Origin of the sequence: Nocardia wallacei (assembly GCF_029868745.1) — a bacterium.
In the GTDB taxonomy this organism is placed as follows: domain Bacteria; phylum Actinomycetota; class Actinomycetes; order Mycobacteriales; family Mycobacteriaceae; genus Nocardia; species Nocardia wallacei_B.
Genome location: NZ_JARWOP010000335.1, coordinates 1 through 45,197 on the forward strand (window position 1 = coordinate 1; position 45,197 = coordinate 45,197).

Genomic DNA, 45,197 nt, shown 5'->3' on the forward strand with positions numbered 1-45,197 from the left:
TACCCCCCCCCGCTCTTCCTAAAAACCACCACCCTGCTAACTACCCCCACGATCCTGCTAATAACCGCGGCCTTGGTAACTACCGCCCCGATCCTGCCAAAAACCACGACCCTGCGAGCTACCGCCACGGTCCTGCGAAAAACCACGACCCTGCGAGCTACCACCGCGGTCCTGCGAAAAACCACGACCCTGCGAGCTACCACCGCGATCCTGCGAAAAACCACGACCCAGCGAGCTACCACCGCGATCCTGCGAAAAGCCGCGGCCCTCCGAGCTACCGCCCCGGTCCTTCGAATAACCGCCGCGCCCTTGGGGATTGCCGCCGCCCGATGCTCCCCCGCGGCGCGGGAAGTCGCTCCGATCGGATCGATCCGAACCCGACCGTCCCCCGAAACCGCCGCGATCGTCCTGGCCCGCGCTGTAGCCGCGGCCTTGCCGATCCGAGCTGCCGCGTCCGGAGTAGCCACCGGTTCGGTCTCCCCGTGCCGAGTAGCCGCCGGCATCCCCGCCGCGTCCCGAGTAACCACTGTCCTTGTCTCCGCCGCGCCGGGAGTAACCGCCGCTGTCCCCACCGCGCCCGGAGTAGCCACCGCTCTTGTCCCCGCCACGGCCCGCGTAGCCGCCGCCGTCTCCGCCACGGCTGGAGTAACCGCCGCCGGTGTTCCCGCCGCGGCCGGAGTAGCCGCTTCCGCTGTCGCCGCGGCGACCGTAATTTCCGCCGGAGCCTTCGCCCCCGCGGCTGGAGTTTCCGCTGGGGCCGTCGCCCCCGCGACCCGAGTAGCCGCCGCGGCTTTCCCCGCGTGCACCCTGGGCGCCGCGCCCACGGGCGGAACCACGCGGTGGTTCGGCGCTACGTTTTCTGCGATCCGGTGTGCCATCTCGGCGAGCGGGTGTATTCACGTTGTCCTGTCAATCTTGTGAGCCGAGGTCGATGTCGGCCTCGGCGGGTTTCCTCAGCTTGGTGTACCGAGGGTCGGTGTCCAGGCTGTCGTTGATCTCGTCGATCAGGTCGACGCCCGGCAGCAGGGGCGCCAACGACGGCAGTTCCGTCAGCGACGCGAGCCCGATGCGTTCCAGGAACAGCTCGGTCGTGACGTACAGGGTGCCGTTGGTCTCCGGATCGGTCCCGGCCTCGGCGATGAGGCCGCGTGCCACCAGGGTCCGGATCACGCCGTCGACGTTCACTCCACGCACGGCGCTGACCCGTGCTCGCGTAACCGGTTGACGATAGGCGATGACCGCCAGAGTCTCCAAAGCGGCCCTGGTGAGTTTCGACCGCGCCCCGTCCAGCAGCATCCGCTCGACGTACGGCGCGAAGTCGGTTCGAGTGTAGTAACGCCACCCATCGCCCACGAATCGCAGGTCCATACCGCTGCGCCGCGCCGTCAACTCCGCCGACATCTCCCGCAACGCCGACTGCACCCGTTGCTCACTGTCGTCCAGCGCCGAAGCCAGCAAGTCCACCGGCGCCGGCGCGTCCACGATCAACAACATCGCCTCCAACGCCGCCCGGAACTCCTCGTCATCGAGAATTTCGGGCACGCCTTCCCGGTCCTCATCCGAGATCCCGACCGCGCTACCGTTCCGCCCGCGGTCCTCACCATCAAGGTCGACCGCCACCTCACCCGCATCACCGGAATCGACACGCGACTCCGCCCCGACACCCACCTCCACGTCAGCATGCGCCTGCGCCCCCACATCAACGCTCGCTTCGGTAGCCGCCATGTCGGCACCGGCATCACTCGCAGCAGCGGTACTGGTACCCACAGTCGTATCGGTGCCCGCGGCACGCACAAGTTCTGCCGCGATCTCCCCCGCGGTCTGCCGGACAGGTGCGGAAGTCCGATCCGCGTCGGCGGGGTTGATGGCCTCGCTGTCTTTCGTCACCCGTAGTCCTCGTCGATTGTCAGCGGTTGGGCGGGCTGGTCCTCCGGTTCACCGACCCAGCTGACCGCCAGTGGCCCGAGCGGGTCGGGCTGGTCGAATTCGATCGTCTTGCCTCGGTACAGCTCCAGCAGCGCCAGGAAACGGGCGACGATCTGGATCGGTACGTCGCAGTCGGCGCACAGTTCGGGGAAGGTGGTCCAGCCGCCCACCCCGCGGGTCTTCAGCATCTCCAGCACCAGCGCGGCCTGTTCGGCCACCGAGATGGCGTGGGCGTGCAGATGGTCCAGCCCCACCTTCGGCGTCGGCCGTGGCCGGAACGCCGCCGCGGCGACCTCGGCGAAACCGGCGGCGTCGACCCCCAGCGTAACGTCCGGCAGCAGCTCCAGGAATCGCTCCTCCAGCGACACCGCCCGCGGATACCTCCGCAGCGCCGCCTGCTCCAGCTCCCCCAGCAGCTCGGCGACCTGCTTGAACGCCCGGTATTGCAGCAACCGCGCGAACAGCAGGTCGCGGGCCTCCAGCAGTTCCAGATCGTCCTCGTCGGCGACCTCGCCGGCGGGCAGCAACCGCGCGGCCTTCAGATCCAGCAGCGTCGCGGCCACCACCAGGAATTCGGTGGTCTGGTCGAGGATCTTGTCCGCGCGCAGCGTCGGGTCGGCGTCCAGGCTCGCCGTCAGCACCTTGGTGTAGGCGATGAATTCGTCGGTGACCTGATGCAATGCCACCTCGGTGACGTCCAGCCGACGCTGGCTGATCAATTGCAGCAGCAGGTCGAACGGACCCTCGAAGTTGCTCAGCCGCAGATGGAATCCGGTCGATCTGTCCGGATTGTCCGGTGCGGCCGAATCATCGGCGGAACTCGGCGAATCCTGATCCGGGGCGGGCAAGTCCTGAACTGCTGGCTGGACGGTCTCCGTCACCGGCCCGACCGGTGGATGACTTCCCGTGCCATCGCCCTATACGCTTCCGCGCCAGCGGATTTCGGTGCCCAAGTGGTGATCGGCTCACCGGCCACGCTGGCATCCGGGAAGCGCACGGTCCGGTTGATCACGGTGTCGTACACCAGGTCACCGAACACCTCGACCACCCGGGACATGACCTGCCGCGAATGCAGCAATCGCGCGTCGAACATGGTGACCACGATGCCGGACAGGCTCAGTCGCGGGTTCAGCCGGTCCCGTACTTTCTCCACGGTGTCGGTGAGCAGCGCCAGCCCGCGCAGCGAGAAGTATTCGCACTCCATGGGAATGATCACGCCGTCGGCGCAGGCCAGCGCGTTGACGGTGAGCAAGCCCAGCGACGGCTGGCAGTCGATGAGGATGTAGTCGTAGCTGCCCCGCAGCGACGCCAGCGCGCGGCCCAGGGTCTGTTCCCGGCCGACCTCGTTGACCAGCTGGATCTCCGCGGCCGACAGGTCGATATTGCTGGGTAGCAGGTCCATGTGGTCGACCTTGGTCTTCATCAGCACATCGCCCGCGCCCGCGCGGCCGCCGACCAGCAGATTGTGCACAGTGAGGTCGAGATCGTGGTGCGCGACGCCCAAGCCCGCCGATAACGCGCCCTGCGGATCCAGATCGACCAGCAGCACGCGGCGCCCGTACTCGGCCAGCGCGGCACCGAGATTGATGGTGGAGGTGGTCTTGCCGACGCCGCCCTTCTGGTTGCACATGGCGACGATCAGCGCCTCGCCCTCCCCGGTCACGGGCGGAGGTTCCGGAATTTCGCGCAAGGGGCGACCGGTCGGGCCGAGTTCCGTGCCGTCCGCCACGATGTCCTTCGCCTCCCACAAGGTTTGGGCCGCCTGCTCGATGCGCGAGCCTGGCCGGGTCTGTGAAAGCGGTTCTGCCGCAGCTCTGATCGGCGGTTCGGCCGCGTCGGCTGTCGTCATATCCGCTGCTCCTTCAATTTTCCTGCCCAAATGCCCCGCCGAGCGCCGCGGGAAGTCTTTCCCACCCGACGTCACCCAGGGTCGCATCCAGACCCCATAGACGCTACCGCTTGTGAGCGCAAGACCTATGCTCGGACACGCTCTGTGAGCATGCCCGCAACATGGTCCGGCATCGAGTGTGAACATGAATACCGCATCGGAGTCAACACTAATCGTGGCCGCGACCGGCACCGACCGATTCCGGGAGGAGAGACCGGCCGGTCCGTGAGATCAGTCGGCAATCTCCTGCGGCGGCACGATCCAGTCGGGAATGTCCTCGCCGGTGTCCGCCGCGTCGGCGACCGCGCGCTGGGGAAATCCTTGCGGCGCGGCCGGACCGGGCTTCGTGACCGCGCCGTCGACGAGCAGGTCCCAGCGAAAGTGCAGGTCGCTCACGGCGACGGTGGCGAGGTTACGGGTGAATTCGGTGAGATCCTCAGCGTCGCGGCGGGAGGTGCCGACGAGCCGGAACCCGGTGTCGGGCACGTGCTCCGCCGCACGGGATCGGGCGGTGAACAGATTCTCCTGTACCGCCAGCGCGAGCATCGGGTTGTCGGCCAGTTCGACGAACAGGTCCGCGCTGTCCGCGGCGGCCATGGTGGCCTGGTCGAACCGCACCCGGTTGCGCAGGTTCAGGAACCAGAATTCCGCCTGCGGCAGGCCCGGCGGCATCCGGCCGCCGATGGTCGAGGCGAACAGCGGCATATCGGAGTCGTTGAAGGTCCACTCGTACAGGTGCTTTCGCACGCCCTCGACGGCGATCCGCCGATAGGGCGCGACGACGTCGGTGTGCGCCGGATAGTCGACGCGGATCTCCTTGGCGAATCGCGCGCTCGCCCGGACGGATTCGATGACCTCCAGCACCGCCGCCCGGTGACCCGAGACCGCGACGATATTGGGCGAGTTCACCACCGACAGTTTCAGCCAGCCGATATTGCGGGCGATGAGCGACTCACAGGCGGCGACGTCCACCCCGAGCACGGCCATCGTGTAGCCGCGCGGTGCGTGCTCGGCGATGAGGTCGGCGCGCACCTTCGTCGCCACCAGCGCGTCGCGCACGGTGCACATGCCGCACACCACGGCCGCCGCCAGCTCGCCCTGGCTGTGCCCGATCGTCACCGTCGGAGCGACGCCGGCCGCCAGCCACATCGCGGCCAGCCCGAGGGTGTGCATGAACAGCGCCGGTTGCAGCACGCCGATGTCGTCGGTGTACTGGTCGTCCTCGACCAGTAGATAGTGCAGCGGCTCGGGTGCTCCGAGTTCGTCGCCGAGGATGACCGCGCACTCGTCGACGCGGGCGCGGTAGGCCGCCGAGCGGTCGTAGTAGATCCGGCCCATGCCCGGCCGCTGGCTGCCCTGCCCGGGGAACACGAATCCGGTCCGCTGTGCGGTGGCCGGCCCGTCGCCGCGCACGACGGCCGGGTCGGCGTCGCCGGACACCGCGGCGTCCAGGGCGCGGCGCAGATCCTCGCGACCGGAGACCATGGCGAGCGCCCGGTGCGGCCGTACCGTACGGGTCCGCAGCAACGCCGCGGATATCTGATCGGCGCCCGCGTCGGGATGCTCGTCGAGATAGCCGCGCACCGCGACGGCTTCACGCATCAGCAGGTCGGAGTTCTCGGCGGAGAGTACGACGGGAATCCGCCCGTCCGGCAGCCTGTAGCTGGAAATGATTCTGCCTCCTGATCCGCCGCGAGCTAACCCGAGGAAACAATATGCCACAGGCCCGGTACCGGGATTCGCCAGTCCGGGTAACTTGAACTTCCGTTGAGATTCGGTCCGGGTCACCTGGCTCGCGGGTGCGCGGTCGCCCACACCTCGTGCAGAGTGTTCACCGTGACGAGCGTGTAGATCTGGGTGGTCGTCACCGATGCGTGCCCCAGCAGTTCCTGCACCACCCGGACGTCCGCACCGCCGTCGAGCAGGTGCGTCGCGAACGAATGCCGCAGGGTGTGCGGCGAGACCGTGGCGCCGATGCCCGCGCGTTCCGCCGCGTCCTGCAGCACCTGCCAGGCGCTCTGCCGCGACAGCCGGCCGCCGCGGGCATTGCAGAACAACGCCGGATTTCCCTTGCCGCGCAACGCCAGTGCGGGCCGGCCGCGGACCAGGTAGGCGTCCAGGGCCGCCAGCGCCGGGCGGCCGATCGGGACCATGCGCTGCTTGCCGCCCTTGCCGTGCAGCACGACCGCGCGGTCCGCGGTGTCGATGTCGTCGACGTCGAGCCCGACGACCTCGGAGATGCGGGCGCCGGTCGAGTACAGCAGCTCGAGCAGGGCGCGATCGCGCAGACCCCGCGGTCCCCCGTCTGCCTGCCCGGTACCGCCGGCCGCCTCCAGCAACCGCGAAACCTGGTCGTATGGAAGGGCTTTCGGCAATCGGCGGGCGGGGGCCGGCGGTTTGACCGCGTGCGCGACATCGCCCGCGGTGATGCCCTCGGCCGCGGCGAACCGGTGCAGCCCGCGCACCGCGACCAGGCCCCGGGCGGCCGAGCTGGCCGCCAGCGGCGGGTGTCCGTCGCCCCCGGCGCGCAAGGCCACCACGAAGTCGGCGATATCGCTCTCGGTGACCCGGTCCAACCCGTCGATCTCGCGCCGCGAGAGAAACTCCCGATACCGTTCGAGATCGCGCCGGTAGGCGCTGAAGGTGTTGCGCGCCGCGCCGCGCTCGACCGTCAGATGGTCGAGGTACGCCTGGATCTGCCGCTGCAACACCCGTCGCTCCCTACTGCCGCGTCCCCCGGTGCGGCTGGACATCCACGGGTCACATCATGGCAGCAGCACCCGGCTCCACGCCGGACGAGACACGCGTCCGCCCACCCCTACAGACTCAGGGCGGCCCGCAGCCGGGTGTCCAGCGCGTCCATTTCGTCGGCGGACAGCTCACCGGCCAGTTCGGCCAGCCACACCCGGTAGACCCGATGGAACTCGAGCGCGTCGGCCCAGCCGTGGCAGGTGTGGATGGTCAGCACGTGCCCCGGGTCGTCCTCGGCGAACGGGACGACATGCAGCCAGCGGTACGGCGAGGTGATCACCGCCGGGTCCGACACCACCACCACGGTGGTACGGCGCGGCGCCGGGGTGCCGTCGGGCAGCACCGGCGCGTACCGCCAGACCTCACCGCGTCTCATACGACCTCTCGCGCCCGGGCGGCCACCCGCGGATCCAGGGTGACCGACACCGGGTTCGCCTTGCGCATACCCACATGCATACCAGAGCGGCGCGAGACCAGGAACCCGGCGGCAACCCGGATCTGCGAGATTCGGATTGCATGAGTCGCATGCGCTTTCACCGTCCGGGCCGGACACCGACCGGTTCCGTTACTCCGCGGCGCGCGCCGCCTGCTCGGTCTTGCGTCGCAGGAACGCCGTCGGCATCCCCGGCCACGGCGCGTCGGCCGGGCGCAGCGGAATCTCCCGGGCACGCGCGGTGGACAGCGCCAGCACGCCCGCCACCGCGGTCGCGTTGACGATCTCACCGGCGAGCGCCGCGCGCACTGCCGCGTCCAGCGGCAACCGCACGATCTCGATGTCCGCCTCCTCCAATTCCGGCTCGGGACGGTCGGTTTCGTGCAGTCCGGTGGCGAGATAGATGCGCAGCGATTCGTCGGTGAAGCCCGGCGACAGAGCCACATCGACCAGCACCGACCACTCCCGGGCGGCGAGGCCGGTCTCTTCGGCGAGTTCGCGGCGGGCCGCGGCGAGCGGATCCTCGCCGGGCTGGTCGAGCAGGCCGGCGGGCAACTCGAGCAGGCGGCGGCCCACCGGGTGCCGGTACTGGTTGATCAGCACCACGTTGCCGTCGTCGTCCAGCGCGGCGACGGCGACGGCGCCGTGATGCTCGATCACCTCGCGTTCGGCGACCCGCCCGCCCGGCATCGCCACCTGGTCCAGCCGCAGCGCCAGGATCGCACCCGAGTACACCGTGCGGCTGGCGACCGTCTCGAAGTCGTGGCTGCCGGGAGTCGCGGTCACCGGGCGACCCGCTCCCCCTCGTCGACGGTGATGTCACCCTCGATGTCGACCGGAAGCCGTTCGGCCGCCTTGTATTTCAGCGCGGCGTTGACCAGCCCGGCGAACAGCGGATGCGGGCGGGTGGGGCGACTCTTCAATTCCGGATGCGCCTGGGTGGCAACGAAATACGGGTGCCGGTCGGCGGGCAGTTCGACGAACTCGACCAGATGCCCGTCCGGGGAGGTGCCGCTGAACCGCAGGCCGCTCTGGGCGATCTTGTCGCGGTAGGCGTTGTTCACCTCGAAGCGATGCCGATGCCGCTCGGACACCTCGGTAGCTCCGTACGCCTGCGCCACCACCGAATCCGGTTGCAGCACAGCGGGATACGCGCCCAGCCGCATGGTGCCGCCGAGGTCCGCCTCCCCGGCCACGGCCTGCTGCTGGTCGGCCATGGTCGAGATCACCGGGTGCTCGGTGTCGGGCTCGAACTCGGCCGAGTTCGCGTCCTCCAGACCGACCGAGCGGGCCGCCTCGATCACCATGCACTGCAGCCCCAGGCACAGTCCGAGCAGCGGAATGCCGCGGGTGCGCGCGTAGTGGATGGCGCCGACCTTGCCCTCGATGCCGCGGATGCCGAACCCGCCCGGGATGAGCACGGCGTCCACATCGTGCAGGTGCTGCTGGGCGCCGGCGGGCGTCTCGCACTCGTCGGACTGGACCCAGCGGATATTCACCTTCGCCTTGGCCGCGAAGCCGCCCGAGCGCAGCGCCTCGGTCACCGACAGGTAGGCGTCGGGCAGATCCACGTACTTGCCGACCAGCGCGACGGTGACGTGCTCGCGAGGATTGTGCACCCGGTCGAGCAGATCGCCCCACACGGTCCAGTCCACGTCGCGGAACGGCAGGCCCAGCTTGCGCACCACATAGGCGTCCAGGCCCTCGCGGTGCAGCACGCGCGGGATGTCGTAGATCGACGGCGCGTCCGGGGTCGAGATGCAGGCGTCGACGTCGACATCGCACATCAGGGCGATCTTGTTCTTCAGCCCCGGCGGCACCTCGCGATCGCAGCGCAGGATCAGCGCGTCGGGCTGGATACCGATGTTGCGCAGCGCGGCGACGGAGTGCTGGGTCGGCTTGGTCTTCAGCTCGCCCGACGGCGCCAGGTAGGGCACCAGGGTGACGTGCAGGAAGAAGACGTTCTCCCGCCCCACCTCGTGCCGGATCTGCCGGGCCGCCTCCAGGAAGGGCTGCGACTCGATATCGCCGACGGTACCGCCGATCTCGACGATCACCACGTCCGGGACCTGGCCGTACAGATCCGGGCCGACGGTGGCCAGCACCCGGCTCTTGATCTCGTCGGTGATGTGCGGGATCACCTGGACGGTGTCGCCGAGATACTCGCCGCGGCGTTCCTTGGCGATCACCGACGAATAGACCTGACCGGTGGTGACATTGGCGTCCTGCGACAGATCCCGGTCGAGGAAGCGCTCGTAGTGGCCGACGTCGAGATCCGTCTCCGCGCCGTCCTCGGTCACGAACACCTCACCGTGCTGGAAGGGGTTCATGGTGCCGGGATCGACGTTGAGATAGGGATCGAGCTTCTGCATCGTCACGCGCAGACCGCGCGCGGTGAGCAGTTGGCCGAGGCTGGAGGCGGTAAGTCCCTTACCCAGAGAGGAGGCGACACCACCACTGACGAAGATGAGCTTGGTGGCAGTCTGATGGGGAGAGAGCGCCGGAATCCGTGATTGACCCACGGGACTTCACGTTAACACGAAAAACGCTTGCGAAGCGCACGCCACGCGAGGTAGCCGCGGGATGGCTGGCACTTCTTTCGTCACTTCCGCCCCACCCGGCGCTGCGGGCACATCGACCCCGCCTGCCCCGGCAACGGCCGGGTCGGCAGGGTCGTCAACGCCCCTCCACACGATTGTCCGGATGTGTGCCGCGCGAGGCCCCGAGCGTCACTGCGGCGCGGCGGCGACGGTCAGCGAACTCGCCCGGTCCCCCGTGCCGTAGCGGCCGATCACGCCGTTCAGCTGCTCGCCGAGCGCGAGTGCCGTTGTGACGCGGCCGATCTCGTAATCGACATTGTCGACCGTGGTGACCGCCGCGCCGAGCTGGGAATCGCCGCGCACGACGGCGATCGGGCCCGACCCCGCGGCGGCGCCCGACCGTCCGGCCAGCACCACACCGGCGGCGCGCCCCTTCAGGCCCCCGGCGAAACGGCCGACGATCGACCCGCGGTTGTTCTCGTCGGCCCGCGCGCCGTCGCCGGTCACCACCACGGCGAGCTGCGCGGGGTGCACCGTGTCGGCGGTGAGGAACCCGCCGCCCCGCAGCGTGTCGAGGATCAATCCGCGTTCCTGATCGGTGGCGCGGGGCTGCCCGCTGCCGGGATCGGTGAGCAGTGCCACGCCCAGCAGGTCGCCGGCCAGGCTGCCTTGATCGACGGCTCCGGTGGGCAGTTGCGCGCCCGCTGGGATCATGTTCGTGAGCGCGGTGCGCAGCCGGTCGCCCTGCCCGGAGTCCACGAACGCGTCGGTCAGCGCGACCTTGCCGCCGACCACCGCGCCGGCCGTCGTCAGCGACTTGGTGACCGCCTCGGCGTCGGCGGCATCGGCGTCGGGCGTGGTGAACACCAGCACCGTGCGGTCGGTCAGCGTCCCGGCCAGCAACCGTCCCGCAGACCGCGCGATGAAGGCGTCTGCGGCCCGTAATCGGTCGGTGAGTTCGCCGTTCTCGGCTGCCAGCGACCCGGCTCGCCGGTCACTCCGGTCGGTCTGCAAGGGGCCGGCGCGCAGTTGTGCGCCCAGTACCACGCCGACCGCGACCGCGAGCAGCACCGCGGCGATCGGAACGGCGTGCCGTCGTAGCGAAATCACCTGTCCCCCTTACAGTTTTCGGTCCAGCAGTCCTCGCGCCCAGGATTCGGCGTGCTGCCAGGTGTCGCGCGCCCAGTCCAGCGCCGCGCCGCCGGTGTGCTGCGAGACCAGCAGGGCCACGATCAACGCGATCAGCGCCGCCAGCACCAGCAGTGCCGCCGCCCAGCCCGAGGTCTGGTGCCGGTACAGCGTCGCGACGGCCTTCGCGTCCATGAGCTTCGACCCGGCCTTGAGCCTGGTCAGGAATGTCGCCGGGTTGGATTCGCGGCGGCTGCGGTCGAAGAAGTCGTCCAGCGAGGCGGCCGCGCCGCAGGTGACGATGAGCGACGCGCCGTGGTGGTCGGCGAGCAGCAGCGCCAGATCCGTCGCCGAACCCGACGACGGGAACGTGGTGGCGCCGATGCCCAAATCCTGGATGCGCTCCAGGCCCTTGGCGTGCCCGTCGGTGTCGGCGGGCAGGATCACCTCGGCGCCGCACTTCAGCGTGGTTGCGGTGATCTCCTCGGGATCGCCGACGATCAGGTCCGGCCGGTAGCCGCAGCGCGTCAGCGTGTCGGCGCCGCGGCCCACCCCGACCAGGATCGGCGCGTACTCCTTGATGAAGGGCTTGAGCGATTTCAAATCGTCTCGATGGTCGGACCCGTCGGCGACCACCACGACATGCCGCTTGCGCATGGATAATTCGAGGTCCGGCATGCCGAGACCGTCGATCAGCAAGGCACTTTCGGTGCGGACGAACTCGATCGTGTTGCCCGCGAACGCTTCCAGGTGGTCGGCCAGGCCGTTGCGGGCGGCGATCATGCGCTCGGCGATCGCCGATTCGGTCAACTCGATGCCCTCGACCAGTGCTTCCGGCACCTTCTTGGTGAGCCGGTCGGCGTAGACGACGCCCTCGTCGACCCGGACCTTCACCCCGTCCTTGATCTTGGTGAAGACGTCCGAGGACACCGCGTCCAGCAGCAGAATCCCGTTGGCCACCAGCACTTCCGGGCCCAGATTCGGATAGCGTCCGGAAATCGACGGGGAGGCGTTCACGACGGCCACCACGCCCGCCTCGACCAGCTGGTCGGCGGTGAGCCGATCCAGATCCATCTCGTCGAGCACCACGACGTCGCCCGGTCCGACCCGTTTGAGCAGACGCCGGGTGTTGCGGTCGACCCGGGCTATCCCGGACACACCGGGCAGCGTTTCGGTGCTTCTCGACAGCAGTGCCAGCATCTTCATGACGTCCGATGATGAGCCCAAACCCTCAACCCGTGGTGGAGGCGCGCCGATTTCCGCTACCTGATTCGTCACAGTGATGCCAGCGACGCGCCAGCTACGGGCTCGAGGGGGTACCGATATGCTGTGCCACACGGCACACCGGCGGCCCGCACGGGTACGCACGCTCGAAGGAGAAGTCATGGCAAGCACCACCCTCGACACCGTCGTTCCCGCCCCGCGCGAGGTGGTGTACAAACTGTTCACCGAGCGCGACAGCCTCAACGGCTATCTGCCGGTCAAGTTCACCCTGAAGCAGCCCGGCTCGCCCGAGCCCGCCGGTGTCGGCGCCCGCTACCGCGTCGGTCTCGGCGGCGTCGGCATCACCGAGGAGACCACCGAACTGGTCCCCAACGAGCGCATGGCGTACAAGATCGTCGCCGGCGCGCCCGTCCGCAGCCACACCGGCACCATCACCTTCGCCGACGCTCCCGGCGGCGGCACCCTGGTGACCTACCGCATGGACTCCGATCCCAAGGTCCCCGTCCCCGCGGCCCTCACCCAGCTCCTCCTGAAGGGCCTCATCAGCCCGTTCCTCAGCGCCGCCCGCAAGGCCGCCGTCAAGTAGCGGGAGATCCTCAGCTGGCGGCGGGTGTGCTGTCCTTCTCCGTACGGGCGGTCTCCAGGAGTTCTTCGGCGTGGGCGCGGCCGGTTTCGGTGTCGTCCAGGCCGGCGAGCATGCGGGCCAGTTCTTTCACTCGTTCGTCGTTGGTGAGGGCGTGGACGCCGCTGTTGACGCCCTTACCGTCGTCAACCTTGTCGACCACCAGGTGGGTGTCGGCGAAGGCGGCCACCTGCGGCAGGTGAGTGACCACGATGACCTGGTGGGTGCGGGCCAGCCGGGCCAGGCGGCGGCCGATCTCGACCGCGGCGCGGCCGCCCACCCCGGCGTCGACCTCGTCGAACACCATGGTGGCGCCGTGCTCGGAGCTGGACAGCACCACCTCGAGCGCCAGCATCACCCGCGACAGCTCACCCCCGGACGCGCTCTTGCTCAACGGCAGCGACTGCGCCCCCGAGTGCGCCGACAGCCGGAACTCCACCTCGTCGACACCGGCGGCCCCGGCGTGTAATTCCTTGCCGTCCACCGTGATCGGGGCCGAATCCTGGGCCGCGGCGGGCACCGGCCGCACCGCCACCTCGAGCTTGGCGCGGCCCATCGCCAGGCCGGACAATTCGGAACTCACCGCCGCGGCCAGCTTCTTGGCGGCCTTCGTCCGCGCGGCGGACAGCTTCTTCGCCGTCTCGCGCACCTGATCCGCGGCGTTCTCCACCTCGGCGGCGAGGGCGGCGAGGGCCTCGTCGGATACGTCGAGCGAGTCCAGGCGGCCCCGCGCCTCCTCGGCCCAGGCGCGCACACCGTCGATATCGGGCGCGTATTTCCTTGTCAGCGTTTTCAATTCGGCCTGCCGGTTCAGCAGCGAGTCCAGCGCGCTCGGATCCGACGGCAGATCCGACAGATAGGTGCTGAGTTCGGTGGTGACGTCGACCACCACCGAGATCGCCTCGCCGAGCCGCGGCGCCAGCTCCGCCAGCGCCCGATCCTCCGCCGATTCCAGCCGGGCCCGCGCGCTGCCGAGCAGATCCAGCGCCCCCGAGCCCTCACCTGGCGAATCGGCCGGACCGGCCAGCGCGTCGTGCGCCGAGGTCGCCGACTCGCGCAGCGAATCCAGATCCGACAACCGGCGCACCTCGGCGACGATGCGCTCGTCCTCGCCGGGTTCCGGTGCGATGGAGTCGATCTCGTCCAGCGAGTACTTCAGCCGGTCGGCCTCCAGCGCCAGTTCGCGGCTGCGTGCGGTGCGCTCCAGCAGTTCCGCGCGCGCTTGCAGCCAGGTCCGGCGGGCCAGCTGATACTTGCGCAGCAACCCGTCCATCGCCGCCCCGGCGAACTGGTCGAGGGCCCGCAGCTGCTGTTCGGGGCGCTGCAGGCGGAGCTGGTCGTTCTGGCCGTGCACGGTGAGCAGCGGCGCGGTGAAATCGTTCAGCACCGCCGCGGGCACACTGCGCCCGCCCAGGTGCGCGCGCGAGCGCCCGTCGCTGCCGACGGTCCGCACGGCGATGATGCTGCCGTCGTCATCGCGTTGCGCCCCAGCCGATTCCAGTACCTTCTCGACCTCGTCGCGGGCGCCGTCGTGCACCTCGTCGACGGTGAACCTGCCCTCCACGACGGCCCGCGCGGCGCCCTGGCGCACCCGGCCCGCGTCGGCGCGCGCCCCGCCGAGCAGGTGCAGGCTCGTCACCACCATCGTCTTGCCCGCGCCCGTCTCGCCGGTCAGGCAGGTCAGCCCCGCGTGGAATTGCGCTGTGGCGGTGGAAATGACGCCCAGGCCGTCAATCCTGATCTCTGTCAGCACTCGTGCTCTCCGTTCGGCCCGACCGCTCCGGCGACCGACCTCGCCAGCCGGTCACGGGCAGTTGGAATTTGCGCACCATCCGGTCGGCGAAGGGCGCGGAATCCAGCCGCACCCAATGCACCGGCTCGGTCCCCCGCACCGCCTCGAACCGCCCGCCCTTCGGCAGCGCGAGCGTGCGGCGGCCGTCCAGGAAAACGATCGCGTCATGGCCCGTCGCCACGGTTTCCACCGCGATGCGCGACTCCGGGCTGGTCACCAGCGGCCGCGCGAACAGGGCGTGGGCGTTGCTCGGGATCACGAGCAGCGCCTCCAGTTCCGGCCACACCACCGGGCCGCCCGCGGAGAACGCGTAGGCGGTGGAACCGGTCGGGGTCGCGATCAACACCCCGTCGCAGCCGAATTGGGACACGGGGCGGCCGTCGACCTCCAGCACCACCTCCAGCACGCCCATCCGGGCGGCGTTCTCGATGCTGGCCTCGTTCAGGGCCCATCCGCGTTCCACGACTACATCATCGACGCGGACACTGACATCTATCGTCATCCGCCGCTCGATGCGGTAATCGCCGCGCACCACCTGGGCCAGCGCGTCGTCGAGATGCTCGGCCTCGGCCTCGGTGAGAAAACCGATGCGGCCCAGGTTGATTCCCAGCACCGGCACCCGCGCCGCGCGAGCCATCTCCGCGGCGCGCAGGAAAGTGCCGTCACCGCCGAGCGCCAGCACCATCTCACAGCCCGCGGCGGCGTCCGGGCCGTGCGAGACGACCTGCACCGGAAAACCGTCGGGGGTGCCGGTCTCGTCGCAGTCCAGCCGGGTGCTGTAGGCCTCGTCCTCCAGCAGGCGCAGCCCGATTCCGGCGTCCTCGAAGATCTTCGCCATCCGGTGCGCGGTCTCGGTGAGTTCCGGGCGGCCGGGATGCGCGACGAGCAGGATGTCCCGTTTCACTGTGGCCCCTCCTCGACCGCCCGCCGCACCAGCGCCGCGACATCCTGCTCCGCGACGTGGCCGCCGATTTCCTTGCGCAACCACAGGAAGTATTCGACATTGCCGGACGGCCCGGGCAGCGGGCTGGCCACCACACCGTGCGTCGCCAGCCCGAGGTTCGCGGCCGCGGCCGCCACCTCGCGCACCGCCTCGGCCCGCAGTTCCGGATCACGCACCACGCCGCCGGAGCCTACTCGCTGCTTGCCCACCTCGAATTGCGGTTTCACCATGGGCAACAGGTCCGCTCCGGGCGCGCAGCACTGCGCCAAGGCCGGCAGGACCAGCCCCAGCGAGATGAACGACAGATCGGCGACCACGAGTTCGACAGTCCCGCCGATCGCGTCGGCCGTCAACGACCGCACATTGGTGCGATCGTGAATCCGTACCCGGTCGTCGTTCTGCAACCGCCAGATCAGCTGGCCGTAGCCGACGTCCACCGCCACCACCTCGCGAGCGCCCCGCGCCAGCAGCACATCGGTGAAGCCGCCGGTCGAGGCGCCGGCATCGAGGCAGCGCCGTCCCGAGACGGTGACGCCCTGCGGTTCGAACGCCGCGAGCGCGCCCAGTAGTTTGTGCGCGCCCCGCGATGCCCACTGCACCTCGTCGGGTTCCTCGCGCACCAGCAGCGGGATACCCGGTTCCACGGCCGTCGCGGGCTTGGACGCGACCGTGCCGTTGATCAGGACGCGGCCCGCGCCGATCAGCTCGACCGCGTGCTCCCGCGACCGCGCCAATCCGCGGCGAACCAGTTCGGCGTCCACCCGCGCGCGCCTGGCCAACTCAGATCTTGTCCACCGTCGCCAGGGCCTGGACCAGCACCTCGTGTGCCTGCTCCAGGATGCGGGCCCGCCGGGTGATGTCGGTGCCCGCGTTCGCCGAGGTCGGCAGCGCGGCCGCCAGGCCCGCCGACTCCGAACTGCGCGCTCCCGCAGACAGTTCCGCCAGCAGGGCATCGATCTCCGTGCGCACCTGCTGGGGGTCGGCGAACTCCGCGGGGTTCGCGCCCCCCACATGCTGACCGGGCAGCGGAACGCCCGGGCGGGGCCCGTGCGACCCGGATTCGTGCGGACGAGACATCGGGGTAGTCATGGTGCCGACAACGCTACCGGAATTCGGATTCGAACACGCGTTCCGACCGGGATTCCGGGCGTGCCTCCGCGAATCACGTTCGTGCCGGCGCCAGAGTCAGAGCGATCCGACCCAGGTCGAGGCGACGGTGCCCAGTTCGTCGCTCGTGTGCGCTACACGCACTGGGGCGGGGTGACGATCGGCGGCGGGTTCATATCGCAGGTCCCAGGAAGGTCCGTCGGTGCGCTGTCGAAGTGGGGCAGGAATGCGGCCGGCGCGGCGAACAGCAATGCTGCTGCCGTGCAGAACAGAATTCCCTTCGGATTCGCCATATGGCGGACATTATGTTCCACGCCGGCGCGTCGATATCCGGAGCAAATATTTCTGCGCAATACGCGCATGTCAGAACGGGAATTTTTCGTCCGGACCGGATATCCGCGAGATCGTTCGTGACAAATGTCCGATGACGTCCGGACCGGATATCCCATCCGTGCTGTTCGGGCTGCATTCGAGCAGTTCACCACCCCTGAATCGGTTGCCCGCCCACAATGCCGCCTCTACTGTCGGGGAGCAGATGTGTGGCTTTCGGGAGGAAACATGACGGATTTCGGTCCGGACAATTCTGTGCGTGCGACAGGGGACGATTTTTCGGTGACATTCTCCTCGCTCGCATGGATTTCCGCGCTGCCCGTCGAGAACGTGCCGGTGGAATCGATATCGCTCGAGAATGTGCAGCGGGTCCGTGGCACGACGAGCGGCACCCACGTGAATCTCCTCGCGGAGCTGGCCGAGGGACTACCGCCCATTCTGGTGCATCGGGCGACGATGAGCGTCGTGGACGGGGCGCACCGGCTGCAGGCGGCGGTCGCCTGCCGCCGGAAGACCATTGCCGTCAGGTTCTTCGACGGCACCGCCGCCGACGCCTTCGCGCTGGCCGTGCGGATGAATGTCGCGCACGGGCTTCCGCTCTCCCTGGCCGAGCGCAAGGACGCCGCCCGCCGTTTGATGGTCTCTCACCCGCAATGGTCTGATCGCGTCATCGCCGACACGGTCGGGTTGTCGCACAAGACCGTCGGCGCCGAGCGGAGGTGTTCGAGTGGAGAAAATTCCCACTCGAACAACCGGATCGGCAAGGACGGCCGAATTTGCCGCCGCGAAGTCGCGGAGGGCAGAGTCGCGGCCGCCCGGATCATCGCTGCGCGACCCGATGCGTCACTGCGGGAAATCGCCAAGGAAGCGGGGATTTCGGTCGGTACGGCCAAAGATGTTCGTGACCGCATATCGCGGTCGGAGCCTGTCGTTCCGCGCTACAAGAATATCGGCGCACCCGTTCCTGCGGGCTCCCACGTAGCGCTGGTACCGCAGTCGACCACGCCCGAGCCGTCCGGCATTCACGCCGACCCCGCGACCGCTCGCACCGTGTCGGCGTCGATCCAGAACCACATTCTGCGCAACCTGTACAACGATCCGTCGCTGCGGTTCAACGACCGGGGCCGGCTGTTGCTCCGCCGGATTGCCGCCGCGGTGGTCGACGTCGAATCGTGGGAGCGGATCACCGGCGACATACCGGCGCACTGTCGCGGTTCGCTGGCCAAGCTGGCTCGCGCCAACGCCAGGACCTGGGAAGACCTCGCCGACCGGCTGGAATCGGCGATGATCGCCGACGACGTGGACGTCGCGCTGGGAGGTGGGGCGTGATGTCCGATCCGCACCTGTACCGAGGGCGGCCCTGGGACCGGCCCCTGCTGAATCCGCCGGAGCTGATGGAGCGGCTGCGCGCGGCCGCGGCCCGCCACGCCACGCGAACCGCCATCACCGAGGTGACCCCGCGGGGCGAGCCGACGCGATCCATCAGCTACGCGCAACTCTGGCGGGATATCGAGGAGCGTGCACAACGAATCCCGTCGGCCGAGACCGGGATCGGGGGAACACTGGCCACCTTGGTGGAGAACACGATCGATTCCCTGACGACCGTGTTCGCGATCATCCGGGCCGGCGCCGCGGCGGTGCTCATAGATTCCGCCGAAACCGTCGAACGCCGGACCGAGATGCTGGCCGCCCTGGCCTGTCCGCTGGTGGAGACCACGGACAACGGCAAGGTGGTGCTGCCCCCGGCCCCGCCGCGGGTCGTGACTCCCGAACTCGCGAGCCCCTGGCGCACGGCGGTCGTGGTATTCACCACCGGATCCACTGCGGCCTCGAAACCCGTTGCCCAGAGCGGCTATTCGATAGCGGTCAATGCCGAAGCCGTCGCCCGGCACCACCGGCTCGGTGTGGGTACCACGCTCGTCTGCCCGCTTCCCGTTTCTCACGTCAACGGTCTCGAATTCGGTATCGTCGCCACCCTGCTCGCCGGTGGGCATGCGGTGCTGGTGCATCGTTTCGACCCGCTGCATTTTGTGCGAGTGCTGGAGCAGTTCCGTGCGACCATCGCGACGACGGTTCCGAGCGTTCTGGGCGTCATGGCCGAGACTCGTGGCGGGAGCATCCCGGCCGAACTGCGATATGTCGTCAGTGCCGCCGCTCCGCTGCATGCGGCGACCGTCGAGTCGCTGTGGGACCGCTTCCGGCTACGGGTGGTCCAGGGGTACGGCCTGAGCGAGTGCATGAACTTCGCGACCACCATGCCCACAGATCTGTCCGAGGCGGACTACCTGGCGTTGATGACGAAAACCGAAGCGCCGCCGGTCGGTTCGGCGCTGCCCGGATGCGAGGTGGCGGTGCTGGACGAGCGCGATGCCGAGGTGTCCGAGGGCGAGATCGGCGAGGTCTGCGTGCGCGGCCACTCGATCATGACCGGGTATCTGGGCAACCCGGAGGCGAATGCGGCTGCCCTGCACGGTGGTTGGTTGCGCACCGGGGATCTGGGCAGGTTCGCAGCGGGTCCGGACGGCCGGGCGTATCTCTCGATCACCGGCCGCATCAAACACATCGCGAAGTGTGGCGGGCTGGGTGTTTCGCTGGAGGAGATCGAGCGCGCCGTTCGCCGCCTGCCCGGGGTGCGTGATGCCTGCTGTGTGTCCCGGTCGCATGCCTCGCTCGGCGAGGCGGTGACCCTCTACGCGGTCGTGCGCGGCCCGGGCGAGGGTGGGACCACCTCGGCCACCTTGCGCGAACGCGTCGCCACCGTCGTCGATCCGGGTCGGTGTGCGCTCCGCCTGGTTCTGCTCGACGAGTTGCCGAAGTTGCGTTCCGGCAAGCCCGATCGGGTGACGCTGGCCGGTAGAGCGCGGACCGGCGAGGGTGTGTGCTCATGACCCGGCGGGTGGCCGCGGTGAGCGCTACGCCGGCCGTCGACGCCGCAGTGGAAGACATCTTCGGCACAGCAGAACTCGGCACGGGTCTCACGGTCGCCGGAGTGGCACTCGCCGACCGCTCCGCCCGGTACCTCACCGACGAACCGAACACGCTGCGTTATGCCCGAGATGTGCTGCGCGGCACCGATGCTCCCGTGTCCGGCGACGAACTCGTGGATGTGGTCACCTCGCCCGAGGCACTCACCGCCTTGGTCGCGGCCGCCGCCGACCGGCCGCCCGAGTACTGCCGACCGACCAGGTCATCCCGCATGCGTGTGCTGCGCCACGGCGAAGACCGGCTGTATTTCGACACCGACGCGGTGCCCGATCACGTCGTCCGCCACGGTCCCGGGCGCCTTACGGTAGCCGCGATCCCCGGCCCGGATCGTTGTCGTTTCGGCGTCCGATATCTCCGCGAGCTGTGGTATCGGCAACTACGTGCGGAGGGCTTCTCCTGCTTTCATGCCAGCAGCGTCCGAATGCCTTCGGGCGGGGTCGTACTGCTGGTCGGCGACTCGGGAGCGGGCAAGACCACGCTCGCCTTGGCACTGTGCGTCTACGGCGGCGGTGAACTCGTCGCGAACGAACGCACCTTGGTGCGACCGAACGACGACGGCATAGAGGTGGTCGGCCTGCCGTCGGCGATCCGTCTCGACGACCGGACCGTGCGAATGTTCGGCTGGCAGAACTGGATTGGTCAACCGTGCTGGAATCCCGAGCGGAACAGGAAGGCGAAGCTGGAGCGGCTGCCCGGCGAACTGGCCAGATGGACCGGCATCGGATCGTCCTGCGGGGGGCCGCTCGAGGCCGTGCTGCTGCCGGGCCCGGAGCTGGTCGGAACAGGGTGGATCGAAGGGACCGCGGAGCATGTGCGAGAGACGTTGCGACGCAACTGTTATTCGCCGGTCGATCCGCTCTGGCCGGAGGATTGGCTCGGAATCGGCGACACGAGCACTGCTTCCACAACTACTGTCGTCCACCGTCTCATAGCGGGCACGCGCTTCATGACCTGCCGCACCGCGGGTCCGCCGAGCACGCTCGTGCGGCACATCGACAGTCTGCTCGGCTGAGACCGGAGGCACAGCACGCGCCCGGCGGGCCGGACACGCCACCCGGATCAGGCCCGACCGCGAGTCAGAGCACGCGTGATGTCCCGCAGCCGATCGGCCTCGGTGCGGCGCGCGTCGATGCGGGCGGCCAGCCAGTCCTCGTCCACCGCCGTACCGGCGGCCAGCGCCTTGCGCACCGGAAAGAACAGATGCGGCGCGGTCGCGGCGCTGAGCCAGGTCAATTCGGGAAGAGGTGCCGAAATCGCTTGTCCCGCCGACGTACTCCGATAGCCCGCCACGACCGCCGCTGCCAGTGCCGGTTCGGGCACGCGCTTCCCGTCTATCTTCCGCTCACTGAACCAGCGCACCACGTTGGCAAGTTCCTCGGTCGGATCGATCAACGCTATCCGGCCGATGTCGACGGCGCCCACCACCGCGCCGCGCCGAATCAGGACGTTGGGCACGTTGAGGTCACCGTGGCCGGCCAGGCGGCAGGACAGCTCGCCGACCGAATCCACTTGCCGGCGAATGTCATCCACATGCCGGCTCATGATCCGGCCGATCGTCGCCGGCATCCCGACGGTCAGTGCGGAGAGTTCGTCGGCCACCTGTCTCGCCCAGCCGAGCAGGCTCTCGGTCCCGAGTCCCTCGGTCCGGGTGAAATCCGTTGCGGCGCCGTGCAGAGATGCGAGCAGCCGTCCGGCGCCGTGCGCAATGGCCTCGGTGGGCGTCTCTATTCCCGCGTCGGCGGGCAGCCACTCGAATCCGACAGCTCGATACCGGGTATCCGCGCCGTGCGCGACGACCCACTCGCCGCCGGACGGGACGCGGCGGGCCGGAAAGGGAATCCGCCGCTGCTGCAGGTGGTCCACGAACCGCAACTGGGCGCTCAGCAGCTCGTCGCTGTACCACTGGTGGCCGAGCCACGACCATTCCCGCTCGGCGATCAGCCGCAACACCATCGGATCGCCGCCGGTGTCGACCCGCCAGGCGGGATCGTGATGGTGATCGCCGTCGTCGAGATTCAGCAGGGTGGTCGCCGAATCGGCCGGGATACCGTATTCGGACAGTATGTGCTGCAATACCTCCGGTGCGATCGCACTGATTGCCATGATTCTCCTGTCGCTGCCGCCTGACGCTGCGAGCGTATCTCGCCGTGTTTTCACAGCGGCGCCCGAGTGCCGTTCGATACCGCCGCGGTGTCGAACGCCATTTGAACGGCCTTGCCTCGGTTTCGGTTTTCGATACCGTTGGTCCAGCGGGTTCGGCCGGCTCGCCGATTATTCGATTCCGACCTGCAAGAGCTGCACGGGGGAAATGTGGAAAAAGTGATGAAGCACGATCCGGACGATGTCGACGAGGTGCACGACATCCGCGTGTTCCGGGATGCCGGCAGCTGCCGTCTCACTCCCGTGGCGCAGTTCGATCCCGATGTCGCGCTCGCGGTCGTGTCCGCATTGGCGGGTATCGTGCGCCGTGCGCATTCCGCACCGGGCGCCAAGCAGCAGGACCGGGACGGTATCGTCCGCGCGCAGATCTTCGAGGAGGGCGACGTCTACATGCTCGACGCGCCCTTCGACGGATTCTTCGCCGACCGCTATCTGATGGATTTCTACGATGTGAACGAGCGGAACATCTGCTCCCGGATGCATTTGCACACCGGCCTTCGATTCGTGCGCATGATGACCGGTCCGGCCACCCGCATTCGCGTGTCGAGTCTGTCGCCGCTGGATATCGTCGGGGTCGACGGCCTGGAATCCTTCCATATCGATCGGTTCGCCGACGCCGTGCCCGACGTGCCGGACGAGATGGAATTGCCGCGTTACAACGCCATCGTCCCGGAAAATTCGTGGGTCGATATGCAGATTCCGCGCGGCGTCTCTCACCAGTTCAACGCTGTGGGGCCGCATGCGGTCATCGACTCGGTGCATCCCGAGGAGTCGATCGAAGTCTTCCGCGAACAGATGTCCGGTTATCGGATGATGGCGCAGACCATTTTCCTCGCGGAGGACAATCCACCCGCCGAAGCGTGTGTGGGTGTTCGCGCCGAGCGAGGTGGGTCTTGGTAGACCTGCCGGAGGGCTGGACCGACTCCGCGCCGTTTCCCGCCACCGCTCTCGACGACCGCGAAATACAGTCATATCTGGACGATCGCCTGGCGGAGATCCCGTCGTGGCACGCGGGCCCGGATGTCGTCCGATTCGGTGTGCCGATGCCCGCACCGGATCCGCTGGCCCTGGCGGCGATGCATCGGTTCACGGCCCGCAACAGCAACAATGTCGGCATTCACACCCGATTCGGCGACGGTGCCGCCGGCACCCGCCGGGTGGAGAAGGAGGCGCTGAGCCTGCTCGGCGGCCTGTTCCACGGCGGCGCGCTCGATGGCTACGTCACCTCCGGCGCGAGCGAAGGCGCGTTGCAGGCCGTCCGGATCGGGCGGTCCGTACTGCGTGCGGCCGGTACCGCCCCCGTATTGATCACCTCGGAACTCGCTCACCCCTCCGTGTTCAAGGCGGCGGATCTGGCCGATCTGCGGGTGGAGCGTCTCAGCGCGGCGGGACCGTCACGGACCACCGACCCGGAGGAACTGGCCGATCTGCTGGAAAACCTTGCCGCCGAAGGTATTACCGGATATCTGGTCATCTCGACGGTGGGGTATTTCGGTACGGGCGGAGTCGACGACGTGTCCGCGTTGTGCCGGGTCCTGGACCGGCATCGCGACCGGCACCCGGGCACGGCGTACTACCACCACCTGGATGCGGCGTTCGGCGGCCTGATTCTTCCGTTCACCGATCCGGCGAACGCGTGGGATTTCCGGAATCGCGGGGTGCATTCCCTCGCCGTGGACCCGCACAAGTCCGCCTTGGTGCCGTACAGCTGCGGGGTATTCCTCTGCCGGAAAGGACTTCTCGAGCACATCGCCTATGTGGCGGAGCAGTCGGGCGTGGTGGACGAAACGGTCTCGGGGTCGCGTCCCGGTGCCGCCGCGGCAGCGCTCTGGGCGGCGCTGATGGCCCACGGCTTCGAGGGATTCCGGTCGATATACACATCGTGTGTGGAATTGCGCGACCGGTTGCGTGCCCGCATCGCCGAGATCGACCCGCAGGCCGAATTCGTCGCGCACCCTCGAATGCCGGTTCTCGCAGTGAGTTTCGGCGGCGACGGCACGCGGCTGCCCGCGACGCTCGAGGATCGGTACCGCCTGCACGCGGCCCGGTTGCCCGGCGTACCCGCCCGCGATTTCTACCACCTCTATGTGGTAGCCGATCATCGCCCGGAGCATGTGGAGCGGCTGGTCCAGGATTTGGACGCGGCGTTGCCGACGGCCGCCGGTTCGCGGCCCCGGTCGGCGGAGCGGCTGGTGACCACCGTCGCTGCGGCCGGTCGCGCTACGGCCTGCCCGCGGCACGTGCTCGTGCATCCGCCGGGACAGCGCGATCCCAGTCGATATCCGAGCGGATATTCCTTCCATACCTTCGTGCCGCGCAAGCAAACCGCCGAACCGTTCCGGTCCATCGAGCTGACGAGATCGACGCTCTGCGATTCGCCGCTCGTGCTGTACGCCCCGGATCTCGACCGTCCCTTCGAGAACGAACTGGGGGGCATCGCGCTGGACGGCCGCTTCCACTTCGAAGTGCTGGATTCCTACCAGCAGCAGCTGTCGCTGATCGGCGCGGCGCACCTCATCCTGCACTCGGACGGAGATTCCGGACGGGCGGTCGCCAACTTCCATGCGGACGGCAGCTTCCGATCCCTCGAATTGCGCACCGGCAATGCGGGATCCGCCGATGAAGTGCAGATCTTCGAGAATCGGGTGATCGTGAAAATGGGGAAGAGTTCGAAGTCCGTCTATCGAGGTTCGAACGAGTACTCCTTCTCGGTGGACACGGCAGCCGAGATACGTGTGGACCTGCGGCCCGGCGCCGCCGCGGCGAAAGTCGTGCACGCGCAGTACAACTACGATCCGCGGCTGCCCCGGCGCCGGCATATGCGGCGCGAGTTGTACCGGCGTTTCCCCAACCGGTTCTTCGGGGAGATTCTCGCCTTCGAGGTGGGCGTGGCCGGGGCACTCGACTGGGCGGCACATCCGTGGCCGCGGCGGCACGGTGTGGAAGCGGGACTGCTGCAGGAATCCGCGGTCGCCGGTTCGAGCCGCACCCGTGTCGACATCGCGGACCGAACGCTGACGCTGCGCGTAGCGGCCTGTCACGGCGACGCGAGTTACCGGCTGCGTCTTCCGCTCGACACCGGCCACCGGCTCGCGAGTTCCCTTCCGCGGCTGGATGTTTCCCATCCGTCAGCGCTGGAACCGACGATAGTCGCGGCCCACGGTGAGGCGCTGTACGCGGCGCTGGACCCGGTCGTGAACAGCCTGCGCGTCACGGCACTCACCGAGGCGATCTCATGAGCCGAGAGGATCTCATACCGTCCGCCTACCGTGACGGCCTCGCCCGGGCCTGCATGGTGTCACTGCGCGAGGATCACACCGTGGCCGCGGCCGACCCGTTCGACGCCGACGAACCGATGTCGGCTCGACTCGCCTCGTGGAACGAGGAATCGGCCTGTACCGCACTGATCGAGCTCGCCGGCCACATGGTCGAGCGCCTGCATCGGATGCGTGACCTGGACTGGGTCAGCGCGGCGGGGTGCATGCGTGACCTCGGATTCGTTGCGGCCTCGCTGATCCGCCACGGCGCGCCGATCGAGGCGGTGGCCGGTTTGGAGCCGGCGTTGCTCCGGCTCGGCCGGGCCACCGACGAGGTGCCACGCGACACCGTGTACAGCTACGCGACCCGCAACCCGGACGGGCCGCGCCGCCGGACCTTCACGGCGCATCCGCAGGAGCGGCTGTTCATCGACGCGGTGACCGAGGGCATGCATGCGCTCGGGCACACCATCGAACAGCTGGAGTTCGCCGGTGCGATGGCGCTGGGCTCCGACGCCTCCGTCCACCACATCGAACAGGCCGCGGTGCATCTGCGCCGGATGATCCGCGCGATCCGGTCGGTGATCCAGAATTTGAGCCCGGAACTGTTCACCTACGAGCTGCGACCCTATTTCCCGCCGATGCGCCTGGGCGGCGAAGTGTACTTCGGCCCCGGCGGCGCGCAGATGCCGCTGCTGGTCGTGGACGTCATGCTGTTCGGCTCGGACTGGTCGACCGGACCCGAACTCGAGGCGTATCTCGAAGCGAACGCGGCGTATCTTCCCGCGCCCTATCGCCGCCTGGTGGACGCGTATCTGCATGTGCCCTCGATGTTGTCGGCGTGGATCGTGGAGGCGCGGCGGCAGGCCGCCGCCGGTGTGCCACGGCATCGACCGCTGGAGGCGCTGCGGGCGGTGGAGGCTCTGCTCAAGGCGCTGTTGCGATTCCGGCATCCGCATCTCAATCTCGCCCGGTCGAATTTCAAGATCCGGCCGCCGGAGTCGCTCGGCAGCGGTGGGTACCAGGTGGATTCGCTGACCATGCTCATCGAGCAGACCACCCGCGCGCAGGCGGATCTGCATACGACGATCACCGCGTTGGAGGCCGGCTGATGCGCGAGACAACGGCACTTACCCGGGCGTTCTGGGAGCGCCCCGACATCGTCGCGGAGTTCGCCGAGTTGGCGCCGCCCGACTACTGGCGCGTCGAACTGGCCGCGCTCCCGGAAGGGAGCCGAGTCCTCGACCTGGGTTGCGGAGCCGGACGGAATACCGTTGTGGCCGCAGGGCTTCCGCTGGTTGTGCACGCGTGCGATGTCAGCACCGGAATGCTCACCGCCGCGCGGCGCGCGGTAGCGGAGCGGGCGCCGGGACGGGTTGTTCGGTTCGAGCAGGCATCGTTCGACGCGCTGCCCTACGACGATCTGTCGTTCGATGCGGTACTCGCGAGCGGTGTCCTGCACAACGCGCCGGACCCGGCCGTGCTGCGAGCGGCGATCGGCGAGATCGCACGAGTGCTCACGCCGGGCGGGAAGCTGCTGCTCAATGTCTTCACCGATGCGATTCACCCGCGGGGATGGCATCGCGTCCCGGGTGAACCGGTGTACCTCGACGGCGGCGGCGCCGCCATGACATTGCTTGCGCCGGAACGCTTCCTGCGTGAACTGAACGATTTCGCGTTGGTCCCGTCGGTTTCGGTGACGACCAAGGTTTCGATGGTGGGCTCCGGCCGCCGTGCCGTTCTTCTGGGGGTGTTCCGCCATGACCGCGGATGAGGCTTCGCGCCCTCGAACCCCGCACCGGGCAGAGGATTTCGGCGACGGACTGTCGTGCGGCTGCACGACAGGCGGCTACGGCGTGCTACTCGACTTCGACGGGCTCGTTCTCGACAGCGAGGGAACGGCACTGTCGGTGCTACGTGCGATGTTCGAGGAGCGCGCCACCATGCTCCCGGAAGCGTTGCCGCACTTGATGAACGGTGTTCTCGCTTTCGCGCGCTCATCCTTGACCATGGTCGCCGCGGACGACCCCGTCGAGGCGTTGCTCGACGAGTTCGAGCAACGTTGTGTCGAGCGCTGCGGCGAACTCGCGGCCATGGACGGCATCACGAACCTGCTCGACACGGTGTCCGAGCACGGCGACACGGTGGCTGTCGTGACGAACAACGAAGCCGGCTGGGTCATGGACCAGCTGACCAGACTGGGGCTCCGCGGCAAGGTGGTCGCCCTCGTCACTCGCGACGGCGACCCCGGGTGCCGGGCGAAACCGAGCCCCGATCTCTATCGGAAAGCGGCCGCGCGAGCAGGACTCCCGGACGGGCGGCTGATCGCCGTCGAGGATTCACCGACCGGCGTAGCGGCCGCCACCGCGGCCGGGCTGGCCTGTGTGGCGGTGCGCAACCCGGCCTTTCGCGGCCTGCCCTTCGACGCCGCCGACCTCGTCGTGGATTCGGCTCTGCTACTGGATTCGTGCACGCTCCGGAAGGTGCTCTCGGTTCGTGCCGAGCAGGGGTGGGCATGAAAATCTCAGCGAGCGTGTCGGATTCGATCGTCGCCGTCGTCACCGGCACGGCGGAATTCAACGCCGACCCCGGGGCGCACTACCGGCGGGCCGCCGCCGCAGCGTTCGATCTGGTGTGGCTGGACGAATTCGAGGCCTGGGTCTGCGGTTCGCTGCCCGTCGCCGAGGAGGTCTTGCGGTCGCCGGAATACACCGCGGACCCGTGGTTCGACGTCGCGCCCGAGGACGCCTCCGAGGATGCGCGGCTCCGCGAACTCCGCTCGGGCTGGGCAGAGTTCGCCGATCCCCCGCGACACACGGCCCTGCGCGAATCCGTGGCCGCCGCCATGCGCCCGGCAGCGGTCGGCTGGAGCGGTCGGTCGCCGTTGGGGCGCGCGGTGGCAGCCGTGGCCGGGGATCTGCGGGCCGCCGCCGGACCGCTGGACGTCGCGGCGGTACTCGACACCGACCTGTGGGAAGCGCTGCTCACCTCCGGGCTGGGCCTCTCGCCGGCGACCGTGCGTCAGGTGCACGACGGGCTGGATTCGGTGATGACGTGCGTGACCGACGACGGCACGCCGGACCAGCGGGCGTGCGCGGCAGCGACCGTCGGCGCCGTGGCGAATGTGTCGCTGCTCAACGTCCTTTCGGACGCCACACCCCTGCCTGCGGCGGCCTGTCTGGTCCTCCACAACGCGCTGCGGGACCCGGCGGCCGTGGCGTATTTCAGCGACGCGGTCCGCCGGGACGGGGCCCGGAAGCAGTGGCAGCACGTGCGTTCGGGGATCGATGAACTACTGCGCCTGGATCCGGTACAGACCTGGACGATGCGCTTCAGCAGAGGCCCCGGGCAGTTGGCGGGGCGGGACATCGGGGCCGGCGCGCGGATCCTCGTCGTGCCCGGTATCGCCAACCGTGACGCCCGATGCCTGCGCCGCCCGGACGATTTCGATCCCGCTCGCGGCAGCGCCGGAGTCGCCTTCGGCGCGGGCCACCACTCCTGCGCCGGGCGCACGCTGGTGCTCGACGTGCTGGCGGCGCTCGTGCGCGAACTCGCCCCGGTGCTTGCGGACTTCCGGATCGCCGGTGCGTGCACGTGGATCGAGGAACCCGGATTGCGCCGCATGCGGTGCTTTCCCGTTGTCCTCGAATCCCGGACCGGAATGGAGAGCGGCCGCCGATGACGATGTATCTGAGTTCGTTCGGCGTCGCGCTCGGCGATTTCGTTCCACTGGACCGCCTGCCCGGAACGAGTGCGGCGGACGTCGCCGACCATCTCGCCGACGGGCTGTCGGGTGTCCGGGTATCGCACGCGTCGCCCTTCGAATTGGCGACGCGGGCGGTCCGCCGGTCGCTGCGCGGCGGCTCCGCCGAGCCGGTGGACCACATCGTCTTCGCCACGGCGACCGCCAACGCGCGCGACGCGACGTCCTACGAGCTGGCCGACTTCCTGCGCGCCTGCGACCTGGTGGAGACGCCGGTCGTCGGCACCGGCATGAATCGGTGCGCGAATTTCGGTGCGCTGCTGGGTGTGGGCGGCTCGTTCCTGCATGCCGGGACGGCCCGCAAGGTGCTGCTGGTGACCGCCGACGGACCTCCACTGGGTGAGCGGATTCTCGCCGGTGGTATCGGAATCTTCTCCGACGGCGCGGCCGGCGCGGTACTTTCCCGTGCCGCTCCACCGGGTCCGCATTTCGTGGTCCGGGGCCATCGCACCGTTTCCGACGCGCGGCTGGCCGCGGCCCCCGACCTGCTTTCCGATCCGCGCGCCGCGATGCGATTTCTGGACCGTATAGACAATGCACTGGATTCCTTGCTGAGCGATTCCGGAACGACGCGGGAAGATATTACGATCCTGGTCACCAATAATTATCTGACGAGTACGGTCGAACAGATCGCCGAAATAATGGACGTTCCGAATGCTACCGTCTTTCGTGACAGCTATGAATTCGGCCACTGCTTTGCCGCGGATCCACTCCTGGCACTGTCCGAACTGGCTGCGAGCCAACGTCTTGTCGGCACAAATGTGCTGGTGGCGGCGACGGCTATCAATATCTGGTCGCTTACCCTACTGCAATACGGCCGGGGTGTTCGAGAGCATTCTTGACCGCCGGAGAATGCGATTGATATTTTTCTCCGGCGATCGCAACAACCTGTAGAAAACCTATTCAGGGGAGGAGGTTGAAAATGAACACGAAGCGCGGAGTTACCGGTGCCAAGACGTTGTCCCTGGCGGGGCTGCTGAAGGCCCGCCGGACGCAGAAGTAGCGGATGCTGCATCAAGGCATCGGGCGGGCTGTTGTCAGCCCGCCCGATGCTTTTTCGTTCATGTCGTGGAATACCTGAGGAATGACCGATGACGATAACGCCCGAGGCGGAGCTGGTACTGCGGCTGTGCCGCCCGCATCCGACCGCCGCGCAGCTCGAGCGGGCCGAAGTGCTGCTCGCCGCAGAATTGGACTGGGGCCGGGTGATCGACCACGCGGCCCGCCATCGCGTGCTGCCCGCCGTGTGGACACATGTCTCGACGCTCGGCCGCGCGGGTGTGCCGCAGATGCACCGCCACCTGGCACGGGCGGCGATCGTTTACAACGCGCAGCGCGCGCACGCGCTGGAGAACGAATTCCGCGCGCTGCGAGCGGCATTCACCCAGGAGAGCCTGCCGACCATGGTGCGCAAGGGCATCTATCTGGGCTGGGCCGTCTATCCCGACCCGTCGTGGCGGTACATGACAGATATCGATCTGCTCATCGACCGCGCCGATATCGGGCGTGCCAGGGAGCTCATGCACCGTCTCGGATATCGGCAAGGCGCCGTGTCGGAGGACCATCGGACCGTGGCGCCCATCCGCCGCGAGGTCGAAGCGTTCTGGTTGCTCAATGCCTCGTCGCTGCCGGCGTTCCTGCGACCGACCAGCGACTCGGCGATGCGGGTCTTCCACGTGGATTTGCGCCATCACATCCTGGAACCGGCCATGGGTAAGCGCTTCGATATGGCCGAATGGTTCGATCGGAGTCGCACCGACTGGCTGCTCGGCGCGCCGACGCGGATACCGTCACGCGCGGATTTCGTGCTCGATCTGTGCGTGCACCTGTATCGGGAGGCGGTGACCCTGACCACCATCGAGGCGGGCAAGGACATCACTCTCGGAAAGTATGTCGACATCGCGGAGGTGCTGTCCGCTCCCGCCACACGACCCGACCCGCAGCTACTGATCGCCCGCGCCCGCCAGGATTCGATCGGCAGCGAAGTCTATTTCGCGTTGCGGCACACCGAATCTCTGCTGCCGGGATCGGTGGACGCGGCCCTGCTGTCGGCGCTGGCCCCGGCGGACGAGGCGTATCTCGACGAATACGGCCGTATCGACGGCCAACCGGGCCGGTGGCTCGACCCGATCACGGTCCGCGCCTTCGACTACGAGCGACGACGGACCGTGACAGGGCGCTCCCGGCTTATTCGATCGAGTTGACGCGGTAACCGCCGTTCCACGGCCGCGACCGGTAGACGACCATGTCCTCCGCCTCGAAGGCTTTCCGGCACATCTCCAGGTCCTGCCCGATCGCGAAGAACGTGGGCCCGACCGATGAAATACCGAGGAACAGTGTCGTTTCGGCGTACCAGAGCGGCCGCAACCGCTCCGCGAGACGGTCCAGGCCGGGCAGGACGAACGCGCAGTTCGCGATGCTTCCCATGTCGAACCGATAGTCGAAAACCAGTTCGCCGAGCGGACGGACATTGTCGCGGGCCAACTCCGGGAGACAGTGGTGCAGCAGCCGGTAGGCGATTTCCGGGCCGTGTTTCCGGCCGGTTCGCACGAAGCCGTCCATATGCGCCACCTCGTCCGCCAGCAGGTCGTCGGCGGTCCGGTCGAGGAATGCCCGCGGCGTGGCGAGCAGGATATCGACGTCGTCCAGTCGCGCCGTGGCGATGGGTACCCCCGCGCCCGCCAGAACGATCACCGAGCCGGCGACATGACCGGCGGCGGCCGACCCGCCCAGGCATTGCACGGGAACGAGCAGATCGTCTGTCCCGCTTTCTTCCCCGTGATTCTGGGCGAGGTATCGAATCATGTGCTCCGGGCCGATCGGACGGCCGTAGAGTTCGTTCATCGCCGCCGCGACCGCCGCGATGAGCGAGCTGGTGGAACCCAGCCCGGAATGGCGCAGGAAGGGCAATTTCGGGGCGTGGATCTCGAGGCCGTCGTCCACACCGAGCGCAGCGCGCATGATTCCGACGGCGTGCCGTATCACCGGCGGCCGATCGGAATCCGGCCCGATGCTCAGCTCCCTTGGACGACCGGTGCGGATCACCTCCACCGTGCGGGTTTCGGAGATACTGAGCACGACCTCGCCCGCCGAATACCGGTGGTCGTCCGTCGGCGCCACGAGTGCCGGATCAATCGCCATCGCGTTGATTCGCAGCGGGTACTCCAGGCTGATTCGTCCTGCCGGAGGTGCCGTGTCGACGGCGAATCCGAGCGGATTCGATACGGTCCCGGGCGGGAACCGAGTGAGCGGCCGTGCGCCGGTGTCAGCGCGCATCGCCGGCTCCGGTGCCGAGCAGCGGTGCGACCGCGTCTCGCACATTTCCCAGTGTGCGAAAGAGTTCCCGGTCCAGCAGCTCGTCCGGTATCCGGACGTGGAAACGGTCCTCCAATTGCAGCAGTACACGCAGCGTTTCCAGCGAAGTCATGCCGAGCATGAACAGGTCGTCGCCGGAACCAATGTCGCGCGGGTTTTCCAAGTCGGTGACGTCGGCCAGTATTGCCCGCAAGGTCGGAGTGATATCCGGGGTGGTCATGATTGCGTGGTCTCTCTCGTCGATAGATGGGTCCGAGCACTCCCCGGGACGATCGGAGTGACGGGCGGGGGTGCGAGCGCGGTCTCGACATACCAGGCACCGAGCAGCGCGGGATTGGGGACATCGGCGCGGACCACCTCCGGGCGGCCGGTCGCACCGAGATCCAGGTGGGCATCGCCGAGCCGGTCCCGCAGGCCGGCGGTCACAGCAGGCAGGCGGCCGCGCGCACCGCCGAGGACGACCACGTTCACGCCGAAGACGCGACATGCGGTGGCCGTCGCCGCCGCGAGCCGGTCGAGCACGACCTCGCAGGCATCGCGCGCGCACCGCGAATGTTCGCCGGCGCCACCGAGTCCCGCGGCCGCCGGGCACTGTCGCCGGACGCCCCGCGCGCTCGCCGCGCGCATCAGATCGGTCGAACCGATCCGCAAATCGGCCAGTTCGAAACTGTGGTGGCCCCGTATCAGGACCTGCTCGTCGATGACCGCGGCACCGACTCCGGTACCCAGATTCAGGTACAGGAGGGTCTCCCCCGCCGCGGTTTCCCGACGCCCGGCCGCGGCGATCGCGGCGAGATCGACATCGTTCAGCAGCCAGGTCGGCGCACCGGTGACGGCGGCCACATGTGCTCCGGACAGGATTTCCCGGCAGCGCGCCGGAACGGCGTGCGACCGATGCAGCATCGATGTGCGGTAGTCGACCACCCCGGGCACCGCGATGACGACCCGGTCCAGCGGCTCGGCCGCCCACAGTCGCAGCCGGGCGATGACCGGTTCCAGTTCCTCGCTCAATTCGCCCCACGGGAAGGCGATCAGTTCATCGATGACGTCCGGTCGGCGGACCCGGGCCATTCGAATGCCGCTGCCACCGATATCGAGCACCACCGCTCTGCTTCCAGCGGACAATATCCCCTCCCTGCTTCGGTTGTTCAAAACAACGGATAACAGCGTCGACTACCACGTGTAAAGTGATCGCTCGGACATTGACGATCGATCGACCGGGGGGCTGGATGGCCGACGGTAGCGTGCGCACCGACGGGAACGGACATAATTCTGCGGCGGCGAATTCGGTAGGTTCCCGCGTATTCGTCTTCGGCGCCTCCGGCTGCGGGAAGACGAGATTCGCGAAGCAATTGGCAGAGCGCCTTTCCGTCCCGCACGTGGAATTGGATTCGCTGCTGTGGGGTCCGGCGTGGACGATGCGCGACGATGCCGCGTACCTGGCGGCGACGGCGGCAGTGGTGCCCGAGCCCGGGTGGGTGATAGAAGGCACGTTCCGGCCCGATGTCGCGCATACGGTGTGGCCGCACGCCGATACCGTCGTGTGGCTCGACTTCCGGTTCACACTGGTGGCGGCCAGGCTGCTGCGGCGCACCATCCGGCGCGCGGTGACGCGCGAGCGGCTGTGGCACGGAAATGTCGAACCGCTCCGCGATCTGGTCGGCCGCGGGTCGTTGCTGGCATGGTTGTGGCAGAGCTACCCGAAGATTCCCGGTGAAGTTTCCGAATTCGAAGCAGAAATGGTGTCACCGACCGCGGTATTTCACCGATTCACGACACCGAAAGAAGCAAAGAAATGGCTCCGGAATGTGCGAGGCGAGACAGCATGACGGGCTACGAAGTCGTCACCTTCGATCTCGGGGACACCATGGAGTCTCGTGGCTCGAATCTCGGTGACGCGCAATTCCGAATTCGGCAGTTCGTGCGCTGGGCTGCCGATCGGGACCGGGTCGGTGGCGCACGGACCGACGACTTGGCGCTGGCCTTCCACGCCGTGCTGCGTGAACAGCGCATCGGCAGCGATCTGCGGCATCGGGAGGTGCGCGACATCGCCGAGCGCATGGCTCGCGCGGCCGGTTTCGAGCCGACCCCGCTCGATGTGGCCGAGCTGGCGGAATTGCTACAGGATCCAGGGCCCGACGAACGGCTCAGTTGGGCGCCGGGCCTGCCCGAGGTGTTGAGTGCGCTGCGCGCGGCCGGCGTGCGCCTCGGGGTGATCAGCAATCTGCGGCTGACCTCGGGTGCCAACGTACGCCGCGTGCTGCGGCGGGCCGGGCTACTGGACTTCTTCGATCCGGCCGGGCTCACGTTCTCCGACGAACTTGGCGTCCACAAGCCGCATCCCGAGATCTTCGAAACGACGTTGCGACGACTGGGTGCGCCGGCGGCCGCGGCCGTACATGTCGGCGACAACTGGGCGGCCGACGTCGTCGGCGCCCGCGCTGTCGGCATGACGACCGTACGATTCACCGGCCTGCACGACGACGAGCGGATCGAGGGACCGGACGCGGACCATCTCCTCGCGGCACTGTCCGGCCTACCGGCCGTGCTGGGTATCGAGAAGACACGCGCCGAGGTGACGGGATGATCCGGGGCGCGGCGGCACGAGCGCTGCGGTGGCACGAGCGCCCGGTGCCGCACCTGCTGCGCGCGATGTGGCGGGAGAGCGCGCTGTCGGCCGCGGGTGTATGGGCGCTCGTCCTGGTCGCGACCGGTCTGGCGTTGTGTTCCGTCGTGGCCGGGGGGCAGCTGATCGGCAAGATCACGCTGGCGGTCCGGGGCGACCAGCCCGATGCGCAGCGCGCGGCGTGGCTCGCGCTGGTCGCCCTGGCCGCCGTGCTGGTGGCCCAGCAGGTGGTCACGTCGCTGCTGTGGCCACTGCTCGCGGCGGTCGGTCGCCGCGTCGAGGGGCGGGTTCGGTCCGACGTCATGCGCAGCGTGCTGAACCGACCCGATATCGCGCACCTGTCCGATGCCGAGATCCGCGACGCCATCGGTGCGGCGACCACCGTCGGCACGGCGCGATACGGCCCGAGCTTCGCCGTGGAGGGTCTGGCCACGGTCGCCGGCGGCTTGCTGTCCGGTACGGCCATGGCGGTCTTGCTGTCGCTGTATCGCTGGTGGCTGGGCCCGCTGCTGGTCGCGGTGTGGCTGCTCGCCCGGGTGTTCGTGCACCGCGAGCGGATGGAGCTGCTGGCCGTCTACGCCCAGCAGGCCGAGGCCACCCGACGTTTCGGCTACTACCGAGACCTGGCGCTGCAACCGTTGGCCGCCAAGGAGATTCGCGTCTTCGGCCTGCACGCCTGGTTGGTCGAAGGGTTCCTGTCGTACTGGGGCACGGCCATGCACCGGGTATGGGATCAGCAGCGCCGGAAACTCACGCCCCTCGCTCGCCTGACCTGTGTCGTAGTGGCCGTTCACCTCGTGGCCGTGCTGGTCGTCGTGCGCGGATTCGACAGTGGCGAAATAGATGTCGGTGAGCTGGTGATACTGCTGCAAGCCCTGATCGGTACCTCGGCGATCAACCTCGCCGACGCCGGAAACGGCGACGCCCATGTCGAATGGGGCGGTTCCACGGTGATCGCCGCCGACCGCCTGCGCGAGCGACTGCCTGTCTCCGCCGGCGCCGCGGGTACCGCCCTTGCGCCGCGCGCGGAGATTCGTTTCGAAGGGCTCGGCTTCCGGTATCCGAACGGGCCACGAGACGTGCTGTCGGACATGGATCTTCGCATCGAGGTGGGGAAGTCCCTGGCGATAGTCGGGGAAAACGGCGCGGGAAAGACGACGGTGGTGAAATTGCTGGCGGGGTTGCTGCCGCCCGATACGGGCCGGGTCACGGTCGATGGTCGCGACCTCGCCGGCTTCGATCTCGAGGACTGGCACCGCCGCTTCGCCGCCGTGCTACAGGACTACATCCGACTGCCGGCGACGCTGCGCGACAACGTGACGCTCGGCCGGTACGGACCGGACGACGCGGCGGCGCTGGCCGATATCGCGCGCCGGACCCGCCTCGATCGGGTTGTCGACCAACTTCCGCTCGGCTGGGACACGCCGGCCGGCCGCGATCTCGTCGACGGCACGGAACTGTCGGGTGGACAGTGGCAGCGGGTGGCGCTCGCTCGGGCCCTGTGGTCGGTGCACTGTGGCGCCACCGTGCTCGTCCTCGACGAGCCGACCTCGGCGCTGGACGTGCGTGCCGAGGCGGCCTTCTATGACGACTTCCTCGATCTGACAAGGGATTTGACCACGATCGTGATCTCACACCGGTACTCGACCGTGCGCCGGGCCGATCGGATCGCGGTTCTCGGGGCGGGTGGCGTGACGGAAGTGGGCAGCCACGACGAACTGATCCGGCGCGACGGCACGTACGCACAGTACTTCCGTTTGCAGGCAGGCGTTTTCGAGACGACGGAGGCCGTCGATGCGGACCGTTGAGGCAGTACGCGCCGTCAAGATCTCGTTCGCCACGGCCTACGCGGCCGACCGCCGGCATACGCTCGCATTGACGATATGCGCGCTGGTACAGATCAATTCGGCCGTGATCACCGGAATCCTGCTGAAGACGGTCGTCGGCGCGGCCGTGGACCATCGCGGCGGTCTCGTACTGACCGGCGCCCTACTGATCGGCGCCAACGCCAGTCTTTTGTTCGTGCTCTTGGTAATTCGCAATCGCTTCACCCGAGTGCTGACCGACAGGACCGCCGCGCGATACGACGCCGAGACGATGACCCTGGCCGCGGAGGTGCCGGAGATCTCGCATTACGAGACTCCGGAATACCTCGACCGGCTGGCCGTGATCCGGCACCAACCGACAGCTCTGGCACAGAGCTTCGCGGTGCTGGTGAACGGTGGCGCGATCATCGTTCAGGCCGTCGTGGTCGTCTCGATCCTGCTGTCGCTGCATCCGGTGATGGTGGTGCTGCCGCTGCTGGCGCTGCCCGGGTTCTGGACCATGCGGATGGGACATCGAATCGCCGCGCGGTCGTTCGACGACACCGCGGAGTCGCGCAGAGTCGCCGGACGTCTGTTCGAGTCCGCGACCAGCCTCGGAGCGGCGGCCGAGATCAGGCTGTCCCGTCTGGGTCCGGAATTGATTCGCAGGCACGATGTTTCGTGGTCCACCATGCACGAGGGGATTCAGCGGGCCGAATACAAGGCCGCCGCGATCCAGGCCGCCGGACGACTGCTGCTGTTGGGCGGCTACGTCGGTGCTATCGGCCTGATCGTCGCGAACGGCCTGAACGGCTCGGCGTCGGCGGGCGACGTGCTGCTCACCGTGGTGCTTGCGGGCGTGCTCAACCAGCAGATATGGCAGGTCCTCGAAGTCATCCGGCGGTCGATGTACGTCATGATGGTGATGGAGCGGTTCGCCTGGCTGGTCGATTTCGCGCGCAGTCGTCGGGATCGCCCCGCCGTCGCGGCTCCCGCACCGGACCGGTTGCACAGCGGAATTCGACTGCGCGGCGTCACCTTCCGGTACCCAGGTACGGAAGCCGAAGTACTGCGCGACGTGGACATCGACTTGCCCGCCGGGTCGGTGGTCGCGCTGGTCGGCGAGAACGGTGCGGGCAAATCGACGATCGTCAAGCTGCTGACGCGGATGTACGAACCGGAGCGCGGCACGATCGAGATCGACGGCATACCCCTGCGCGACTTGGATATCGACGAATGGCGCGCTCGTACCACCGCGGTGTTCCAGGACTTCGGCAAACTCGAATTCGAGCTGGGCGTCTCCGTCGGCGTCGGGAATTTGCCGCTGCTCGGCGATCAGGCAGAGATCGCGGGCGCACTCGATCGAGCCGGGGCCGGCAATCTCGCCGCAACGCTCGACCGGGGTTTGGCGACGCCGCTGGGCGACAGTTTCGCCGACGGCGTGCAGCTTTCCGGCGGTCAGTGGCAGAAGGTGGCGCTGGCGCGCGGGATGATGCGGCGCGCCCCGCTACTGCTGCTGCTGGATGAGCCGACCGCGAGCCTCGATCCGGAGTCCGAGTACGAGCTGTTCGCCCGGCACGCCGACCTGGCCCGGGAGACCGCGCGGGCGACCGGCGGCATCACACTGCTGGTGTCGCACCGCTTCTCGTCGGTGCGCTCCGCCGACCTGGTCGTCGTCCTGTCCGGCGGTGCGGTCGCGGAAACCGGGACGCACGAGGAATTGGTCACTCGCGGCGGGCTTTACACCGACTGGTACTCGACCCAGGTGCGTGCCTATGGCTGATATCGCGGCGGTCACGGTGCTGTGCCTCATCGCCGGATGGGGCTGGTGGCTGGTCTTTCGAATGCTGCGAGCCGCTCGCTGGGCTGCCGGGCGGGCAGGTGGCGGTCCGCCGGCGCAGCCGGAATGGGCACCGCGGTTCGTGTTCGTCGTACCGGCGCTGCGCGAGGTGGAAACACTGCCGGTCTTGTTGGATCACTTGTGCCGCAACGATTTCGGTGCCGATTCGCTCATCGTCGTCGTGACCTCCGAGCGTGAGGAGTACGAACGGCGGCTAGCGCGCGAGGAACTGCCGTCGGTCGCCGCGGCGTTGTCGGCCGGGGCGGGAGAGCACGACTTCGTTCGGCGGACGGCGGGCATCCTACCGAGCGGCGTCGCCCGCAGGCTCGCCGCCGAACTCGCTACCGTGAACGAGGCGGCCCGGCCGACTGTGCTGGCGGAACGGTACGACGAAATGCCCGGCACCGCTTCGGTTGCCGCCGAATGGGAGCGCCGCTCCAGCTCTCTCGGCAAGACGCTGATACATCTGCATTATCCCGGTACGGACGGCGGAAAATCCGACCAGCTCAATTACGCGCTCGACGTGCTGGTGCGGAAATTCGCGACGGCGGGGACCTGCCCCGACGATGTCTATTTCGTAGTGTTCGACGCGGATTCGACGCCGGATGCCGCGGCCGTGCGCTACGTCGCCCGGGAATGCGCGGACCTCCGCTCCCGCAAGGAGCCGTTGCCCGCATTGTTCCAACAGGTTCCACTGCCACTTCGCCGGCCGAACTGCGCCCGATCTTCGCTCACCGATGGAATGCTGCGGACCTACGCGTTGGCGCACACGCGCAGGGCCCTCGGCATCGAGATCGATCGCCTGCTGCGGCATGGACGTCTCCGCGCCAGATGTCGCGGCCCCGTACAGCGCACGCTGCGACAGCCTATGGTCTATGCGGTCGGTGCGGGAATGTTTCTCCACCTCCCGCCACTGCTCGCCGCCGGCGGTTTCCCCACCACCGTCGACGACATCGCGCTCGGCCACCGATACACGATCGGTGACCTGGACATGCGCCCCATCCCGCACTTCACCGTCGTCGACAGGTACGGATCCGTCACCGCGCTGGCCCGCGCGCACGCACTCGTCTTCTGCGGCAGCGTCGACCTGCCACCCCTGGTCCCGACCTCACCGCTCCCCACCGCGACCCAGCGCGCCGTACTCTTCCGCGAAATCTGCGACTCGCTGTGGTGGCTGACCGGGCCACCGATAGCGGCCGCAGCCGTGTGGGCACTCGCCGCATCGGGATCCCCATGGGCCTTGCCGCTGGCAGCGTCGGCGTTCGTGAGCCAGTATCCGGCCTCGCTTATCGCGTCCGCCGTGGCATTGCACTGGATCGGAGTGCGATCCGGCCCGGAACAGGACGACGTCTCCCTCCGCTCCACCGCCGCCCTATGTCTACTCTCTCCGGTAGTACCGTTCCTGCATTGGATAGGCCCCGTACGCGGCGCCATCATCTGGATACACGCACGACTACGCGGCCGAACTCCGAAATTCGGCAAGACGGAGCGGTAACAACCCATCAAATCCGGGGAGACGATTTTCGATGTCCGAGCGAATACGAGTCCGACCGATCGCCTACGTCGACGGCGGAGCTCACGAAATACGCGGCAACAACTGGGGCGACTCCCGCTGCATCATCCGCGTAGACCCTGCGGTACTCCCCGACCGAGCCACCAAGGGCCTCGAAGCGTTCTCCCACCTGGAATTGATCTTCCATTTTCACCGTACCGAACCACTCGGCTCCACCTACCCGCCACGTCGCCCGCGCGGTCACCAGGACTATCCCGAAGTGGGAGTCCTCGCAGTCCGAAACATGCACCGACCCAACCGCCTTGCTATCTCCCGCTGCCGTCTACTCCACGTCGACCACAACGATCTGCACGTCACCGACCTGGATGCAATCCACGGCACCCCGATCCTCGACATCAAGCCGTGGCTCACCGAAATGGCCCCGCGCGGTGAGGTTCGCCAGCCCACCTGGAGCACCCAGATCATGAGGAACTACTACGCCCCCGCACCGGATCCCGAGTAAGTGCTGCGGCGGTGCGCGATCGGGCGCTATCCGTATGCCCTCGACGAGGGGAACGCGGAACGACTGTGGGACGAGTCCGTGTCGATGCTCGGCGGGGACCGAGTGGTTTCGTGAGCCGTCCGCCACGGCGGCGAACCGTGGTATCGGCGGCCCGGTATTCCCGCTGCCTGTGCGGTTGGCACAATGTGGCGGGTGCGAGGTAATCGGCTCGGAGCGAACCGGTGGGCGGCGGTGGGGCTGGGCCTCGCCGCGGCGATCGGCGCCGCGATCGGCGCCGCCGAGTTCTTCAGCGGGCGCGCCTCCCGGCAGTACCTGCCGCGCGGCCGGAAGCCTTTCGGCGGGACCGAAGCCGTCGTCGTGCTGGGTTACCCGGCCAAGCACGACGGCAGCACGCATCCGCTACAGCGGTGGCGCTGCCGGATCGCCGCCCGGTCCCTGGATGCCCGCGCCGAGGGCATGCTGGTATTCACCGGCGGGGCGGTCCGGCGCGACTGGCCCGAGGCCGAGGTCATGGCGCGCTACACCCGCGATACCTTCGGCATCCCCGCCGCTCGGATCGTGACGGAGACCAAGGCCGAAAGCACTTGGCAGAACATCGAATTCACCATTCCGATCATCGAGCACGCCGACCGCATCAAGATCGCGTCGGACCCCATGCACGCCGCCCGAGCCCGCCGATACCTACTCCTCCAGCGCCCCGACCTCGCCGCACGACTGGTCCCCGCCGCCGACTACCGCTTCGGCGAGAAATGGTGGCTGAAACTCCCCACGACCGCCCACGAGCTTGCCGCCATAGCGCGTCGCCGGGCCGGGGCGCTCGCCAACCGGTCCGCCGCCGCACCCCGCCCCAAGTAGGCGACCGTCTACCGCCTCACATTTTCGCCCGCCTGCTGCCCCGTGTTTACGCCCGAATGCCGCCCCGCGTACCGCTCGAATGCTGTCGCCGTCGGTTTGGGCGGGCTATTGCTCGTGTTGTGCCGGGCGTATTTGGCGGCGGATGTCGAGGAGATGGTGGCGGACCTCGTGGACGGTGTGCACGGCCACCCAGCGCAGCGAGCGCTCGGTTCCCGGCGTGGGGTAGTGGTAGACGACGACGCGATCCCAGGCCGACGGGTCGAGCCGTTCGAGCACATTCGTGAACATGAGAGCCGCGTCGGTGGTTTGGCGGGCCACGTCCGCCGGGTCCTGGTCGGCGTAGCCGTCGTGGTCGACGCGCTCGTCGCGACCCATCGGCGTGCAGTCGGGACGGTCGGTGCGGCGGGCGGCCAGCACGCGCTCGCGTTGCACCAGCAGCATGTCGCGAAGGTGGCAGGCGTACTCGAGCGGTGACCACAGCGTGTCCCGCCGTCGCGGCCGTGGGTCCTCGTCCGGCCGCAGCAGCAGTTCCGCGACCTCGGCGATACCGTCTCGAATCGCCTGCGCGGCACCGCTTGCGGCCGTCGGGTCGTAGGTGAATCCGCACTCCGGGCAGTCGGTCATGGGGCGACTGTACGACGACATACTCACGTGGTCACCGTGAGCGGCCGCGTTACACGAAACCCGCGAAACTTCGGGTTGGTCAACAGATGCGGGCCGAGCAAGCCGCGCCGCCTGCGCGCTACCCAGAGTGGCGCACCCCCGACAGCTGGTCAGAGGCACACGTCAGCCTACGATCGAGATCGCCCGTCCGGGATATCGCTGCACGAGCTCGGCCAGTCGATCGGCGATGTCACCCTCGTCCGCACGAACCGAAACCTCTTCGAGCACTGGGTGATTCAGCGCGTCAAGCGAGTCGGAGACGTAGGTGGGCAGACGATCGGCCGCCTGCTTGCGCAGATCGGCAAGGGTGCTGACCCCGGTGAGTACCAGCAGCGACGGCAACCCCACACAGTGGGCGCCGTCGATATCGGTGTCGAGGCGATCACCGACGACCAGCGCGGCACGGGTGCCCGCCCGCTCGAGCGCGTCCTCCAGCAACGGCGCGTACGGCTTACCCGCGACGATCGGATCCCGATCGGTTGCCGTCCGCAGAGCGGCGACCATCGACCCGTTGCCGGGCGCGAGACCACGCTCGTTCGGCAGCGTGGCATCGGTGTTGGCGGCCACCCACAAAGCGCCGGACCGCAGCGCGTAGGCCGCTTCGGCGAGGTCCGGCCAGGCGGTCACGGGCGAATGCCCCTGCACCACGGCGTCCGGCGGCACGTCCTCGAACCGCCGGATCGGGCGCAACCCCACCCGGTCGATCTCGGCGGCCAGGTCATCGGTGCCGACGATCAGCACGGTCGCTCCCGGCCGCAGCCGCCCGGCCAGTACCCGCGCGGCAGCCTGCGCGCTGGTCACCACGTCGTCCGCGGTCGCCGCGAAACCCAGCTCCGCCAAGTGACCGGCCACGGCGGCGGCCGATCGGCTGGCATTGTTGGTGACATACACCAGCGCCTGCGACGACGCCGACGAAAGCGCTTCCGGCGCACCGGGAATGACCTCGGTCCCCCGATACAGCGTGCCGTCCAGGTCCAGCAGCACCGCACCGAATCGGTCCCTCAACCGCGTCACTTACTCCACCTTCTCTAGGCGTCGAACATCCACTGGTTGTCGCGATCCATCCGGCGAGACCGATCAGGCCATGCGACCAGCCGCGGCGGACGGCAGGACAGCTCGGCTCACTCGGGGCGCTGCCCGTCGTCCTCTGCTTCGAAATCACTTCCGCCGGAGGCAAGTTCGTCGGCGCGCTCCTCGGCGTCGGTCTCGGCATCGAGGTCGGCGGAGGCGGAGTTGAGGAACCAGGTCAGGGCCTCGTCGGCGCGGCCCGCGGCCAGCAGGGCCTCCGCGTACGCGTAGAACAGGCGCGCGGCGGCCGAGCCGGTGCGGCCCGGGTCCAGCTCGGAGGTCTGCAGGGACACGACGGCCTGGTCGTATTGGCCGAGATCCATGCGGGCCCCGGCGACCACGATCCGCAGTTCGGTGGCCTCGTCACCCTTCAACCGGCGCGCTTCGTCGCTGCGGCCCAGTTCGATCGCCCGCTCAGGACGGCCCAGACCGCGTTCGCAGTCCGCCATGACCGCGAGCAGACCGGATCCACCGGACATCCGTCGCGCGGTGCGCAGCTCCGACAGCGCCTCCGCCCATTCACCGGCGTGATAGGCGATGACACCGGCGGTCTCGCGCACCACCGCGATCCGGCCGGCCCGCTGCCGCGCCGCGCGCGCGTGCGCCAGCGCCTGCTCGGGGTCCTCCTCGAGGAGACGGGTCGCCATCACCAGATGACGGGCCACCGTCTCGGCATTGTTCTTGTCCAGGCTCAGCAGATCGCGCCGGACCGCCGAATCCAGTTCACCGGCCTCGACGTCGTCGGGCAGCGGCGGCTCTTCCGGCCGCGCCTCGCGCCGATCGGACCCGCGACCGCTCGCGGCCTGCGCACCTTCACCACCGCGCCGACGCTCCGGGCCGTGCCCGCCGTCGGTCCGGTCGAACTTCCCACCGTCGAACTCGCGCTCGGTAGCCGCACCGCGCTCGTCTCCGCCACGCTCATCTGCGCTGCGACCGGCGTCCGCACGGCGGTCACCTCCGCGCCGGAAACCACCGCGATCAGCGTCACCACGGCTCTCCCCCGCAGGACGAGCGAACCCGCCCCGGCCACCGCTCTCGCGACGGTCCCCGGCCGGCCGTTCGAAACCACCGCGACCCTCGCCGCGGTTGTATCCGCCGCGTCCGCCACCTTCGGTGCGATTGAACCCCCCGCGCTCACCGGGCCGATCCGGTCCTCCACGCCGATTGCCACCCCGATCGAACCCGCCACGTTCAGAAGGCCGATCCGCACCACCACGCTGACTGCCACTCCGATCGAAGCCGCCGCGTTCAGAAGGCCGATCCGCGCCACCGCGCTGACTACCGCCCCGGTCGAACCCGCCACGGTTGTCACCGCCGGAACGATCCGAGCGCCTGCCCTCTCCCCGATCGGGTCCGCCACGCCTATCGCCGAATCCACGGTCGGAGCCACCGCGATTCTCACTCCGGTCGGCGCCGCCGCGCCGGTCGCCGTACGGGCGGTCCGAACTCCGGTCCCCGCGATACGGACGATCGCCACCTTCGCGCCGGTCGTCACCACGGTCGGATCGTCCGCGGTTCTCGCCGTACGGGCGATCCGACCCTTGACTACGGTTGTCCCCGAAGCCGCCGCCGCGCTTGAAACCGCCACGGTTCTCCCCGGCACTACGGCCGGAATCCGGTGCGCCGCGGCCGGATTCGCCTGGACCACTGCTGCGGCGGAAACCTCCGCCACTGTTCGGACGGCGGTCCTGACCGCCGCGATCGAAATCACCGCGGCCGGACCGAGGCTCGGATGGCCGGTCGTCGCCGGATCGGTCGCCCGACCGCTCGCGCGCGGATCGCCCGGAGCCAGAATCCTGGCCGGACCCGCTGCTGCGGCGGAAAGGCTTCCGACCGTCGTTCTGCTCCGACACGGTGATCCCTTTCTCTGTTCATGCTTCGTTGCCCGGCCGAGCCGTCGCCGTACGCGGGTGCACCCGCCTACTCGAATTCAACCATGTGCCGGCGATCTCGCCGCCACTCGGCACCGGCCCCGGAACGACGAAAAGGGGACCCACGGTATGGGCCCCCTTTTCGGGAAGTATGTTCCGGCGGTGTCCTACTCTCCCACACCCTGTCGAGTGCAGTACCATCGGCGCAGGTGAGCTTAGCTTCCGGGTTCGGAATGGGACCGGGCGTTTCCCCACCGCTATAACCGCCGTAACTCTATGAAACTATCCAC

The 45,197-nt window shown here is 68.5% G+C and carries 39 protein-coding genes, 1 rRNA gene and 2 pseudogenes; 19 read left to right on the forward strand and 23 right to left on the reverse strand.

Going from position 1 to position 45,197, the window contains the following annotated elements:
- Window positions 1-909: 909 nt before the first annotated feature.
- The 10 genes from scpB to steA form a co-directional block, all read right to left on the reverse strand.
- Window positions 910-1,725: an SMC-Scp complex subunit ScpB gene (gene scpB / locus QH470_RS30940; protein ID WP_280275948.1), complete on the reverse strand. Its 816-nt coding sequence runs from the start codon at window positions 1,723-1,725 to the stop codon at window positions 910-912.
- Window positions 1,726-1,883: 158 nt separating this feature from the next.
- On the reverse strand, window positions 1,884-2,807 hold the full coding sequence (locus QH470_RS30945; protein WP_400182605.1) for a segregation and condensation protein A: 924 nt from the start codon (window positions 2,805-2,807) through the stop codon (window positions 1,884-1,886).
- Window positions 2,804-3,775: a ParA family protein gene (locus QH470_RS30950; protein WP_280275910.1), complete on the reverse strand. Its 972-nt coding sequence runs from the start codon at window positions 3,773-3,775 to the stop codon at window positions 2,804-2,806. The genes QH470_RS30945 and QH470_RS30950 overlap by 4 nt, the downstream gene beginning before the upstream one ends.
- Before the next feature lie 270 nt (window positions 3,776-4,045).
- On the reverse strand, window positions 4,046-5,416 hold the full coding sequence (locus QH470_RS30955) for an acyltransferase domain-containing protein (RefSeq protein ID WP_280275911.1): 1,371 nt from the start codon (window positions 5,414-5,416) through the stop codon (window positions 4,046-4,048).
- Window positions 5,417-5,598: 182 nt separating this feature from the next.
- Complete coding sequence (gene xerD, locus QH470_RS30960) at window positions 5,599-6,567, reverse strand: site-specific tyrosine recombinase XerD (protein WP_280275912.1); 969 nt, start codon at window positions 6,565-6,567, stop codon at window positions 5,599-5,601.
- A gap of 65 nt (window positions 6,568-6,632) precedes the next feature.
- The gene (locus tag QH470_RS30965; RefSeq protein ID WP_280275913.1) at window positions 6,633-6,941 is read right to left on the reverse strand and encodes a hypothetical protein; all 309 of its coding nucleotides are present in this window, start codon (window positions 6,939-6,941) and stop codon (window positions 6,633-6,635) included.
- A 189-nt stretch (window positions 6,942-7,130) separates the two neighbouring features.
- A complete protein-coding gene (locus tag QH470_RS30970; RefSeq protein WP_280275914.1) occupies window positions 7,131-7,784 on the reverse strand; it encodes an NUDIX domain-containing protein in 654 nt (217 codons plus the stop codon).
- Entirely contained in the window at window positions 7,781-9,520 is a 1,740-nt protein-coding gene (locus tag QH470_RS30975) for a CTP synthase (protein WP_280275915.1), read from the reverse strand. Before QH470_RS30975 ends, QH470_RS30970 begins: the two co-directional genes overlap by 4 nt.
- Window positions 9,521-9,727: 207 nt before the next feature.
- Window positions 9,728-10,648 (reverse strand): copper transporter, encoded by a 921-nt coding sequence (locus QH470_RS30980; protein WP_280275916.1) that lies wholly within the window; start codon window positions 10,646-10,648, stop codon window positions 9,728-9,730.
- A gap of 9 nt (window positions 10,649-10,657) precedes the next feature.
- Window positions 10,658-11,872 (reverse strand): putative cytokinetic ring protein SteA, encoded by a 1,215-nt coding sequence (steA, locus tag QH470_RS30985; RefSeq protein WP_280275917.1) that lies wholly within the window; start codon window positions 11,870-11,872, stop codon window positions 10,658-10,660.
- Window positions 11,873-12,050: 178 nt separating this feature from the next.
- Here steA and QH470_RS30990 point away from each other — a divergent pair, with 178 nt between their 5' ends.
- Window positions 12,051-12,476: an SRPBCC family protein gene (locus tag QH470_RS30990; protein WP_280275918.1), complete on the forward strand. Its 426-nt coding sequence runs from the start codon at window positions 12,051-12,053 to the stop codon at window positions 12,474-12,476.
- Window positions 12,477-12,486: 10 nt separating this feature from the next.
- Here the strand turns inward: QH470_RS30990 and recN are convergent, their stop codons facing one another.
- From recN to QH470_RS31015, 5 genes are all read right to left on the reverse strand, one after another.
- The gene (gene recN, locus QH470_RS30995) at window positions 12,487-14,265 is read right to left on the reverse strand and encodes a DNA repair protein RecN (protein ID WP_280275919.1); all 1,779 of its coding nucleotides are present in this window, start codon (window positions 14,263-14,265) and stop codon (window positions 12,487-12,489) included.
- Window positions 14,243-15,208: an NAD kinase gene (locus QH470_RS31000; RefSeq protein WP_280275920.1), complete on the reverse strand. Its 966-nt coding sequence runs from the start codon at window positions 15,206-15,208 to the stop codon at window positions 14,243-14,245. The genes recN and QH470_RS31000 overlap by 23 nt, the downstream gene beginning before the upstream one ends.
- The gene (locus QH470_RS31005) at window positions 15,205-16,026 is read right to left on the reverse strand and encodes a TlyA family RNA methyltransferase (RefSeq protein WP_280275921.1); all 822 of its coding nucleotides are present in this window, start codon (window positions 16,024-16,026) and stop codon (window positions 15,205-15,207) included. The genes QH470_RS31000 and QH470_RS31005 overlap by 4 nt, the downstream gene beginning before the upstream one ends.
- Before the next feature lies 1 nt (window position 16,027).
- Window positions 16,028-16,336: a hypothetical protein gene (locus QH470_RS31010; RefSeq protein WP_280275922.1), complete on the reverse strand. Its 309-nt coding sequence runs from the start codon at window positions 16,334-16,336 to the stop codon at window positions 16,028-16,030.
- Between the two features lie 152 nt (window positions 16,337-16,488).
- A complete protein-coding gene (locus tag QH470_RS31015) occupies window positions 16,489-16,647 on the reverse strand; it encodes a hypothetical protein (protein WP_280275923.1) in 159 nt (52 codons plus the stop codon).
- Between the two features lie 319 nt (window positions 16,648-16,966).
- On the opposite strand from QH470_RS31015, the gene QH470_RS31020 reads away from it, so the two are divergent.
- The 3 genes from QH470_RS31020 to QH470_RS31030 are packed head-to-tail and all read left to right on the forward strand — an operon-like array spanning window position 16,967 to window position 20,681.
- Window positions 16,967-18,013 (forward strand): ParB/RepB/Spo0J family partition protein, encoded by a 1,047-nt coding sequence (locus tag QH470_RS31020; protein ID WP_280275924.1) that lies wholly within the window; start codon window positions 16,967-16,969, stop codon window positions 18,011-18,013.
- Window positions 18,013-19,572 carry a class I adenylate-forming enzyme family protein gene (locus tag QH470_RS31025; protein ID WP_280275925.1) on the forward strand — a complete coding sequence of 520 codons (1,560 nt, stop codon included), beginning with the start codon at window positions 18,013-18,015 and terminating at the stop codon, window positions 19,570-19,572. Before QH470_RS31020 ends, QH470_RS31025 begins: the two co-directional genes overlap by 1 nt.
- Window positions 19,569-20,681, forward strand: a complete 1,113-nt coding sequence (locus QH470_RS31030; RefSeq protein WP_280275926.1) for a hypothetical protein — start codon at window positions 19,569-19,571, stop codon at window positions 20,679-20,681. The genes QH470_RS31025 and QH470_RS31030 overlap by 4 nt, the downstream gene beginning before the upstream one ends.
- Before the next feature lie 47 nt (window positions 20,682-20,728).
- Here QH470_RS31030 and QH470_RS31035 read toward each other — a convergent pair whose 3' ends face one another.
- Window positions 20,729-21,772: a phosphotransferase enzyme family protein gene (locus QH470_RS31035; RefSeq protein ID WP_280275927.1), complete on the reverse strand. Its 1,044-nt coding sequence runs from the start codon at window positions 21,770-21,772 to the stop codon at window positions 20,729-20,731.
- A gap of 219 nt (window positions 21,773-21,991) precedes the next feature.
- On the opposite strand from QH470_RS31035, the gene QH470_RS31040 reads away from it, so the two are divergent.
- From QH470_RS31040 to QH470_RS31075, 8 genes and pseudogenes are all read left to right on the forward strand, one after another.
- A complete protein-coding gene (locus QH470_RS31040; RefSeq protein WP_280275928.1) occupies window positions 21,992-22,729 on the forward strand; it encodes a hypothetical protein in 738 nt (245 codons plus the stop codon).
- Between the two features lie 176 nt (window positions 22,730-22,905).
- Window positions 22,906-23,790 (forward strand): annotated as a pseudogene (locus QH470_RS38360) (pyridoxal-dependent decarboxylase); the annotation flags it as partial.
- 1,274 nt (window positions 23,791-25,064) lie between these two features.
- Window positions 25,065-26,198 (forward strand): monodechloroaminopyrrolnitrin synthase PrnB family protein, encoded by a 1,134-nt coding sequence (locus QH470_RS31050; RefSeq protein WP_280275930.1) that lies wholly within the window; start codon window positions 25,065-25,067, stop codon window positions 26,196-26,198.
- On the forward strand, window positions 26,198-26,860 hold the full coding sequence (locus QH470_RS31055) for a class I SAM-dependent methyltransferase (protein WP_280275931.1): 663 nt from the start codon (window positions 26,198-26,200) through the stop codon (window positions 26,858-26,860). Before QH470_RS31050 ends, QH470_RS31055 begins: the two co-directional genes overlap by 1 nt.
- Complete coding sequence (locus tag QH470_RS31060) at window positions 26,847-27,605, forward strand: HAD family hydrolase (RefSeq protein ID WP_280275932.1); 759 nt, start codon at window positions 26,847-26,849, stop codon at window positions 27,603-27,605. Before QH470_RS31055 ends, QH470_RS31060 begins: the two co-directional genes overlap by 14 nt.
- The gene (locus tag QH470_RS31065; RefSeq protein WP_280275933.1) at window positions 27,602-28,768 is read left to right on the forward strand and encodes a cytochrome P450; all 1,167 of its coding nucleotides are present in this window, start codon (window positions 27,602-27,604) and stop codon (window positions 28,766-28,768) included. Before QH470_RS31060 ends, QH470_RS31065 begins: the two co-directional genes overlap by 4 nt.
- On the forward strand, window positions 28,765-29,691 hold the full coding sequence (locus QH470_RS31070) for a 3-oxoacyl-[acyl-carrier-protein] synthase III C-terminal domain-containing protein (protein WP_280275934.1): 927 nt from the start codon (window positions 28,765-28,767) through the stop codon (window positions 29,689-29,691). Before QH470_RS31065 ends, QH470_RS31070 begins: the two co-directional genes overlap by 4 nt.
- 249 nt (window positions 29,692-29,940) lie before the next feature.
- Entirely contained in the window at window positions 29,941-31,053 is a 1,113-nt protein-coding gene (locus QH470_RS31075; protein WP_280275935.1) for a nucleotidyltransferase domain-containing protein, read from the forward strand.
- Here the strand turns inward: QH470_RS31075 and QH470_RS31080 are convergent.
- The 3 genes from QH470_RS31080 to QH470_RS31090 are packed head-to-tail and all read right to left on the reverse strand — an operon-like array spanning window position 31,037 to window position 33,289.
- A complete protein-coding gene (locus QH470_RS31080) occupies window positions 31,037-32,125 on the reverse strand; it encodes a GHMP family kinase ATP-binding protein (RefSeq protein WP_280275936.1) in 1,089 nt (362 codons plus the stop codon). The genes QH470_RS31075 and QH470_RS31080 overlap by 17 nt on opposite strands.
- A complete protein-coding gene (locus QH470_RS31085) occupies window positions 32,115-32,384 on the reverse strand; it encodes a phosphopantetheine-binding protein (RefSeq protein WP_280275937.1) in 270 nt (89 codons plus the stop codon). The genes QH470_RS31080 and QH470_RS31085 overlap by 11 nt, the downstream gene beginning before the upstream one ends.
- Window positions 32,381-33,289, reverse strand: a complete 909-nt coding sequence (locus QH470_RS31090) for an ROK family protein (protein ID WP_280275938.1) — start codon at window positions 33,287-33,289, stop codon at window positions 32,381-32,383. Before QH470_RS31090 ends, QH470_RS31085 begins: the two co-directional genes overlap by 4 nt.
- 77 nt (window positions 33,290-33,366) lie before the next feature.
- Here QH470_RS31090 and QH470_RS31095 point away from each other — a divergent pair, with 77 nt between their 5' ends.
- From QH470_RS31095 to QH470_RS31125, 7 genes are all read left to right on the forward strand, one after another.
- Window positions 33,367-33,993, forward strand: a complete 627-nt coding sequence (locus tag QH470_RS31095) for a P-loop NTPase family protein (RefSeq protein ID WP_280275939.1) — start codon at window positions 33,367-33,369, stop codon at window positions 33,991-33,993.
- Window positions 33,990-34,751, forward strand: a complete 762-nt coding sequence (locus tag QH470_RS31100) for an HAD family hydrolase (RefSeq protein WP_280275940.1) — start codon at window positions 33,990-33,992, stop codon at window positions 34,749-34,751. Before QH470_RS31095 ends, QH470_RS31100 begins: the two co-directional genes overlap by 4 nt.
- Window positions 34,748-36,598: an ATP-binding cassette domain-containing protein gene (locus QH470_RS31105; protein ID WP_280275941.1), complete on the forward strand. Its 1,851-nt coding sequence runs from the start codon at window positions 34,748-34,750 to the stop codon at window positions 36,596-36,598. Before QH470_RS31100 ends, QH470_RS31105 begins: the two co-directional genes overlap by 4 nt.
- A complete protein-coding gene (locus QH470_RS31110) occupies window positions 36,585-38,378 on the forward strand; it encodes an ABC transporter ATP-binding protein (RefSeq protein ID WP_280275942.1) in 1,794 nt (597 codons plus the stop codon). The genes QH470_RS31105 and QH470_RS31110 overlap by 14 nt, the downstream gene beginning before the upstream one ends.
- On the forward strand, window positions 38,371-39,930 hold the full coding sequence (locus QH470_RS31115) for a glycosyltransferase family protein (protein ID WP_280275943.1): 1,560 nt from the start codon (window positions 38,371-38,373) through the stop codon (window positions 39,928-39,930). Before QH470_RS31110 ends, QH470_RS31115 begins: the two co-directional genes overlap by 8 nt.
- A gap of 31 nt (window positions 39,931-39,961) precedes the next feature.
- Window positions 39,962-40,450: an SAM-dependent methyltransferase gene (locus QH470_RS31120; RefSeq protein WP_280275944.1), complete on the forward strand. Its 489-nt coding sequence runs from the start codon at window positions 39,962-39,964 to the stop codon at window positions 40,448-40,450.
- A 192-nt stretch (window positions 40,451-40,642) separates the two neighbouring features.
- A complete protein-coding gene (locus QH470_RS31125; RefSeq protein WP_280275945.1) occupies window positions 40,643-41,305 on the forward strand; it encodes a YdcF family protein in 663 nt (220 codons plus the stop codon).
- Window positions 41,306-41,410: 105 nt separating this feature from the next.
- On the opposite strand, the gene QH470_RS31130 is transcribed toward QH470_RS31125, so the two are convergent.
- The 4 genes and pseudogenes from QH470_RS31130 to rrf form a co-directional block, all read right to left on the reverse strand.
- Window positions 41,411-41,929, reverse strand: coding sequence for a DinB family protein (locus QH470_RS31130; protein WP_280275946.1), 519 nt, complete (start codon window positions 41,927-41,929; stop codon window positions 41,411-41,413).
- Window positions 41,930-42,091: 162 nt separating this feature from the next.
- Window positions 42,092-42,982 carry an HAD-IIA family hydrolase gene (locus QH470_RS31135; RefSeq protein WP_280275947.1) on the reverse strand — a complete coding sequence of 297 codons (891 nt, stop codon included), beginning with the start codon at window positions 42,980-42,982 and terminating at the stop codon, window positions 42,092-42,094.
- 107 nt (window positions 42,983-43,089) lie between these two features.
- Window positions 43,090-44,034, reverse strand: a pseudogene (locus QH470_RS31140) (hypothetical protein); the annotation flags it as partial.
- A 1,027-nt stretch (window positions 44,035-45,061) separates the two neighbouring features.
- Window positions 45,062-45,178, reverse strand: a 5S ribosomal RNA gene (gene rrf / locus QH470_RS31145).
- Window positions 45,179-45,197 lie beyond the last annotated feature (19 nt).

Bases quoted from the DNA above. Each gene is read 5' to 3' on its own strand.
- QH470_RS31120 (WP_280275944.1), top strand. From the start codon at position 39,962: ATGTCCGAGCGAATACGAGTCCGACCGATCGCCTACGTCGACGGCGGA.
- QH470_RS31040 (WP_280275928.1), top strand. From the start codon at position 21,992: ATGAAGCACGATCCGGACGATGTCGACGAGGTGCACGACATCCGCGTG.
- QH470_RS31060 (WP_280275932.1), top strand. From the start codon at position 26,847: ATGACCGCGGATGAGGCTTCGCGCCCTCGAACCCCGCACCGGGCAGAG.
- scpB (WP_280275948.1), bottom strand. From the start codon at position 1,725: ATGGCGGCTACCGAAGCGAGCGTTGATGTGGGGGCGCAGGCGCATGCT.
- QH470_RS31070 (WP_280275934.1), top strand. From the start codon at position 28,765: ATGACGATGTATCTGAGTTCGTTCGGCGTCGCGCTCGGCGATTTCGTT.
- QH470_RS31080 (WP_280275936.1), bottom strand. From the start codon at position 32,125: ATGCGCGCTGACACCGGCGCACGGCCGCTCACTCGGTTCCCGCCCGGG.
- QH470_RS31050 (WP_280275930.1), top strand. From the start codon at position 25,065: ATGAGCCGAGAGGATCTCATACCGTCCGCCTACCGTGACGGCCTCGCC.
- QH470_RS31055 (WP_280275931.1), top strand. From the start codon at position 26,198: ATGCGCGAGACAACGGCACTTACCCGGGCGTTCTGGGAGCGCCCCGAC.
- QH470_RS30955 (WP_280275911.1), bottom strand. From the start codon at position 5,416: ATGCGTGAAGCCGTCGCGGTGCGCGGCTATCTCGACGAGCATCCCGAC.
- QH470_RS31130 (WP_280275946.1), bottom strand. From the start codon at position 41,929: ATGACCGACTGCCCGGAGTGCGGATTCACCTACGACCCGACGGCCGCA.
- steA (WP_280275917.1), bottom strand. From the start codon at position 11,872: ATGAAGATGCTGGCACTGCTGTCGAGAAGCACCGAAACGCTGCCCGGT.
- xerD (WP_280275912.1), bottom strand. From the start codon at position 6,567: ATGTCCAGCCGCACCGGGGGACGCGGCAGTAGGGAGCGACGGGTGTTG.
- QH470_RS31110 (WP_280275942.1), top strand. From the start codon at position 36,585: ATGCGGACCGTTGAGGCAGTACGCGCCGTCAAGATCTCGTTCGCCACG.
- QH470_RS31025 (WP_280275925.1), top strand. From the start codon at position 18,013: ATGTCCGATCCGCACCTGTACCGAGGGCGGCCCTGGGACCGGCCCCTG.
- QH470_RS31035 (WP_280275927.1), bottom strand. From the start codon at position 21,772: ATGGCAATCAGTGCGATCGCACCGGAGGTATTGCAGCACATACTGTCC.
- QH470_RS31115 (WP_280275943.1), top strand. From the start codon at position 38,371: ATGGCTGATATCGCGGCGGTCACGGTGCTGTGCCTCATCGCCGGATGG.
- QH470_RS31100 (WP_280275940.1), top strand. From the start codon at position 33,990: ATGACGGGCTACGAAGTCGTCACCTTCGATCTCGGGGACACCATGGAG.
- QH470_RS31065 (WP_280275933.1), top strand. From the start codon at position 27,602: ATGAAAATCTCAGCGAGCGTGTCGGATTCGATCGTCGCCGTCGTCACC.
- QH470_RS30950 (WP_280275910.1), bottom strand. From the start codon at position 3,775: ATGACGACAGCCGACGCGGCCGAACCGCCGATCAGAGCTGCGGCAGAA.
- QH470_RS31015 (WP_280275923.1), bottom strand. From the start codon at position 16,647: ATGGCGAATCCGAAGGGAATTCTGTTCTGCACGGCAGCAGCATTGCTG.
- QH470_RS31075 (WP_280275935.1), top strand. From the start codon at position 29,941: ATGACGATAACGCCCGAGGCGGAGCTGGTACTGCGGCTGTGCCGCCCG.
- QH470_RS31105 (WP_280275941.1), top strand. From the start codon at position 34,748: ATGATCCGGGGCGCGGCGGCACGAGCGCTGCGGTGGCACGAGCGCCCG.
- QH470_RS31085 (WP_280275937.1), bottom strand. From the start codon at position 32,384: ATGACCACCCCGGATATCACTCCGACCTTGCGGGCAATACTGGCCGAC.
- QH470_RS31010 (WP_280275922.1), bottom strand. From the start codon at position 16,336: ATGACTACCCCGATGTCTCGTCCGCACGAATCCGGGTCGCACGGGCCC.
- QH470_RS30965 (WP_280275913.1), bottom strand. From the start codon at position 6,941: ATGAGACGCGGTGAGGTCTGGCGGTACGCGCCGGTGCTGCCCGACGGC.
- QH470_RS31030 (WP_280275926.1), top strand. From the start codon at position 19,569: ATGACCCGGCGGGTGGCCGCGGTGAGCGCTACGCCGGCCGTCGACGCC.
- QH470_RS30990 (WP_280275918.1), top strand. From the start codon at position 12,051: ATGGCAAGCACCACCCTCGACACCGTCGTTCCCGCCCCGCGCGAGGTG.